Source organism: Acinetobacter sp. YH12076, from assembly GCF_013419525.1.
GTDB classification, from domain to species: domain Bacteria; phylum Pseudomonadota; class Gammaproteobacteria; order Pseudomonadales; family Moraxellaceae; genus Acinetobacter; species Acinetobacter amyesii.
This window is the reverse complement of sequence record NZ_VOZY01000008.1, coordinates 1-57,671: the sequence shown is the minus strand read 5'-3', so window position 1 is coordinate 57,671 and position 57,671 is coordinate 1. Positions and strand designations below refer to the sequence as shown.

Sequence of the window (57,671 nt, the reverse complement as noted above, 5' to 3'; positions counted from 1 at the left end):
TTTGAATTGCTCAAAGCTACGACCATCTTTAGCCGATGCAGGCAACAAATCATAGAACGTTTTAAACCATGCATAAACGCGATCTGCATTCCACTGCACATAGGCATCACGTGTAATAGAAATCAAATCATAAGTATCTGCACCAATCACAGCATCTTGGAAGTCAATCACACCCTGATCTTGCTCACCATCAAGTACCATCAAATTACGGCTATGAAAATCACGATGCACAATCACTTGAGGCTGAGCCAATGCAGCATTGGCTAAGATAGCAAAGGTACGTTTAATCAGTGCCGATTCTTCTTCAGTAGGCTGCACTTGTAGAGATGGCAATAACCAATCGGTTAACAGCTCCATTTCAGAAATCAGCTTTTCATAGGCATATGCAGGAAAATGAGCAGTTCCATCAATTGACTGCAATTGAATCAACTGTTTAAAACTTTGAGCATAATGTGCGTCTACGGTTTGATCATTCAACAACGTCGACAATAAAACATCACCAAAATCTTCTAACAATAAGAAGCCTTGATCGAGGTCTTTGGCCACGATATGTGGTACACGCACGCCATGTGCATCAAAAAATTCATCAATCGACACAAAAGGACCACAATCTTCTTTTTCTGGTGGTGCATCCATGAGCATAAATGTTTTATTATTCAATTTGATTCGTGCATAACGACGGAAGCTTGCATCGCCTGCTAAGAAGTTAATTTCAAATTGATCTGAACCGAGTACAGATGAAATCCATGTTTGTATCAATTGTTCACGTTGTGTATTCATTTGCGATAAATTCTAATACAGGCTGAGTTTTTAAAGTGCTAAGTGTAGCTACTTATCAACTTTTTCTCTATGATGCGACAATAATTAATTGCGATTAAGCATACCTGGTTAATGAGACAAATGAAGCATCAGTTTAAATTTAATCCTTTAGCGACTGCGATCTTAACCCTTCTATGTGGTAGCTCGTTACCAAGCTATGCAGCACCTGTTTCAAACCCGTCCACGGATGACGATACAGAACAACTCAAACAAAGCATTTCAGAAGCTTATCCGGGGCAGCAGTTCTTCGAACAATATTATGTCGATAAATCTGCACCTGAAGCACAGATTCGCAACACCAATCAATTAAGTTCTGCGTTTTGTACAGGCACCTGGATTACCCCAGTTGCTCCAACAACGAAAGCAGTCGCACCTGAAGATGCAACCTCTACCATTACCGCAGACTATGGTCATTTTGACCCGAATGGCGACTCCATTCTTGAAGGTAATGTTCTGATTGACCAAGAAGGTCGTCAAATTCGTGCCGATCAAATCAAAATTGATAAAACCCAAACCTATGCCAATGCTTCTGGCCGCGTGCAAATGGCACAGTCTGGGCTGATTTCGCAAAGTGATTCGATTGATTACAATTTAAAAACCCAACAGGGTGATTTAAATAACAGTTTCTTTATTGCTGAACAGCAGCATGCACACGGTCGCGCTGAGAAAATTTCACGTACTTCAACCGAAACACTCGAATTAGAAAACGCTGTTTATACCACTTGTCCACCTGATGAAAAACCAACGTGGAAAATTCAAGCAGACAAAATTAAGCTGAATCAAGAAACTGGTCGTGGTGAAACCAAGGGGACAACATTATATGTAAAAAACGTACCTGTGATGGCTGTGCCCTATTTCAACTTCCCGATTGATGACCGTCGTACCACAGGTATTTTGACCCCAAGCTTTGGTTTTACCAATGATGGTGGTGTTGAACTTGCCGTTCCCGTCTATCTCAACCTTGCACCAAACTATGATGCAACGGTCACACCACGTTATATTGCAGACCGCGGTCCAATGATGGAAGGCGAATTCCGCTATCTCACTGAAAACTTTGGTTCAGGGATGGTGTGGGGTGGTTATTTACCATCCGACCAAAAGTATGATGATCAGGATCGTAAAGACTTACATTTCCTCCACAATTGGAAAATTAACGATCAATTTACAACCAATTTAGAATACAATTATGCATCTGATAAAGACTATTTCTCAGATCTCAATAATAATCCAAACTCAAAAACTGACCTGAACTTACGCCGTGCCTGGGAACTCAATTATAAAAATGGTATCCCTGGCCTAAAAGCACAGCTTAAAGTGGAAGACTTCCAAACACTGGATAAAACTGTCAGTGATGAAGACCGTCCATATGCGCGCTTGCCGCAATTCCTACTGAACTACAAGACTGGTAATCCGCTCGGCTTACAGTACGAATTTAACAATGATACGGCTTACTTCAAAAAGAACTTACGTAGTAATAATATTCCAAGCAATACTGGCGATTCGCCAATGTATGAGCCAAGTGGTGCACGTATTTATAACGACTTTAGTGTGCGTTATAACTATCGTAACCCATGGTCTTTTGTAATACCAGAAGTGTCTATTCGTAACGTCAACACGATTTACGATCAAGACACCGTTAATGCACAAAACATTAGTTCATCAAATGAAAGTAAATCGGTCGTTGTACCGCAATTCACTTTAGATGCGGGTCTTGTGATGGAGCGCGAAGGTCGTTATCTACAAACCTTAACGCCTCGCTTTTTCTATGCGTATTCTCCATACAAAAACCAAGACACCAACCCGAACTTTGACTCAACCACAGCGTCAATTAATTATGACCAGTTATTTAGTCCGCGTCGGTTCTATGGTAATGACCGTTTAGAAGACAACAACTTCGCATCTCTAGGCTTGAGCTATAGTTTATTTGATGATGTTGGTCTTGAGCGTTTAAAAGCTAGCGTTGGTCAAAGTTTCTATTTTGAAGACCGTCGTGTCACACTGAACAACGTCTCTGATAAATTTGATACCGAACGCCATACCGGCCCTGTCGTGAGCATTTCTAGCCAACTATCTGACAGCATCAGTGTGAATGCCAATTCAGCATGGATGGCGAATGGTGATAATGCTCAGCGCGATATTCAAATGTATTACACAGGAAATAAAGGCAATTTATACAATGTCGGTTATTTCTATCGTAAAGACATTCCTAACCGCCAAGACAGCTATGACCAAGCAGTAGCATCGTTTATTCAACCTATACACAATAACTGGCGTATTATTGGTCATGCACAATATGACCTCGACAACAGTATTGCGCGTGAATATTTACTTGGTGTGAACTACGAGTCATGCTGCTGGGGTGTTTCAGTTTATGGTCGTTCGTACTATAACGATTTAGATGATGTAACATCTTCAGATGTTAAACCAAAACGTGCCATTATGGCGGAGTTCACCCTAAAAGGTTTAGGTGGCTTCAACAATAAATTAACCTCTTTGCTTGAAAACCGAGTGTTGGGTTTTAACAATATTAATCAATCTTGGACAGAACGTTAATGAAGACAAAACAGTTAAAACAAATTTTTAAAGCGTCAGCCTTGGCACTTTGCCTATCGACTTCTGTATCTGTATTTGCTGCTGCGCAACCTAAAGATGAAATTGTAGCTGTCGTTGACAATAGCGTGATTCTACGTAGTGATCTTGATCAAAGCATTGCCGAGATCACTCACCAATTTCAAGCAAAAAAACAAACCGTCCCACCGACTGAATACTTGCAGCAACAAGCTTTAGAACAGCTGATTTCGCGCCAAGCACAGCTTGAACAAGTGAAACGCTATAACGTCAAAGCGGATGAAAAATCACTCAATGAAGCCGTACTTAAAGTTGCGAAAGATGCCGGCTCTCCAAGCTTAGAAGCGTTTCAGCAAAAATTAGATGCTGTTGCACCAAATACCTATGCAGGTTTACGTGCACGTATCGCTGAAGACATCGCTTTACAACGTCTACGCCAACAGTTGGTCACTTCTCGCATTCAAATCAGTGACCAAGATGTGAAAAACTTCTTAAGCTCACCACAAGGTCAAGCTGCGTTAGGTAATCAAGTTCATGTCTTACATGTACGTGTAGCTAGCAGTGATAATGCCGTTAAAATCGCGGAAGACATTCGTAAAGAACTTGCAGCAAGCAACGATGTAAAAGCGATTACTAGCAAATATAGTACCAAAGATATTAAAGTTGACGGTGCCGATATGGGCTTCCGCAACTTATCTGATATTCCAGATGAACTTGCTGCACGTGTAGCTCCTTTGCAAGTTGGTCAAACCACTGAACTAATTTCAGTACGTGATGGCGTTCATGTTTTAAAATTGGTCGACCGTAAAAGTGGCGAACAAAAAGCCATTGTTCCTCAATACCAAACTCGCCATATCCTGATTCAACCATCTGAGGTCGTGAGTCCTGAAACTGCCAAGCAAATGATCGACAACTTGTATAATCGCCTGCAAAAGGGTGAAGATTTTGCGGTCTTGGCTTCAACGTTCTCGAATGACACTGGTTCTGCTGCCAATGGTGGTAGTTTAGGTTGGGTTAGCCCAGGTGTTATGGTTCCAGAATTTGAAGCAATGATGAAATCAACAGCGAAAGGTGAAATCAGCAAGCCTTTTCAGTCACAGTTTGGTTGGCACATCCTTCAAGTGACCGATACACGTCAACAAGATATGACACATGAAGTACAAGAACGTATGGCCCGTCAGATTTTAGGTGAGCGTCAATTTGACACTGAACTGGACAGCTGGTTACGTGAAATTCGCAACAATGCTTATGTTGAAATTAAAGATCCTACTCTAGATCGTAAAAAGAAATAAGTGAATAAATAAAAAAACCAGCTTCAGCTGGTTTTTTTATGTCGATTCTTATCATCATTCAGCACTTTAGTAATTATTACATACCCGTTATGAAAACAATCTACTCTTTTATAGGCAAAAAAAACCTCCCATTTGGGAGGTTTTTTTAACTCAATTAACGATTGTTGTTTTCGTCGTCTTGAGCATCTTCAAATTTAGTTTCGCCATCAAAACCAGCATTTTGACCGCCGAAACCACTTTGACCGCCAAAGCCACCTTGACCACCGAAGCCACCTTGAGCGCCAAAGCCACCTTGACCACCGAAGCCACCTTGACCACCGAAGCCACCTTGACCACCGAAGCCACCTTGACCACCAAAGCCACCTTGGCCACCGAAGCCACCTTGTTGACCGCCGAAGCCGCCTTGTTGACCACCGAAGCCGGCAGCGCCTTGAGCACCAGCAGGAGCACCAGCAGGACGTGGGTTACGTGCTGGAACAACAGTTGAAATAGCGTGTTTGTAAACCATTTGGCTTACAGTATTTTTTAATAAAACAACGTATTGGTCGAAAGATTCAATATGACCTTGTAATTTAATACCGTTGACAAGGAAGATCGACACAGGAATACGTTCTTTACGGAGAGAATTTAAGAACGGATCTTGTAAAGTTTGACCTTTAGACATGTTATAACTCCAAAAAATAATAAAAATCAGCGCAAAAGCTACCTTTACTTTTCAATTAAAAATTATCAAAAAGGTAGTCTGTAAATTTTGCTTTATCCGTACCACTTTCGCAAGTCTTCTTGAGCCTGCTGCGCAGTTAAATATGTAGTAAATTTATGCGTTTCTTGCAAAGATCTTAACCAAGTATATTGACGTTTTGCAAGTTGTCGTGTTGCAAAAAGTGCCTTATCCTCCATTTCACGCTGTTTTTCGCTACTTTGATCACTATTTTTCAAAAAATCTAAAGCTTGACGATATCCAACTGAGCGCATAGAGGGTAAATTTTCATCTAAATCGTATTTTTCAATGAGAGCTTTCACTTCATTTAAAAATCCAATTTCCCACATTGTTTTTAGACGTTGAGCTATACGCTCATGTAATTCTAATCGGTCTGGCAATAATGCGTAATTATGAAAATTGTAACGGTATGGTACGTTTTTAGGTTGCTCAGCTTGTAACTGCGTAATAGGTTTACCTGTTAATTTAAAAACTTCGAGCGCACGGATAATTCGTTGCTTATCACTCGGTTTAAATTTTTCACCTGCCAATGGGTCTACATTGCACAGTTCTGCATATACAGCATCCCAACCTTGCGACTCAGCTTTGGCTTCAATTTCAGCACGTACAGCATAGTCTGCACTTGGTAAGTTTGAAGACAACCCTTCCAATAAAGCCTTGTAATACAACATTGTACCACCGACTAAAATCGGTGTTTTACCTCGTACATGCATATCATCAATCAGTACACACGCATCTTCCACAAAGTTCGCTGCCGAATACACTTCTAGCGGACTGATAATATCAATCAAATGATGTGGATATTTCTCCAACTCAGCTTTACTTGGCTTGGCCGTACCAATATCCATATCCTGAAAAACCAAAGCAGAATCGACTGAAATTAATTCGAATCCACCTTGCTCGTATAACTCACATGCCAAGGCGGTTTTACCGCTTGCAGTTGGTCCCATTAAGTTGATGACCGGCAATTTATTTGACATGTAAAACTACTCTCCCCGAGCAAAAAGTTTATCTAGCTGTGCCAATGGAAACGCACGCCACGTCGGACGTCCATGGTTACATTGGCTGGCAAATTCAGTTTGTTCCATCTGACGCAGTAATGCATTCATTTCAGATAGACTTAAAATACGGTGTGCGCGTACAGCGCCATGACAAGCCATGCCTGCCAATATTTGATCACGCTTTTGTAGTAACCCTGCAACCTGATCACTTGGGTCTAAATCATTTAATAAATCTGGAATCAGCGCATCAAAGTCTGCTTTATGCAAAATGGCAGGAACACCTCGGACAATGACTTGCTCATCGCCATATTGGTCTATTTCTAAACCTAGGCGTGCCAATTGTTCTTTGAGCTCATCGACGCGCATCGCTTGCATCCGACTGATACTGACGACTTTAGGAATCAGCAACTGCTGTGATGTCCAAAACTCAGGTTTATCCCAAGCCGTTTTCATTTGTTGTAAAACAATGCGCTCATGCGCAGCATGCATATCAACAATGATTAAACCTTCGGTGTTTTGGGCCAAAATATAAATACCATGCAATTGCGCAATGGCAATCCCCAAAGGATGCTCATCGACTTTCTGCTGAATATGTTCAGCCAAAGAAGAATCAGGATCATTTGTAGATTCAGTTTGACGTAAAGGCGCTAAATAACTTTGCAATGCATTATTGAGCTGTCTGGAACCCGCTATATTTGACTGATATCCGGCGCTATTGATCGATACATTTGAATTTTGCTGTGTATACCCTTCTTGCCCTGTTGACGCATGATTTGACGCATATTGCACAGCAGTTGGCGAACTAAAATCAGTAAGCCCGCCTGCGATCTCTGGACTGACAAAATTTGTGCCTTGCTCTGCAACTGGCTGAGGTTGATGTAATGAAAATTGTTCCTGATGACGCGGCTGCGGAATAATATTTTCGTGTGCCTGCCCATCAAGTTTCATTGCAGATGACAATTCGGCGGTCGCGGTTTGAAATTGCGCTAATGTCGATTTGGCAAAATGACGAACAAACTCATGTACTTCACGTTGATTTAGAAACCGAATTTCATGCTTGGTCGGATGCACATTCACATCGATATTTTCAGGATCAACTTCCATAAATAACAAATAAGCGGCATGTTGATGTCCATGCAAAATACCGTCATAAGCCATCCGAAGTGCATGTGAAACTGTCTTGTCTTTTACGATACGTCCATTCACATAGACGTATTGCATATCGGCCTGCGCACGTGCATCTGAAGGATGGCCTAACCAACCACTGAGACGCATATTGACGCTATCAGCATCTATCCAGTACGCATTTTCAGTAAATTGACGGCCTAATAATTGTTGTACCCGCTGAAAACGCAGCGCGCCACTGTCTGCAATAGGCAAGTTCAGCTTAATACTATTGTTATGCTCAAGGACAAAACGTATATCAAAATGGGTCAGTGCCAAACGACGGACAATTTCTTCGATATGTCCAAACTCAGTCCCCGGTTTTTTGAGAAACTTACGCCGTGCAGGCACATTAAAAAATAAATCTTGCACACGAATGGTGGTGCCTTGCGTCGCTGCCACAGGCTGAATTTCTTGTGAATCAAATGCAGTGCCATTTACTTCGACCTGATAGCCTACACCGTCATCATTTTGGCTACTGGTCAATGTCAAACGAGACACCGCAGCGATCGAAGCCAAGGCTTCCCCACGAAAACCTAGACTTACAATGGCATGTAAATCTTCAGCAGTTTGGATTTTACTGGTGGCATGGCGCATGACCGCCAAAGGTAAATCTTCAGGGTGAATGCCCCGACCATTGTCTATAATTTCAATCAGTGTACTGCCGCCTTGTTCAATACGAACAATCAGCTCAGTCGCCCCTGCATCAATGGCATTTTCCAGTAATTCTTTGACCACAGAAGCAGGACGTTCAATCACTTCCCCTGCGGCAATTTGGTTGGCTAAGGCAGGATCAAGCGTTCGAATGCGGCGGGCACTGATTTCATTCAGCATGGTTAAATTTTTGCTCCAAAGCGTTTTGCAAAGTTTCTGAAGAAGAGCTTAAAGTCGCTGTACGGGTGGTTTCATCCGCAGACTTTTCAATATTAATAATTAAATCAGCCTCAGGGATTTCGTCGCCCCCTTTAGATGGCCATTCAAATAAAAATAGGGCGTTCGGCGTTTCTAAATAATCACGGATACCCATAAGTTCAAGCTCATAAGGGTCATTCAGACGATATAAATCAAAATGAAAAATATCTTGTCCTTGAATATTGTAAGGTTCAACCAATGTATAGGTTGGACTTTTTACCGCACCTTGATGACCCAAGTGTTGTAAAAAATAACGTGTTAACGTGGTCTTTCCTGCACCCAAGTCACCAATTAAATACGCTACACCCGTCGTAAAATGCGTCGCCAGTACGGTAGCTAAGTTTTGGGTATCGACTTCACTATTAAGTTCCAGACTGAATGAATACTGCATATTACTCACAACATGTACATAAGAATTAAATATGATAGCATCGCACTGGCTAAAATGGATATGTTCACACTATAGATTGAGCATTTTTCATGATGTGTTCTCTGCTTTATTTGCTCAGTTTTTAGATCTTTCTTCATGCACAGTTTTGAATTTACTCCCCCAATGATCAATGGTGTTAGTGCCAGTAAAGTCTTCCTTGACGGTCAACACACACAAGCCACAACGGTCTATGCATATTTGTGTGAGCAATTTCCTCATATCCAAGCAACAGAGTGGCAACAACGATTTAAGGATGGTCAAGTCTATGCTGCAGATGGTGACGCTTTAACGATAGACAGTCCTTTTGAAGCAAATCGTCATGTTTATTATTATCGATTCTTAGCGCATGAAATTCATGTTCCCTTTGAGCATCAGATTTTATTTGAAAATGATCATTTCATCGTGGTCGATAAACCGCATTTTCTCACCATGAGTCCGACCGGTCAGTATGTACAAGAAACCTTGTTGGTTCGACTCAAAAAACAAACGCAGCTTGAACACCTAACACCGATTCATCGTTTAGATCGTGAAACTGCTGGCGTGGTGCTCTTCTCCAAATGTGTCGAAAGCCGTGGGCTATATCAACAGATGTTTGCCAAGCGGCAAGTTCAAAAAACCTATCATGCCATTGCAGCTTTTCGAGATGACTTAAATTTCCCAATCACAACTCGCTATTGCATGGAAAGAGGTCAGCCATTTTATACAATGCAACTGGTAGATGGTGAGCCAAATAGTGAAACATACATTAAGCTCCTCCAGCAGAATGGAAACCATGCAAAGTACGAATTAAATCCCCATACCGGCAAGCAACACCAGCTCCGTGTGCATTTAAATGCTTTGGGCATTCCAATTCAAAATGATCCCTTTTATCCAGTAGTACAACATAAGGCAGATGACGATTTCAGCCAACCTTTACAACTACTTGCGAAACAGCTTGAGTTTATCGATCCTGTGACAGAACAGGCTTTTCAATTCTGTTCTGCCTATGAATTGACACTGTAAATCGATTGTCATTACATTAAATTGATAAAATACTGCCAAACTTTCTTGAATTTATAACAGTTTTGATTAGAATAAATGCGAAAAGTTAAGTATTTAAAAGCTTTCTAAGAATATGAGAAAAACTGAAGTCTACCAAATCCGTCTCGATTCACAGGAAAAGAAACAGGCCTTTGCCGTTTTTAAACAATTAGGCATTACACCTGCACAGGCTGTACGTCTATTCTTTAAACAAGTTGTTTTAACCAAATCGATCCCCTTCTCTATTGAAAACCAAAATATCAATATTGAACAATTGATTAAGTTACGCAAATTAAAACAACAAGAAGCCCAAGCTATTTCAACCATTGAAATTAGCCCTGCTGAATTAGAAATTTTAAATAATGATCCATTATTAGATGATGATCATCTCGACTTGTTTGAAGAACTCAATGCAATTTTGGGTGAAGGTGACAAAACTTAACACTGTCGCATTTATAAACAATTTATAAATCAACCAATTTCGAAATTTCGATATGCTTCATGCAAGACTGATAAAAATAGCATGGAGTATAGAAAAAAATGATCGTTCGACGCGCAACAGAAGCAGACCTTCATCCACTTGCTGTTTTATTTGATGAATATCGCCAATTTTATGGCACCTCTTCTAATCTTGATATCTCATATAAATTTCTAAGACAACGTTTTGAAAATAATGAAAGCGTAATTTTTATTTGCTTAAAAGATGATGTGATTACTGGGTTTATCTTACTGTATTTGGGCTTTTCATCTGTGGCTTGTTCAACTTACTATATTTTAGATGATGTCTATGTCAGCCCTGTATATCGTCGTCAAGGTTCAGCTAAACAATTGATCGATACCGCTGTTCTCTTTGCACAACATGAAGGTGCGCTTCGAATCAGCCTCGAAACTCAAAAAAATAACTATCACTCGCATCAGCTCTATGAATCGATGGGCTTCATTAAAGATGATGAATTTCAAACCTATCATTACTTTATTCGTTAATGCCTTGCTCGACGTTAAATACACAATCAACGCATATTAGAAACGCATCTTTAAATCAATAATTAGCAGACATATTTAGGGGCTTTAATACCGCACATTCATCCTTTGAATAATGAAGTATCAAAGCCCAGTACACATTACTATGCAGTGATATTTTCACGAAATTTCGATTGTTCAATTTGCACTGCATTTAAATAGATCCACTCACCCTCAGCGAGATCATCAAGCTTTAATTGTCCAATTTGAGCACGATGTAAAGTTTCAACTTTATTACCGACAGCCGCCAACATCCGCTTCACTTGATGATATACCCCTTGATGGATAGTCATTTGTAATTGCTGTGAAGCCAATAGTTGCACATCGGTTGCAGCGAAAATGCCTTTTTCGTTTCGCAGCTCCACGCCTTGTTCTAACTGTTGTATTTGCTCAGGTGTCACAGGATCTGCGGTATGCATCGAATATACTTTGGCCACATGCTTTTTAGGGTGTGTCAGCGCTTGTAGATATTGACCATCATCCGTGAGCAGCAACAGTCCAGTGGTGTCTTGATCCAGTCGCCCGACGCATTGCAGACCACGATTTAACAGCACATCATCAAATAATTCAAAAACACTAAAATGATGGGTTGCCTGATGCGAACATTCATAACCTTGGGGTTTATTTAACGCGATGTAAACATGCTCACGATAGACATAGTCCTGACCATGCACACTGTAAGTTAAATCATTTAAGTCCAGTTTTTGCTTTGGATTATCTACAATCTCATCGTGTATTTCGACCGCACCATTTTTAATCAACTGTTGGCAATATTTACGCGAACCAAAACCTTGTGATTGCAGCATTTTTTCCAAAAACATAGAACAACCTAATAAACACCATATATTGCTATTTTATACCGAACAACGAGCCAACTTGCAGGAAAAATAGCGGAAATGATCTTGAACGCCAGTTTTTAATGTTTCTGCGCTACACTATTGATTATTTATTGAAGTTTCTCACGAATATCCTATGTCTGAGTTGGATTTAAATCTGATCGTGTTATTGGTGTTATTGGCTTGTGGCATCTTTAGCCACAATACAGCGATCACCATAGCTGCAGGTGTCTTGATTGTTTTCCGCATCACGCCTTTAAGTGAATTTTTCCCCTATCTGCAACAATATGGCTTAAACATTGGCATTATTATTTTAACCATTGGCGTACTCACGCCGATCGCTAGCGGAAAAATTCCTGGTGATTCGATTTTAAAATCCTTTTTAAGTTGGAAATCCCTCGTCGCAATCGCTATTGGCATCTTTGTCGCATGGCTAGGCGGACGTGGTGTCAAACTGATGTCGAATCAGCCAGATGTTGTTGCCGGACTATTAATTGGGACAGTCGCAGGTGTTGCCATGCTGCGTGGTGTACCTGTCGGCCCACTCATTGCAGCAGGCATCTTGTCGCTACTGATTGGGATTAAACAATAAGGCCGTTGCTGACATAGCGGTTTAACAAAATTTTAATTTGAGCCATGCTGCATTTGAAATAAACGTCGACTAAGCATGATTCCAACGAATGATAATGCTGACATCAATATACCCGCCCAAAACCACGCTCCAGTTTGTGAAACCACAGTGGCAATCACAGGTGGCAGAACAAATTGTGATATGGCAGAGCATTGTAAAATCATGCCGACCGTCGTACTGATTGCCGCAGGATAAGGTGCAAAATGTAGTGCTTGAGCAAAAACCGTCGCAGCAACTAAGCCTCCAAAAAGCGAAAAACTGAACACCGTTAAATATTGCAGTAAAAACGGTAACGCATCTTTAAAGAGATAAAATACTAAGGAGCAAATGATCAAGACGGCAAAACCCAGTTGGACTAAAGTTTTAGCTTGAAAACCACGCTGTAATAGCAGTCCACACCCCCATGTGCCCACAGCATTCGCAACGGCAACACTGGCTGTTAAAGCACCCGCCAGTTCTGCTGAAATTTGGTTTTGGGCATAAATCATCGGTAAGAAGCCCACCAATGCAAACCACTGCCCTGCATATGTCCCAAAAATGAGCGCCAAAAGCCATGCTGCAGGATGTTTCAAAGTATCTCTAATGAGACCAATAATAGGTGTTGTATTCAGCGCCACATTAGGCTGAGGAATAAACATGGCGATACAGAGTAGTAATGCTGCAGTAATCATAGCGAAACTGAGCCAAACCACACTCCAACCATATTGAGCAATTAGAAATGGCGCAACCAATAATGCTATCCCCATACCTCCGCCCATATAAGCACTCCACAGTCCCATCTTTGCGCTGATGTGCTGTAGCGGTACAAGCTGACGGATAAATGCAGGCCCTGTGAGTGTCACCAATAAGAAGCCAAATCCTTCTATGACACGCAGTAGCAACAAGACATCAAAGCTTTGTGCAAAGCTCCCCCATGCACTTGCTATCGTTAATAAACTTAAGCCCAGTAAAATACACAGCTTAAATCCAATTTTTTGGATATAACTGCCAATCAACAATGCAAAGCACATTCCTGCGCCCTGTACCAATGAAAGCAATAAACCAGATTGAATAAAGCTAATGCCGAGTTGCTGCTGTAATACAGGTATTGCGGGCGGTAGTTTCCCGATATGCATTGCAGCAATAAAACCTGCCGCAATAATGAATAAATCTTTTGACATCCCTTTCATTGAATTGTCATGCTCTTTTCGCCATGCAATAGTGCACAGCTTAACAATTCAAAATATTATTTTGAGTCAAAAAACAAATGACCTTAGATGATTTTTCAATTATTTAATCATCTTGCACCGTCACATGCTAAGCGCACTTTGATTTAAATTAAACAACGATACTTAGTCATTTCATCTGCATTTGTTTGAGACAGGACAAGTTTTCATCAAAACGTTTTGCGATACTTTAGATAATATGAAGGTAGTGAACGAATTTACCTGCATAACTATGAGTGAATTATTTAAGCAGTGAGATATTTAGGCAGTGAGTTATTCAATATTTACTTGTTTCCGTTCACGCTTATTGGCGTACATTTTTAAATCAGCCATTTCGACCAATTGATCGATGGATTCGGCATCCTCTGGAAATAAAGCCATGCCAATACTAGCACCAATTTTCAAGCTCATTTGCTCGAATGCAAATGGCAGTCCGCAACTTTCTGCGATTCGATTCATCGCCTTTTGCGCACGCTCTAAGTTGGCAATATTGGTTAAAATCACAGCAAATTCATCACCGCCCAAGCGTGCAACCAAGTCATCTTGACGTGTTTCACGCAAAATGCGCTGTGCAATTTCTTTCAGTGCAGCATCCCCAATGCGATGTCCAAACTGATCATTAATCGGCTTCAGACCATCCATATCAATCATCAAGATACCTAGCACTTTTTTCTGCGCGCGAGCTTTTTCTATCCCTTGGCGTAAAAAGTCGACAAACAAAGCCCGATTGGCTAAGCCGGTTAAGCTATCTTGAGTCGCCAATTTATATAACTCTGTCGCACCGAAACGTGTTGCATGGTACATCGCCGCAGCGATCAACTCAGACATCAAACTCAATATATGTAAGTCGGCTTCCTGAAAGGCATCGACTTGGTCAGAGTAAATCTTTAAAACACCAACACCTTCATCACAGTGAATCAATGGCACCACAGCCATCGAACGCAACCCGACACGTCGACATGCCACGCGATCTACCCGTGCATCTGTTTCCGAATCTTGGCAATACAGTGTTTGTTTTTGCGCTATACATAGACCCGATAAACTATTTTCAATATGAAGTCTTAGACCCAGTAAATGGCTCGCCCCGCCAGACACTGCACGATAGACCATATCACCATCTTCAGCCAACTCTACAACTGCACCTTTTGCATGTGTAATCTGCTGCGCCTGTTCTGCAACTACGGTCATCACTGCATTTAGATCTAAACCCAGTTTGGCAATTGCTGTCTGCGTTTGAATCACAGACATGAGTTGAGTTGGTGAGGGTTCTATAGAATTGGGCATGATTGAGCTCAAACAGGTTTCAGTGTGAGATACAGCTCAATTCTAAAAATTATTCATCCACTTGTATAGCAATCTTAAAGTGATTTCTGTGCATTCAAGCACTTTAGATACAACTCTTTTAAATACTGCTCTTTAAAAAAAATGCACTCAAGGAAACAACAGAGCAAGTGGAATCATCGATACACATATCGAAGGTTGGGGAAAGTCATGATGTATGGATGGCCCACGTATTTTACGACTCTCCCTCACGATATTATTTCAAGGCATAAATTTCACTCTGCATCCATTCTCCGCCTTCAAGTTGTACATCGACAGCAACACGTTGATATTCAGTACCTTCAAATTCATCTAAAGCAGCCCAATGAGCTGCTAAGTTTTCAGAGATAAAAACATAGCCTTCAATGGCTTGACCTGCCTTCGATAAACGAATGCCCGGACTGCCCATAGCCGCACCCTAGCCTTTATGTTCTAATTCACCCCAAACCACACCTTTCTTCCACATGCCACCTATGCGTTCCATCACGTGTGCATTGGGCTGACCTAGACGTAATGTCCCGTATACAAAAAGACTCTGAGTCATAGATCCTCCTTAGTTGGAATAATATTGATTGCGTTTTTGTGAGAATTTCGCCAACTGTTTTAGGAAGCCTTCAAAGTAGCTTTTTTCAGCCTCTTCTGTACGATAGCCGGCGTACAAAGTTCGTCTTAAACCTTCAGGTGAAACACAATTTAAGCGTCGAGAGGTCACCCAACCTTTTTGCTCATATTCATTCACTACCCAATCAGGTAATGCCGCAATACCACGACCACTTGCAACCAACTGAATCAGCATCTGGGTCAAATCTGTAGTACGGACGTGTTTAGGCTGAATATTGGCCGGTAAAAATAATTTTGCCATGATATCTAAACGATGTTTATCAACCGGATAGGTAATCAGCGTTTCTTCTGCTAATTCTTGAACAGTCACATTTGTCGCACGAACCAATGGATGTGTATTGGACAATACCAAACGAGATTCATATTCAAAGATTGGGAAATATTCCACGCCTTTTAAATTGATCGGGTCTGCAGTAATCAGAAGATCAAACTCGCCCGTTTGTAATAGTTCATGCGGATTGGCTTCAAAGCCAGATGCAAAGTCCAAATCTACATCGGGGTATTGCTGACGGTAGACATTCAATAACGGCATCAGCCAGTCAAAGCAACTATGACATTCTGAAGAAAAAATAATTCGGCCAGTTTGACCATGCACAATACGTGTAATGTCCGATTGCGCAATTTGAACTTGCGGCAAAATGTCATCGGCAAGGCGTAGTAAACGTTGCCCAACATTCGAAAAGGTCACAGGACGTGTGCGTCGGTTCACCACCTCTACCCCATACCAATGATCGAGTTCTTTCAACTGGTGTGAAAGTGCAGAAGGCGTTAAACACAGATCATTAGATGCAGCAACCAAAGAACCGTGTTCTCTGAGTGCCAATAAGGTTTTGAGATGGCGTAATTCCAACATGATTGTTCTCAACTAAACTTGGGAGCAACTTTGCAATCGAATATTTTTCGCAAAGCATTAATGAATTATACTCACCTTATCATTATTTTATTAAATTTTATTCATTTAAAGTTTTATTTGGAACTTTAATCACCAATTCATCGTTTTTAAGCAGATGCAAAGGATGAAAATAAACACGATGCCCTTATTAAAAAAGCCAGATTGATCAATCTAGCTTTAAATGTAGGTAATCCAAAGAATGTGTTATTCCACAAATAATAAAGCCAAACGAACTTGATCATATCCCATGCGTGGACTGGTCAACTCCACAATTGGGCGCAGCTTAACAGTACCATCATCGTTATAATGTGCTGGGTCTTGTCGTTTCGCCAAACGTTTATAAATTTTACGCACCTGCTCAACCACGTCTTCTCCCGGATGTGCCACCGATATATCTAAACCTTGCTCTTTTTGCAGACGAGCCAAATGGTTAATAATGGTGGCTGGTGTTAAACCACGCTCCACTGCAATATCTTGAATTTCATAACCTTCCTCAAACAATTCACGAGTTTGATCTAAAGTCGCTGTGGCAAAGCTTTGTTTCGCACCAGTTTTGGCAATTTTCTTTTCATTGCGCTCGATTTCCACTTCATTCAGTGTTCCGCCACAATGACGAATAAAGGCTTTATGTTGTACTGTTAAATCAGCCTCTGCAAAATTGGTTTCCGCTTCATCAGAGAGTTCCTGAAAGCGTCGATCAGCTTTAATGGCCAAACTGTCGAGTTCTAAGGCTTGTTCATTAAAACCAAGTAAACGCAAACCATCTAATGTTTTTAAACGCGACAATGCCACATAACCCTGACCTTTCTCAAAAGTATGGGTCAAGTTAATTTCAGCCGCCGCAAGGGTCATCCCTTGAGATTTGTGAATGGTGATCGCCCAGGCCAAACGCAGTGGAATTTGTTGGAAACTGGCAATGGTTTTACCATCATCATTATCGACAGACCATGTTTCAGGTTCGACCACTAAGGTCGTGCCATCAGTGAGTTTTACTTTAGGCAAGATGCCATATTCATCATCTTCTTCAAAACCTATCACTTCACCGAGGCTGCCATTGATATAGCCCACGTCAAAGTTGTTTTTTACAAACATCACTTTGGCATTTTTCTTTAAGGTCAAAGTTTCCGGCGCACGCACTGAAGATTTTAAGGTTTCGATCAGTTTATCATTACCATCACATTGGGCATCAAACTGGCGAGATTCTTGCTCAATTTCATTTAGATGTTTATAGTTAATACTATCTACATCCATATTATGGGTATACAAGCGCGTAAAGGTTTCACCTATATTTTGTGAACTTGTCTGCCTTAAAGCATGCAAATGATCGCCCGTAATTTGCTGAGCACGAATCGCATTTAGAATATCATTGAGATAGTCATTACCCTGACGATGTTGTTCGGTCAAATAACACACGCGAAACTTCGCTTCTACCCATGCCTCAGACATAAAGCAAAACTTGTCACGGTTTAATTCACCTTTGCGTCCCACAGGGGGTAACTGGAAGAAGTCACCTGCAACAATGACTTGAATCCCCCCAAAAGCATCTTCACTGTCTTTAAAAAATTTTAAAACTTTATTCACCAAGTTTAATTGCTTGGCATGCAACATCGAAATTTCATCGATGATTAAAACTTGGGCATTTTCCAAATGCTCTTTTAAATATTTACGTTCTTTTAAGCGCTTTAACTCATCTTCGGAAATCGCATCTTTAATCCCAATCCCTGCCCATGTATGAATTGTCATGCCATTCATATGGGTTGCAGCAATCCCTGTAGAAGCCGTAATTGCCACCGGCACTTTGCGCGCTTTTAGATAATTGATGTACTGATTTAAAGTATAAGTTTTACCTGCACCAGCCGAACCTGTTAAAAACACATTTTCGCCTGCTTTGAGCAGCTTGAGTGCAGTTTCTTGTTTCATAAGACCTATACCGTAAAAGAACGGCTATAGCCTAACGATTTTTGACTCAAAAGTTAAGCGCACAACACAGTTTACTAAATCCGTATTTCGCCAATCTTACTTTAAGCTATTGAACCTATTTAAAAATTCTTTGGCGATATTTACTTTTTCTATTTCTGCTTGGGTATTATTTGAATACTCAAGTTGATCAAAAACCAAAATGTGGTTTTGCACATGACAGCCCAAAGTCATCGATACATGCAAAATGGGATGGTACATATGAAAAGCTACATATAGTCTTGCAATGATACTGGCGCTATAACTTGATGCCAAACAATGTTTAAAGTGAATAGATTCATCAATAATTCGATCGATGGTTTTTAATTCTTCAAAGACCCAATCTTGAAAATATATTTTGTCTTCTGTTGTAAATGGCTGCCAGACTGTTGTCTCAAATTTACGCTTTAATTGAGTTAACATTTCTTGCTTTTGTTGCTTAGCATGCCAATGCACCGCCTGATGAAAGACCCCATTCCACGTAATATTTTTTGGGACTGTATGACCTGTAGAATAAGTCGCACTAACATAGTCACGCACATATGCATCAAATACAGATACTCTTAAATTGGCATGCTTTAAATAAAATAAAATTCGAAAATCCTGCAGTTGAATTTTATGTTGTCGTAAAACACTTAAAAATTGGCGATTTTCTTGGGTTTCTGGACGAATAAAATCCATCAAAGCCTGCGGTAAATGCTGCGTACAACGTAATAAATGCTGCAGATAGGCCTGCATAATACGGCTCAAAGGTAGATAGACTTTTTTTATGGCCTGATCCTCCGCGCCTAATACCTGTCGCATTAAGATCAACCACTCATCTAAATACAAAATCGATGGGCTGATCACTACACGATGGTCATCATGCTGCTGATATTTTCGCTGTAAAACAAACTGCAGATTTTTTTCATGATTAAACCAATCATGTTCATGCGCAATCGTATGGCAATTTTGAATAAATAAGCGCGCTGCAACAAATTGAAAATGTTGTAAGGTCGCAAGAATCAATGCGGGATGAATATGCTGCGTATCGACAAAACTTAATGCCGTCACAGCCACTCGTACATTACTGTGTTGAAAATTACGACTCAGCCAATCCAATACTTCGACTGACTGCTTGAACATCCATCGCACTGCACGGTTGTTATCAAGTAAAGGGAGTTTTCCACATTTTTTTTGCCAAATTGCTGTGGCTTGCACAAAATTACTATGGCTTAATATGTCCTGCTCTGCCCAAACATCCCGATGCATCAAACGAATAAAACCCAACAAATTGGGACGCTCATATGCATGGTCGAGCAACAAAATAATATCTTCTATATGTTCATTTAATTCTTGTAAATTGAACCGATCTTCATAACTCAAACTCATGATCCGGTAAATCGTTGGATCTAAAAATTGTGCTGTAGCAAAACAAATCTCGTCCAAACTATCCATCAAGAGCTGTATCGGCAATATTTCAGCTTCTGTAAGTGAATTGAGCGCAAACATCCGCTCAATCTTTTGCATCAACCAATGGGGTAGACAGATTTGGCATTCGATATAGGTTTGTAATAGCGGTGTCTGATAAATCTGCTGCTCTTGCATCAACTGATCAAAAATTTGCACTTCAACTGCTGTCATCTGTGCTAAAAACTGTTGAACACGCGCTGGCCCATTTAGATGTTGAAAAATCGACTGTAAGATCAATTGTCTAAATTGCTGTGCTTTTTCTCTGAGCAAGAGTGAATGTTGCGGCTTTAAGTCCCCAGTAAAAAAATATAATTCATGAAATAAGAAATCTTCTATTGCCTCAATACATGGCACTGTCGAATGCAATTCAGCAATTTTGATGGGTCTAAATGGACTTCTAGGAAACTGATAGCCAATCGATTCACGGCTTTGTAGCTGTAAGGTCCACAGCCCATTACACAGTTGAATGCGGTGCTGCTCTTGTTCAATTTTAAAGATATTTTGTGAATTGAGTGCTGTAGCAAGTTCCATTTGCTCTTGATACAACTGCTTTAAACTTGGAGATATTCGAATAAGTTGCCGAGCAATATGCTCAAGCTGCGGGGTCAAGCTTTTCTTTTCCATCTTCCGCCCTAACGATCGTTGATTATTTTTCAACCTTCACTATAGTCAAAGTTTAATACTCCGACTACTGCCATTAATCAGCCAAATAGCAGTACAAAAGGTCAATACAAAGGCGTTCAATAAAAAATCTAAAAGCTATTGTTGTGACAAAATTCACCATGATTTTGAGCTGTGACGAATAAAAATGGATGAAGTTGAAGAGTAGTCACTATTATTGATTTGTAGAATGTTGTTCTGCACGGATTCTTTTGAGCTGTTCTATCGCATTGTAAATATCTTGTTGTAGTGCCTCTCGATAGAGCTTTAAATCCTCCACACTCTGAATATGACTCAAACTTTGACGGGGTAAAAATTGAAAATAGAATGGAATGCGCTTGGGGATAATACGTTTGGGTAAAGACGGAATCACATCACCATGACGTAATAATTTATCGATTTTTTGTATTTTTAATAGTTGTTTAAACCAACGATGTTCAACAATCACACTGGCATCAAAACCCAGTTCAAAGACTTCATCTCCACCTAAAGCGGCAAAAGGCACGATATCATAATTAAATTCTTGCGCCAGTTTTAAAAAGCCATAACGTTGCTTCCAAATCAGTTGATAGGCTTCCCCTTTTCGCTTCAAAACCTCTCGACCACCACCGGGAAAAACTAAAATGGAATAACCTTGTTGCATCACTGTTCTGACATAGTCCTGAATGCCTTGGACTGCACCGAACTTTTTGACTATGCCACGCCAACCGGGCAAATAAAAATGGCTATGATCAGCGATACTGACCACAGCCACTTTATGTTCATTGTAGAGATAATCAATAATCAACGGTGAATCGAGTACACCGTAAATTGTATGATTCCCTACATACATTGCAGGTTTTGATGCATCAATATATTCAGCGCCAAAAAAGGTCGGCGTGAAATACATGCGGGATAAAGCGCTTAAACGCTTTATCCATTTTGCATCATGTTCAACCTGCAAATGTGCTGACCTTAGGCAGCATCATGTTTTTGAACAAGTACAGAACCTACTGAGTAGCCTGCACCAAATGAGCAAAGTACGCCATATTCGCCATGGTTTACTTCATTCGCAGTACGGTGCAATGCAATAATGACACCTGCTGATGAAGTATTGGCAAATTCATCAAGAATGATTGGAACAAGGTCTGGCTGAGCATGTTCTTTACCCACAACCAGTTTCAGAATCAATTCATTCATGCTGGCATTTGCTTGGTGTAACCAGAAGCGTTTTACATCTGTTGCCGCAATTTTATTGTCATCCAATTGCTTAGTGATCATTTTCGCCACTAATGGACACACTTCTTTAAATACTTTACGACCGTCTTGACGGAAACGGTTGTTGTCGATGTCAGCATCGACTTCACTCATATTTAAGTAACCGAAGTTGTTACGAATGTTGTTTGAGAACTGAGTAAACAGGTCAATATCCAACACTTCAAAACCAGCTTTGGTTTCAGTTTCTTCAATGATCGAAGCCGTTGCAACGTCACCAAAGATGAAGTGACAGTCACGCATACGGAAATCTGTGTGACCAGATGTGATCTCAACGTTTACCAATAACACGCGACGAGCGCCTGATTTGATCGCGTCATAGGCTTGCTTGATACCAAAAGTTGCAGCTGAACATGCAACGTTCATGTCATAGGCATAACCCTGAATACCCAACGCAGTTTGAATTTCAATTGAAACGGCTGGATATGCACGTTGAATGTTAGAGCATGACAAGATCACAACATCGATGTCTTCAGCAGTCACACCCGCATTTTCCATCGCTTGCTTTGCAGCAGCTACGCCCCATTCCGCTTGAATAGACAATTCATCATTTGAACGTTCATGCAATACTGGACGTAAACGTTTTGGATCTAAAATACCGCTTTTTTCAGCAACATAACGTGCTTTTACGCCAGATGCTTTTTCGATAAATTCTGCACTTGAACCACGGCGCGCTTCTAGCTCACCGGCTTCAATTTTTTCAGCATTATCACTGTTGTACTGTTCCACATAAGCATTTAAAGCTTCAACTAACTCTTCGTTAGTAATTACGTCTTCTGGATGATAAAGACCTGTACCCGTAATGCGGATGCCCATGTAAAACTCCTTTTAGAAATTACCTATATCTTAACTGATTCCGAGCTTATCCCATACTTTTTGCAAGCGGGATGGAGAAATTGGCATCTTGGTCTTCATTGGTTGAGAGAAAATAGAGATGCGTAACTCCTCAACCATGAAATACAATTCTTTAAGGCGAGTGTCATTTTTAAACTTAAATAATTTTTCCATCCATGGGTCAACTTGATCAATGGCAGAATTGTCCCTTTGTAGGTTATTTGGCAAGCGGTCTAAACGCAAGACTAATGCCTTCAAATATCTTGGAAATTCGAGCCACACATCGGAAGTTTTGCCATAAACGAAATCTGAAAGTTGCATCAAATCGAGTTGATCTTCAATGTCATCAATGTTCTTTCCAAACACAGAATCATCTAAAACCAACAATTTCCGACGTATATCCTGCCATTGAATATAGGTTTCAGTTAAAACGGCTAATGCTTGTTGCCCATGGGTTAAGAAAGATTTCTTTACATTTAAAATCAGGTTTTGGTACTCCTGCACATTGACAGGTAGCTCATTTATTGCAAGCTGAAGTGTGGCATAAACTAACATTTGCTCTAGTTTGGCTTTGTCACCTAGCGGTGAATAAGCCAATGCCAAGGGTTTAGAAATCTGTTTTTTCAACTGACGAACTAAGTCACCCAACTGCATATGAACCAAACGAATGATCCCTTCGCGGTGTTGTTTGACTGCTTCAAATTGGTCATTGAAGGTCTGAATCACCACACCAGATTCGTCTTTGGCATCCAACTCTGCAAAGCCTTTGATTGGAACAAGCGCTTGGTATTGTTTCACCACCACACCCGTGACTTTTTGTGATGCTTCGAACACAAAATTATCAGGGAAGGTTTTAAACTCACCTTTTAACTGTTTGACTGGGCTATGAGTTTCCGTACGACAGCGTGCTTTGAGTTCGTCTAGATCACGACCTTGCTCAATCACACGGCCTTTTTCATCAATGACTTTGATTAAAGGCAGCAGATATTGCTCAACACGTTCCCAAGAAAAGTCTTTGTCTGTGATTTGCTCACCACGCAGTTGGAACGCCAAGAAACTAAAAATATGCTCGCGCAAATGCACGGCATCGACACGATCCATTAATTTACGCGCTGTATCAGGTATTGGCACCAAGTGACGGCGTTTATCCTTAGGCAGTGCTTTAAGTAAAGCTTCAATCAGGTCTTGTCGCCAACCAGGTATACCCCATGACCAAATATTTTCATCCACTTGCGGCAAAGCTTGAACTGGAATTTTGACCGTTGCACCATCTTCATCATGACTTGGGTCAAAACGATAACTTGCAGCCAAACGCAGTTCACCATTTCGTAGGTAGTCTGGAAATTGCTGGGTCGTTGGACGGTCATTCATCCAAAGCGCATCATCATCGATAAATAAATGCCGTGGATTTTTCGGTTCTACAGTTGCACGCCAGTCTTCAAAACTACGACGACTTGCCACCTCTTCAGGCACTTTTGCAGCATAAAATTGGTAGATGGTTTCTTCATCCACCACCAAATCACGACGACGCAGTTTATCTTCAACGCGCTCAACTTCTTCGAGTTTTAATAAATTGTGTTTTAAGAATGGTGGCGTAATACCCAAATGCCCCGTCGTCAACGCATCGCGTAGGAAAATTTCATGCGCCGCAGGATGATCTACTTTTTCATAATTAATCTGACGGCGTGGCTCAATAATTAAACCAAACAAAGAAATTTGATCATAAGCATTCACCACACCAGATTTTTTTGACCAATGGGGTTCAAAATAATGATGCTTCAATAAATCGCCTGCAGCCAATAAAATCCATTCAGGTTCAATTTTCGCCAACGTTCGAAGATATACCTGAGAGGTTTCAACCATCTCAAAAGCCATGACCCAAGGTGTATTGGTTTTATGCAAGGTTGATGCAGGGAAAATACGTGCCTTTTGCTGACGCACTGCCATGAACACATTACGTTCATCGGTTTTGTTGGCAATAAATGAAAGTAAACCCGTTAATAGCGCACGGTGCAGATTTTCATAATTGGCTTTCTTTTCATTAAAGGACAGTTTTAAGCCCTGAGCCAAATCCACCAATTGCTCATGGGTTTTTTTCCACTCACGGAGGCGTAACCAACTCAGGAAATGGTTGCGTGCAAATGTACGACGCTTATTTTCACTCATGTCACGGTTGGCAACCAAAGCTTCCCATAATTTGATATAGAACAAGAAATCCGAGTCAGCTTCACGAAACAAAGCATGTTTCTGATCGGCCTGCATTTGTTTATCCGCAGGACGTTCACGTGGATCTTGTACCGCTAAAGCAGCGACAATAATCAAGACTTCATTTAATACGCCAAAATGCGCTCCACCCAAAATCATCCGTGCAAGACGCGGGTCGATTGGCATTTTCGCCATTTGCTGACCAATTTTGGTTAAAGCACCATTTTTATTATTCGCATGTTTTGTGCCTTGTTTTGCTTGGCTATCTGAAGCAACTTGCGGTGCATACGCCGATTTTTCTTTTAAAGCACCTAATTCAATTAACAGCTTACGACCATCATTCACCAAACGATGATCTGGCGGCTCAATAAAATCAAAGTCTTCTAATTCACCAAAGCCCAAACTTTGCATTTGCAAAATAACCGAGGCCAAGTTGGTTCGTTTAATCTCCGGTTCGGTAAATTCAGGACGACTCATAAAGTCTTCTTCTGAATACAGTCGAATACACACACCCGGTGCAATACGACCACAACGACCTTTGCGCTGATTTGCTGCCGCCTGTGATACAGCCTCAATTGGTAAACGCTGTACACGTGAGCGATAGTTATAACGGGATATCCGTGCAAAGCCACTATCAATTACATAGCGAATATTCGGTACAGTTAAAGCCGTTTCCGCCACGTTGGTGGCAATAATAATACGTCGCCCACCGCCTGATGGATTAAAGATCTTTTGCTGTTCTGCCAAAGCCAATCGAGCATATAAGGGTAAAACTTCGGTATGTCGTGGCCCAAACTTTTGCAGTGTTTCCTGTAACTCACGAATTTCTTGTTCAGTGCTGGCAAAAATCAAAATGTCGGCATGTTCAGGATGACCTTTTTCCTGCGCATCTTGAAAACATTCTTCTACTGCCGACACTACGGCACGGGGTAAATTTTCTTCAAAATCGTCAAATTCATCGTCATCACTGCCAACAATACTCAGCTCTGAAATCGGACGATAACGGAGTTCTACCGGAAAGCTTCGACCTTCGACTTCAAAAATAGGTGCCCCATTAAAGTAATTCGAGAATCGATTTACGTCTAAAGTTGCTGAAGTAATAATGACTTTGAGATCTTTACGACGAGGCAAGAGCTGTTTGAGATAGCCCATGATGAAGTCAATATTTAGCGAACGCTCATGCGCTTCATCGATAATAATCGTGTCATATTTATTTAAGAATCGGTCATTAGCCAGTTCAGCCAATAAAATACCATCGGTCATTAACCGAACGATGGAATCTTGTGAACCTTGTTCATTGAAACGAACTTTAAAGGAGATCGACTCCCCTAGCTTTTCGCCCACTTCTTCTGCAATACGTTGCGAAACACTACGCGCGGCTAGTCGACGGGGTTGAGTATGACCAATCAAACCCGTTAAACCACGACCTGCAAGCATGGCAATTTGCGGTAACTGCGTGGTTTTACCCGAACCGGTTTCACCTGCCACAATAATCACTTGATGCTTTTGAATCGCTTCAATTAGTTTGTCCGCATACTGCGTAACAGGTAAGTCTTGATTTAATTTAATATTGGGAATGCGGGCAATCCGTTCGCGCACTTTCGCATTCGACTTTTCAAACAAATCTTGAAATTTTTCAGGATTGGCTTCTTTGCCTTTTTTCAGCCGACTTAAGCGATGGCGATCACGAACCATGACCAATTGATCGACATTTAACTGACTTGGCACAGATGCATTATCCTAATAATTAAAAATAGAACCGAATATTTTACGCTGTATGTAAAAATAGTGAAAGATGAATCTATTTTTTGCGTGCCTGAAACCAATAGGTAAAGCCGAACAGAATAAAATGATAAAAAACTAAAATTGCGGCCAATAACCAATAATTGCCACATGCTTCAATACTGCCATGTAATGGCTGATAAAATGACACTGTATAGAATATAACATCAATAAAGTGAAAGTGAAGATCAAGAAATGATGAACAGATTTTGCTAAGCACAAAAAAATTGAAAATAAAATGCAAATCTACCCAATAAAAATAAATAAAAGAGGTTCATCCGATGAAGAACCATTCATTTCAGCAAAATAATTAATTTGATTCGGGCTAGCACCTTGAAATGAAAGCACATTCTTGATTCATCCAGTACAGAATAATAAAGCCACATGCTGACTAGAATAGGCAACTCAAGCCAATCCATTTGAAAGCTTTATACATTAGTTTCAGTGCCATAGAAAATGTAAACGAAACTAAAAACAATAAATATGCTCTGCCCGATCACCCATGCGAACAACCAACCATTATGACAATAAACAATACTGTCATAGATAATTTTTGAAATTGAAGCAGTTTCTATCATTAAAATGATGATGAATTGAAAAATCGCATATAGCCATAATATAACCACATACCAAGCACGTCTAAATGATAGCAACAGTGGGAAAAAAAAGAAGATTCCAACGATTCCCATGGTACTCAATAGCGTAGGATCATCTGATGAAGTTCCTAATAGTTCATTAAAATAGGTCGCTTTTTGAGGTTGCAAGTATTCATAGATACATAAATTTGTACCTGTGTCTTCAACTTTAAGAATACATAGTGATGCACGTGCAAGACTGAGAATGGCAATGATACGAAAAAATTGACTAAGCACCTGATCAAATCTGGAGTCATTTTATGTTCATGCCATCTTATATGAACAAATTCTATAATTTGAAATATTTTTTATAACTTTTTTAGAGATCACCCTTGAAATCTTATGCCACAAGCATCATGTTGGTTACAGACTTTGAAAAGATGATTTTGTCATTTTACTTTCAACTTTATATGGCATTGATATGGCTTATATCGAATGAAATAATGATAAATAATCGTTATTGCTGAAATAGTTCTGGAGTGTACTAATTCGGATTTTCCGATATTAGTTATGTAAAAATACTATTTCAGCAATAAGAAAAATTTCTGTACCCTATTGGAAATCAAAAACAAACCTCAATCATGGAGACAATGATGAGCTTAATTAATACTGAAGTTAAACCGTTTAAAGCACAAGCATTCCAAAATGGTCAATTCATCGAAGTAACTGAAGCTGATCTTAAAGGTAAATGGTCTGTTGTATTCTTCTACCCAGCTGACTTCACTTTCGTTTGCCCAACTGAACTTGGTGACCTTGCTGACAACTATGCAGAATTCCAAAAACTAGGTGTTGAAATCTACTCAGTTTCTACTGACACTCATTTCACTCACAAAGCTTGGCACGATTCTTCAGAAGAAATCAAAAAAATCCAATACGTAATGGTTGGTGATGCGAACTGGACTCTTGCTAAAAACTTTGACGTATTAATCGAAGCTGACGGTCTTGCTGATCGTGGTACTTTCGTTATCGATCCAGAAGGTAAAATCCAAATCGTTGAAATCAACGCTGGTGGTATCGGTCGTGATGCTCAAGAACTTCTTCGTAAAGTTAAAGCAGCTCAATACGTACACGCTCACCCAGGCGAAGTTTGCCCAGCTAAATGGAAAGAAGGCGACGCAACTCTTGCTCCTTCAATCGACCTAGTTGGTAAAATCTAATCTGTATTAGATTGAACTGATTCAAAAACCACGCTTTTAGCGTGGTTTTTTATGCCTATTATCTGCGAGTATATACCTCTATACACCCTACGCAGTTCACACTTTATTCATACAACTTTAACGTACTAGCACTTTCTACATATCTGTAGATATTCATCAAGTTAGAGCTTACACAAATATAATAAAAATGCGCCGCAAACCCGATTGTCTAGGCTTACATCTTTGCCAGTATTTCAGTATTTTTAACATGAATTTTAGGTCAATTGCTTATTTCAGGAAGATGTAAGCCCATGAAAAAATATTTCGTCTCGATCAGTTTAATTTTATGTTCGTTTACAACTTTTGCTGCCGTGAACTGCGAAGGTGAAATTAAAAACCAAAGTATTCGTGAAGATATTAAAGTCAAAAAAAATTGTCAGCTTGAAGGTTTAATTGTTCATGGCAATGTTATTTTAGAAAATGGTGCAAGTGTTGAACTGCATGACAACCACATCAAAGGCAATATTGAATCGAATAAAAATTTTACCAAGATCATTGCCAATCATAACAATATCAGTGGCAATGTCGATTTTACAACTGGGAAAAACATCCAACTCCTCAATAACCAAATTTCAGGCGACCTCAAATTAAAGAAAAATAATGGCAATATTGTTCTAAATAATAATGAAATCGCAGGTAATTTGATTTGTCTTGAAAATGCTTTTTCAATTAATGGCAGCAACAACCAAGTCAAAGGCAATAAATCAGAACAATGCCGTAGTTTTTAACTCTCCTTACACTAATATGGGAGAATTACACTTATGGCATTTATTTGAACTGGCATTTTTTTATCAAATTAGTTGATAAAGAAATGAAAAAAATGTGAGATAAAACATTATTTTTTAACAATTCTGCAATACTCCACGCCCTAAATTTGTCTTAATTTCAAATGAGATAAAACCTTTAACTGCAGTATGACTATAACAACGCAATAAGGGGGTGGCTTATGACAACAACTGTTGTAACTTCTTGGAAATACAGTTCTTCTTCACGTTACTTAAAAATATTTTATGCAAATGGTTCTGGGGATCTCTTTTATCCAGTTTCACCTTTTATTTATGATAATTTACTTCGATGTAGTGATAAAACGGCATTTGTCCACAAATATTTAGAATATGATCTACATTTTTCACGAGTAAGCTTACAGGGCTAAACTGCTACACTTAGCGCTATAGCAACAGTATTTTTATTAATTAAAAATATTTTCGATGAAATCAGGGCTGAATGCCCTGATTTTTAGTTACGCCAAGTCACTATAAAGAGCCCTGCACCTACATTTAATGTTGTACTGATAAAACGATCATCCGTTTCAACACGTTGGATAAATTCAGCGACCTCATTGGCATGTGACAGCACATTATCCACGATTAACACGCCACTTTGAACTTGTATCAATTCAGCTAAATATGGCCAATACGCGATATACGCATCACGTTCTGCATCCAATAAAATGAAGTCATAACGCTGATTTAACTGCTGTAAAAAATGCAGCGCATCGCCATGATGAAATTCAATGTATTCGGATAAAGCTAAATTTTCCGCATGTTGTTTAGCTTGCTCAATACGCGCTGCATCAATTTCAATGGTTTCGACTCGCCCTTGTGTAGACTGGGCAGCATCTACCAACCACAGCGTGGAATAGCCTGTAGATGTTCCAATTTCCAAGATCTGTTTGGCTTGTTTTAAGCGAATTTGCATAGCCAAAAACAGTGCAGACTCAGGCTCAATATTTCGGTAACGCGCAAGTCGGTTATTTTGCGCAGCATCGTGAGCACTAAAGTCTGCATAGAGTTGTTGCATATAGTTTTTAAAATTTGCATCCATGCTCATGATTCTGTCCTTTTGTTATTTCTTTCATATTTATAAATTGAAGTACTAAATATCTACTTAGTGGGTTTCTTGGATCAGCTTAAAACGTGGAATTACTTCACCATCAATTTCAACGGTTTCCATAAACATCTCTAAGGGTCTGACCCACATGGAATAATCGTCATACAAGCACTGATAGACTACAACTTTTTCACGCGTTTCACTATGTGTTGCAACATGAAAAACTTGATACAACTGACCTTTATAATGCTGATAAATCCCTTGCTTAACCTGCATGCCATTTCCCTAAAATGTTCTCAATACAATAGCGTTGACTCTAGCATTGTCTTGCTTAAAGCGCGATGAATTCGTTTATTTTTCCACTATTTAACTTGCATTTCTCGATAATGGCCCAATATTGACTGGATTCACATCGGTATATTCTTATGATTTAGAAAGAAATTTAATCACTTGATTTGTAAAACCGATTAATTTTATAAAAACAAACCGTTTCACCTATTTAATGGTTTGTTCTATCATTCTCTCATCAAATAAATTTACTCCTCTGGAGACGTTAGCAATGTTAGATCAAAATACTTCTGCTCAATTAAAAACCTTACTTGAACGCCTTGAAGGCCCGATTGAAATCGTCGCGACTTTAAACGGCACGGACAAATCAGACAAAATTAAAGAATTGGTAACTGAAGTTGCTGCTTTATCTGATTTAGTGACTGCACGTTTTGACGGTAACAACAGCCGTGCGCCAAGCTTTGGTATTGCAAAAGCAGGTGAAACACCACGTGTATTCTTCGCAGGTTTGCCGATGGGCCACGAATTCACATCTTTGATTCTAGCTTTGCTACAAACTTCAGGTTATGCACCGAAAGTTTCTGACGAAGTACTGAACACTATCAAAGGTCTAGGTCTTAAAACTGACTTTGATGTGTTTGTATCTTTAAGCTGCCATAACTGTCCTGACGTGGTTCAAGCACTTAACTTGATCGCAATTTACAACCCGGGTACAACTGCAACCATGATTGATGGTGCATTCTTCCAAGACGAAGTGGAAGAACGCAAAATCATGGCTGTACCAATGGTATTCCAAGACGGCAACCACATCGGTCAAGGTCGTATGACTTTGGAAGAAATCATTGCTAAATTAGACATCAACTCTGCTGCAAAAGATGCTGAAAAGCTAAATGCCAAAGAAGCATTTGATGTCCTTGTGATTGGTGGTGGCCCTGCAGGTAATACTTCTGCAATCTATGCTGCACGTAAAGGTATCAAAACCGGTATCGTAGCTGAACGCATGGGCGGTCAGGTCATGGATACCATGGACATCGAAAACTTCACGTCGATTCAAAAGACTCAAGGTCCTAAGTTTGCTGCTGAAATGGAAGCACATGTACGTGAGTACGGTGTGGACATCATGAACTTGCAACGTGTATCTGACATCAAAGGTGCAGATGAAACAGCCAATGGCTTGGTTGAAGTGACTTTAGAGAATGGTGCAAAACTTGAATCTAAAACAGTGATTCTTTCAACAGGTGCACGCTGGAGAGAAATGAGCGTTCCGGGTGAACAAGAATACCGTACTCGTGGTGTTGCATACTGTCCACACTGTGACGGTCCATTGTTTAAAGGTAAACGTGTTGCAGTGATCGGTGGTGGTAACTCAGGTGTCGAAGCGGCGATTGACCTTGCAGGTATTGTGGAACATGTAACGCTAGTTGAGTTTGATACTAAGCTTCGTGCTGACCAAGTCCTTCAAGACAAGTTAAACAGCTTACCGAATACCACTGTGATCATGAATGCATTGTCTACAGAAGTGGTCGGTGATGGTTCACAAGTGACTGCATTGAACTACAAAGACCGTGCAACTGATGAAATCAAAACGATTGAATTGGCTGGTATCTTTGTACAAATCGGTTTGTTACCAAACACTGATTTCTTAAAAGAAACAGCAGTTGAACTTTCAAACCGTGGTGAGATCGTAATTAACGAGCGTAACGAAACCAATGTAAAAGGTGTATTTGCTGCCGGTGACTGTACAACAGTACCGTACAAACAAATCATCATTGCAACAGGTGAAGGCGCGAAAGCATCATTATCTGCTTTTGATTACATCATCCGCTCTGGTCAATAATTCAATTTAGACAGAACAGCAAAAGCCAGTTTTCGAACTGGCTTTTTTTATGTCTGAAAATTCATGTCTTGTTTCATTTATAAATTATTAATAAAACAAATATTTAACTCTCTGACGCTTTTCACTTACACAATAATGAGCAAAACAAACCGTTTAAAACTTGTACAGCAGCTTATTTGCACATTAAGATAAAACAATCATCACGGATTGATGGTTGACAATAACAACAAGAATGTTGGTCAAATTGGACTAAATGGAGAAAAGCAATGCACTATCAATATCACTGTGCTTGTTGCAATAAAGTATTGGCTTCAAGCGATAAAGAATGTTCCGAATGTGGCTCGCATAATATCCGTAGCCCATATGGCTTTTGGATATTTTGCATACTCAGTTGTTTGGCTGTTGCCATTCTATTTAAGAGTATTCAAGTGTATTTGCAACAGCACGATACTGAAGCGACAACCCAACTCAACATCTTTGAAGTACTCAAGCAGGATGGTAAAAATTAAGCTTTTTTACAACAGCCAAATACAGCCGTATGAACAGGCTGGCAATGTGTGAAATTTAGCCAAGCTAAATCTAAGCACTATTATCCAGTTGCTTTAAAGTCATTCAAAGCGAGAAATTAAAATGATGAAAGCCTGAATGATTTCAGGCTTTTTTATGCGCTAGCATCGCCCTGCTCACTTATCTTCACGAGGAAAATTCTTTAAACTATGGCAATAGCAATGAGGTTCTAGACGATGGTGCAGTTAATTAAAAAAGGCGGTTTACGTGAACGCGCCAATCGTAGCAGATTATACAAGGGCTCTGAAAATACCGAAACCACCCTCAAGCCAAACCGCTATCGTGATCATGCTGAAACCACCGATGTTGCACAAGATCCATCAAATACAGCACCATCCAAAGACCAAGATCAAACCAATCCAGAGCAATAAAATTGGCACATAAAAAAAGCCAAGTTCTAATACTTGGCTTTCGCTTTGCTGACAGCAATATATTCACTGCCCTTATAGATTGAACATTCTAATTGCGTCGAACCACAGCCAAATTGCAAAAATTAAAAATAACGCCCCTGAAACCACATCAATATAACTACCTGACCGTTGGTAGAGTGCTTTAATTTTAGGCAAAGACATAATCATCATAAACAAACTAAACACAATAAAAGTTTGAATCGGAATGATGACAGCTAGCTGTGCTTTTAGGTTACTACTGGCTGATGAACTCAACGCCAGTGAGAACACACTACTAAAATAGATCAGTGTTTTCGGATTGGCTAAATTTGTAAATAAACCTAATAAAAAATAATTTTCAGTTTTCTGCTGACTTAAGGCCTGCCCATCTTCTAAATTGGCTGTTTGATTTAAACTTTTAAGCCCACCACTAAACATCGCCCAACCCATTTTCGCCAAGAAAAATCCACCAACAGCCATTAAAACTTGTTGTATCCATGGAAATTGCTCAACCAGAACCGTAAAGCCCAATAAGGTTAAAACGACCCATACCACAATCCCGACAGATATCCCCGCAATAATTTTTAAGGTATTTGCACGGGTTGTTGATGCAGCACTTTTAGCAATTAATAATACGTCTGGACCTGGACTCAACTGCGCAACAAAATGTAGCGCGCAGATGGTGAATAACAGTGACATGCAAGCTGATTCATTTGAATTAAAACGTGAAGATTATATCGCCTGTTCAATTTTTTTGTTGGCAACACAAGGTTTATTTTTAGGCCGTATCAAAATTTACGCAAAAAAAAGCCGAATACACATTCGGCCTTTCATACTGAGTTAATTATTTTTTATTGACATCTTTCAGTTCAATTTGTTTCGCATCTGGCGTCACTTCACGAGCTTCACCATCAATAACGGATGAATCACGACCTGATTGCTGATTTTGCATATCTTGCATTTGACGCATCATATCTGCAAATGGGTTCTGACCTTGAGCACCGCCCATGCCTCCCATATCGCCCATCATGCCACCCATCATTTTTTCCATCATGGCTTGCTGACGCTTCATCATTGTTTTCATCATGACTGCTTTCATGGCATTTTGTACAGGTGGAATCAAAATAAGTAATGCCATAATATCTGAGATTAGACCCGGTAACAGCAATAAGAAACCAGCCAAAATTTTTGGTAAATTTCCAGTTAAAGCTGGATCATTACTCATTTGACCTGCTTGCATTTGCTGCATTTGAGGCATCAGACCTGATGAATATTTACGGATAATATTCATCCCTATAAAGAAGGCCGCCACGAACCAGAAAAAGACATACCACATGCTGCCGACGAGGTCGCCCACACCGATCCAGACAAACACTTCCAGGATCAAGCCTGCTAAAATCAGAAGAAATAATTTCATGAAAATTAAACAAATCTAAGTAAATTAATTTAAGGTGTTGCGTTCAACTGCTCAATCACTATCAAGCTTTTTTGACACGCTTATGTAACAATATGGGCATATTTTTATTTTTAAAGGGCAAATAGGCAAACATGTCATTAATTATCGGTATTGACCCTGGGTCGCGCTTAACTGGTTACGGCATCATCGAAAAGGATGGTTCTAAACTACGTTTTGTCGATGCTGGCACCATTCGTACCGAAACGACAGAAATGCCTGAACGCTTAAAACGTATTTTTGCTGGTATTGATCGCATCGTAAAGTTTCACGGGCCTACTGAAGCTGCGGTTGAACAAGTATTTATGGCTCAAAACCCTGACTCGGCCTTAAAATTAGGTCAAGCACGTGGCGCTGCCATTGCCGCTTTAACCAATTTAGATTTACAAGTCGCTGAATATACTGCACGTCAAATCAAACAATCTGTGGTCGGCTATGGGGCTGCTGATAAAGAACAAGTCCAAATGATGGTTATGCGCATTCTGAACCTAAGCATCAAACCCCAGCAGGATGCAGCCGATGCTTTGGCTGCCGCAATTTGTCATGCGCATGCGTCTGGTAGTATGAGTAAAATGGCTGTACTGAATGCCTTAGGCGGTATGGCTCGTGGTCGAAGTCGTGTAAGCACTCGACGTCGATAAATAAATCGTCAATTCATATAGCTCAGTAATTCATTCTGTTTTCAAAAGCCCACTCAATCTAGTGATCAAATTTAGCGAATCATTTTAAAACCGCTATAGTCTAATTCATGCATTGGAATTTCTTGCTGATCGATTTTAGTCACGTCTGCTCGTAAAGGCCCCACCAGACTGTGTTTCAGTATTTTATGAATGGCATCTTCAGTTCCAATAATCAGCGCTTCAACTTCGCCCGTCGCTAGATTTTTCACATAGCCATTTAAACCAAGTGCAAGCGCTTGCTGTTCAAACCAACGACGATAACCAACACCCTGAACTTTACCTTGAATTCGCAATTTAACCGCATGCATTTTAGTCTTCAACTCCTGAATGATTGACCACATGATAAACCGCTTGGGCCATATCCTGCGCTTGCAAACCACGCATCCCCGACTGCGCCAATACATCACCTGCTAAAGCATGCAGACTTACGATTTCATGCAGATGAATTTGCTGATGGAATTGTGCTTTTAAACTTGCAATCATCCCTGCAAGCACATCTCCCATACCGCCTGTACCCATTCCTGCATTACCTGCGGTGCAAATCCAAAGTTGATCTTCGAGTATCAAGCTGCCTGCGCCTTTAAGCACCCATTGACCTTGAAATTTTTCTTTTAAATACTGAATTGCTTGTAAACGATCTGCTTCAACTTCAGCAGTAGTAATACCCAGTAATTTCGCAGCTTCACCCGGATGTGGCGTTGCATAGGTTCGTGCATTCAAATTTTTAGGTGCTTCAGCTAGAAACCATAAGGCATCTGCATCCAAAACAATTTCCAAGGTTGACTGCTGAATCAATGGAAACCATGACTGAAACTGCTGTTGTGCCCAATCGTCACGACCAAGCCCCATGCCAAAGCTAATCGCATCGACTTGATCGATCAGTTGCCGAATCGCTTCTGTAGTTAATGCATTGATATCGCGTAGCATAATATTCGGTGCTCGCGCCAAAATAGCGGTGTGATGTCGTGCATCACAAACAACCGTAACCTTACCTGCACCTGCATGGAATGCAGCCTCAGCAGCCATAATCACCGCCCCGCCCATTTCAGCATGGCCACCAACAACCAAAACATGGCCATAACTGCCTTTATGACCAAAAGCTTGACGTGCAGGTAAAGTGATTTTCTGTGGCGACAAATACGCAAGTGGCGCTAGCTCTGCATCAGTCGGTATGCATGCTATCACCGAAACTTCACCTGCATATTCCTTCGCTTGACCTGTAAATAGCCCTGCTTTTAGACCCAATGCCGTAAAGGTATAATCGGCTTGAAATGCAATGGGTAAAGGCTGCCCTGTATTGGCATGTAAACCGCTTGGAATATCAATCGCAATTTTGAGTCCCATGCATGCATTCAATCGTTGAATAATGGCTTGCCATTCGCTAGAAAGTTCACGATTGAGTCCTATACCAAATAATGCGTCGATATAGACGTCATAATCTCGCTGAAAATCAAAATGTGTATAGATCTTAAGCTTGTGATCTATCGCTTCCTGTACTGCAGAATGTAAGTCCTTCGATGCCCCTGTTTCAGCGGCATAGATATCAACTTGAAAGCCTGCTTGCTGTAGGTATTGCGCTGTAAGATATCCATCACCTGCGTTGTTGCCCTGCCCACAACATACTGCAATATTATTTAAATTTTGCTGCTTTAACATTGGAATGAGTTGCTGAGCAATCGACCATGCGACCTGCTGCATCAGACCATAACTGCTATTGTGCTGAGCAAACCAACGCTGCTCCCAAGCTTGAATACTTTGGCTAAGATAAACAGGGCTATGGTAAACTTGCAGACGCATTGTTTTTCCTTGTTATGATTATGGCCGCTTCAACTCCTGCACAAAAAATTCCTGTCGATCAATATGATCCAGAAACCCTAAAAGCATGGATTAAAGCACAAGCCTTAAATTTAGGTTTTTCTGATTGTGTCATCGCAAAGCCAGATGCTCAAGAGGAACTCCCTCGTTTTAAAGAATATTTAGAACGTGGTTATCACGGCGATATGAAATTCCTAGAGGAAAACCTTGAAAAACGTGCCAATCCAGCACTTTTAGTCCCCGGCACCCGCAGTATCATTTGTGTCCGCATGGATTATTTGGTCGAAACCCCAAAACCACGTTATGTTCCTGATGAGCCAAACTCAGCCATCATTGCACGCTATGCACGAGGTCGTGACTACCACAAAGTCATGCGTGGTCGTTTAAAAACCTTGTCGAATATCATCCGTGAAAAAATCGGAGATTTTGAATCTAGACCCTTTGCCGACTCTGCACCAGTGTTTGAAAAATCCTTAGCTGAAAATGCAGGCATGGGCTGGACAGGCAAACACACCTTACTGATCCATAAAAAATCAGGCTCATTTTTTGTATTAGGTGAGCTGTTTACATCACTCGATTTGCCTTTTGATTCGCCGGCAACCAAACATTGTGGTTCATGCACAGCCTGTATTGATATCTGTCCAACTCAGGCCATCGTTGAGCCCTATATGTTAGATGCACGTAAATGCATTGCCTACTTAACCATCGAATACAAAGGCATCATTCCTGAAGAATTACGCCGTGGCATTGGTAACCGTGTGTTTGGCTGTGATGACTGTCAACTTATCTGTCCATGGAATAGCTTTGCGCATAAAACTCAAATTGAGGACTTTTATCCACGTCATGGCCTCGACCAAGTGAGTTTATTAGATCTTTGGCAATGGGATGAAGCCACTTTTTTAAGCTGTACTGAAGGCAGTCCTATCCGACGAACAGGCTATCAAAGCTTTATGCGAAATATCGCGATAGGCTTAGGCAATGCACCATACAGTTCAAATATTGTTCAATCATTAAAAAATTCTCGCGAAAAACATGACGCGATTGTGCAAGTTCATATTGATTGGGCAATTGCAGAACAAAACTCAAAAATGCTTTAAAGACTTTTATTCTCTATTTTCCAGATCCTTACTAAGTTTTCATTTAAGCTAAAACTTAGTGACGTAATCCAAGAAAATTAATTTTTTAGCTCAAAATAAACATTGCAGCGATTGTGCTGTCATTTAGCATAACTTTGTAAGTATCTTAAATATCAAAAGTTCTTTGAAAAAGTCATTTCAATGTATTTTAGCTAAATTTCAATGTTACAAAATAGTCTTGGAAGTCTGCAAATTTTACGTATGATGATCTGCATTAGGCAGAAAATATGGATCATTTATGAGCTACCGAAATGACTGGACACATCCAGAAATACAAGAGTTGTATCAACAACCATTGATGGATTTATTATTCCATGCACAGACCATTCACCGTGAATATTTCCAAGCCAATCATATTCAAGTCAGCACCTTACTTTCGATTAAAACCGGTAAGTGCCCTGAAGACTGTAAATATTGCTCACAGTCCGCACATTATGACTCTGGATTAGAGGCTGAAAAACGTCTGGCTGTGGAAAAAGTCATCAATGAAGCGAAAGCTGCACTTGCCTCAGGTTCTTCGCGTTTTTGTATGGGCGCTGCATGGCGCAATCCACATGAACGGGACATGCCCTATGTGTTAGAAATTGTGCGTGAAGTCAAAGCGCTTGGACTTGAAACCTGTATGACCCTTGGCATGCTGAATCAATCTCAAGCAGAGCGCCTACACGAGGCAGGCTTAGATTATTACAACCATAACCTCGATACTTCGCGTGAGTATTATCCCAATGTCATTAGCACGCGTAGCTATGATGACCGTTTAACGACGCTAGACTATGTCCGCCAATCTGGAATGAAAATCTGTAGCGGCGGAATTGTGGGCTTAGGTGAAAGCCGTGATGACCGTATCGCCTTTTTGATGGAGTTGGCAACGCTGCCGATTCATCCTGAATCCGTGCCGATTAATCTCCTTGTCCCTATTCAAGGTACCCCACTTGCAGAGGTTGAGAAACTTGATGTGATCGAATGGATTCGCACCATTGCAGTCGCACGGATCATTATGCCAAAAAGCTATATTCGACTCTCTGCAGGTCGTGAATCCCTGAGTGATTCAGAACAAGCTTTGGCATTTATGGCAGGTGCAAATTCACTTTTTTCTGGTGAAAAACTACTGACCACGCCAAATGCAGGCAAAGGCAAAGATCAGCTTTTATTTAGCAAACTCGGTTTAATCGCGGAACAGCCCAAACCAACTGCTGCACAGCTTTCAACTGATGCCATGCAAATGGCTTAAAACCCAAGCCCCGAACATCGGGGCTTAGGTTTATTGAATGATCAGTGGTAGGTTTCAATGTGCAATGCAAGAGATGGTGCGAATAAATGAATGGTTGAATCACCATGAGTAGGGAAAATATATCGTTTACTTAGCGAAGTTATGTGCTGTTATTAAAATTCCATAGCCTGCATTTAAATAATCCCCTTCACGGATGATGTCTTGACCATTAGCATGTTGAACCACCAATTGCTGCTGAATCGCATCATAATGAAAAGATTCAAAGCAATCCTGATGTTGTAATAACCATGCAATGGTATCTGCCATATTGGCATCGACGGTATAACGCTCGGCTTGAAAATTTTTACTCATATCTGCATGAAAACTGTGAATGTGATTCTATTTTAATGATTTCAATATTGACCGGCATTAAAAAAGTGAGCTTTCGCTCACTTTTTTTTCGGCTTAGACTCTGCATTACTTTGTCACACCGCACTTACGACATTCCTTGTGCGAACCGATTTCTTCCATTTGCTCGTATTCGTAAATATGCATGCAAAATAGTTTTCTGAATAATTGAAGCATGTTGTTAAAACTCCCATTTATTTATTAATGTGCTTCTGAATATTTCGTCCTGAAATATTATGAACATGCCTAAACACGCCATAGCTAATTTATTATCATATTTTTCCAATGAGTCAAATATCTTTACTTTAAAATGACACAATTTCGGATAATCGGTTATTTTTAAGCCTTCCTTATATTCACCTGAGTTCTAAGGTTTTTTATTAATATCAGCATCACAGATATAGATTATTTTTCAGCAAATTTTGCACAAAAAAACTCCCCCTTAGGAGAGTTTTTTCAAATAGATGATCACATGAGTAACGTTATTCACAAGCCCAGATTTAAACGTTCTGACTGGCAAACTTCGCACGTGCAGCATGCAATTTTTTATAGCTATCAATCAGACGTAAATGACGATCCAAACCTTCCAATTGCATATTGGTTTCAGTTAAACCGTAGAAGCGAAGACTGCCATCCATTGAACCAATCACTGCATCCATACGTTCGTCACCAAACATACGACGGAAATTATGTTCATAGTCATTGAGATCTAAGTCATCGTCCAATTCAACTTCTAAAACTACATTCATACATTGATAGAACAAACCACGTTCGACCGTATTGGTGTTGTACTGAAGGAAGGTTTCGACCAACTCTTTTGCTTCTTCAAACTCTTGTAGCGCAATATAGATCAGTAGTTTGAGCTCAAGAACCGTTAATTGGCCCCATACGGTATTGTCATCAAACTCAATCCCGATGAGCGTCACAATATCCGTGTAATCATCCACCTCAAGCTCTTCTAAGCGCTCAACCAATGACACTAACTCGTCTTCATCTAAACGATGAATGTTTAAAATATCTTCACGGAAGTCCAAAGCTTTGTTGGTATTATCCCAAACCAAGTCTTCAACCAAATACACTTCAGAATAACCCGGAACTAAAATACGACATGCCGTAGCACCAAGATGCTGGTAGACCGCCATATACACTTCTTTGCCCATGTCTTCTAGAATCGCAAACATCGCTGCAGCTTCTTCCGCATTGGCATTTTCACCTTCAGATGTGAAATCCCACTCTACAAAATCATAGTCTGATTGTGCGCTAAAGAATTTCCAAGATACCAAACCACTTGAGTCAATAAAGTGTTCTACAAAGTTATTTGGCTCAGTGACTGCATTCGAGCTAAACGTTGGTTTTGGTAGATCGTTTAGACCTTCAAAGCTTCGGCCTTGTAGAAGCTCGGTTAAGCTACGCTCTAAAGCCACTTCGAGTTTAGGGTGCGCACCAAAAGATGCAAAAACCCCACCAGTACGTGGGTTCATTAAGGTTACACACATCACAGGGTACTGACCACCAAGTGAAGCATCTTTTACCAATACAGGAAAACCTTGTTCTTCTAAGCCTTTAATACCTGCAACAATACTTGGATATTTGGCTAAAACCTCTTCAGGGACATCTGGTAATGCCAATTCACCTTCTAAAATCTCACGTTTTACTGCACGTTCAAAGATTTCAGATAAGCATTGAACCTGCGCTTCTGCCAAGGTATTCCCTGCACTCATCCCGTTTGACAAGTATAAATTTTCAATCAAGTTTGATGGGAAATACACTGTTTCACCGTCGGACTGACGGACAAATGGAAGAGAGCAAATACCGCGTGCTATATTTCCTGAATTGGTGTCATATAGATGTGTACCTAATAACTCATTTTCTGGGTTATAAATTTCACGTGTGTAGTCATCCAAAATTTCGACAGGTAACTCGCCTTCTGGGCCGGGTTGGAACCATTTTTCATCTGGGTAATGCACAAAGTCAGCATTGGCAATCTCTTCACCCCAGAACTGGTCGTTATAGAAGAAGTTGCAATTGAGACGTTCAATAAATTCACCCAAAGCCGAAGCTAATGCGCTTTCTTTGGTTGAGCCTTTACCATTGGTAAAACACATTGGCGATTGTGCATCACGAATATGTAGAGACCAAACATTCGGCACGATGTTACGCCATGATGCAATTTCAATCTTCATGCCTAAACCAGCCAAAATACCTGACATATTGGCAATGGTTTCTTCTAATGGCAGATCTTTACCCGGAATAAACGTGGTACTGTCTGACGCTAAATTTGGCATAAGTAAAGCTTGTGCATCTGCATCAATGCTTTCTACTTCTTCAATCACAAACTCAGGACCAGTTTGAATCACTTTTTTAACCGTGCAGCGGTCAATTGAACGCAAAATACCTTGACGGTCCTTTTCAGAAATATCCGCAGGTAGTTCAACTTGAATTTTGAAAATTTGCTTATAGCGGTTTTCAGGATCAACAATATTATTTTGTGATAGGCGGATATTCTCTGTCGGAATGTCTCGCGCCGCACAATACACTTTTACAAAATACGCTGCACATAATGCTGACGACGCCAAAAAGTAGTCGAATGGTCCGGGAGCAGAGCCATCGCCTTTATAGCGAATAGGTTGGTCGGCAATTACCGTGAAGTCATCAAATTTGGCTTCTTGTCGAAGGTTATCGAGATAATTAACCTTAATTTCCATGTGGGCACCTAAATATTCTTATGTGTCAGTGCAACACATAAAAATGAAAACATAAGCCGAATAACTGTAGGACATTGACTTAAAAATGTGAGGCCAGTACCAATCTAAGCGCTGTTGGGCACGGTACTGACAAGAATGGGCATTATTATAAGGTTATTTTGACTGTTTGATAACTTTTGTCGTGATTTACATCACGATAGGATTCGACACTTTGTGCATTTTGGTCGAATCCAAGCTCAACTGCTGCAACTACAGCCAATTTGTTGTGTTAGTGTGCAGCCGTGAAGAAAAAGGCTTGTCTTTTAAAAAAATCTTCGCTAGTATGCTTTGCGTCTGAACTTGTTGATAAATAACACATTCAGAATATAGGGCCTATAGCTCAGTTGGTTAGAGCAGCGGACTCATAATCCGTTGGTCCACAGTTCAAGTCTGTGTGGGCCCACCAGTTTTTTGTAATCATATGCACAGTTTTGTAATGATTTGATATATAAACCCATGAATTATAATGATTCATGGGTTTTTTATTTCTGCTTTTTGCACAACTATGTTTGGCTATGCACAGCTTTATTTGGCCCTCTTGTGTATCCAATCTTGTATCCGATACTCTTTCTGCATTACTCGGATACAAGAGATTTTGCTATGAAAAGAGCGGATTTAGATAACATCAAACAAATCAAAGATACCCATCTTCTCAATCTTGAACCTGAGGATAAGGAATATCGTATTTCATGTGATGCTGGGCTTTATTTTCGTGTATCACCAAAAGGGAAAAAAACTTGGCAAGTCCGTTTCAAGGATGAGGTTGGGAAGTGGAAGTGGCATAGTATTGGAAGTTATCCGCAGTTATCGCTTGTAGCAGCTAAACTTGAAGCTTCAACTATTTTTCTCAAGTTACAGCAAAATGAAAAAGTATTAACAAAAAAAGAAATTGAATTGCAAAAGATTGAGGAACAACAACTTAATTTAAAAAGCTTGATGTATGACTGGCTTGATACTAAGAAAACAACTTGGGCTGCAATAACAATAAAGAAAGAAACTCAATCAATTGAAAAACGTATCTTATCTGTTTTTGGTGAATTGGATTTCACCAAAATTTCACCTCAACAATGGCTGACATTTTTTCAGGATATGCTTAGAAGTGAAAGTATTTACAATCGTGTAGAGAAACTAGTTTCACATTGTCGCAATGCCTATGATCTTGCAAAGTTTCATGGACAAATAGAGTCGAACCCTTTGGATGGAATTTTAAAGTATCTTGATAAAGGCAGTAAAGGGAATATGAAGCATGTCAGTCTTCAGGAATTACCCGAGTTGGTGCAGTCTATTCGAGGCTATAAGAATGCCCGTACCGCGATTGCTTTGGAGTTACTCGTTATTCTATTCCCACGACCCCAAGAATTACGCTATGCGAAATGGCAAGATTTTGATTTTGAGAAAAAAATATGGATAAAGCCTGCCGTAACTATGAAATGTGGTATTAGCCATGTAGTACCATTACCACGGCAAGCAATTCAATTGTTATTAGAGTTGAAAAATATTAGATCAGTATCTGACTTCTTATTTCCAAGTAGAGATAGCCTTGCACAGCCAATGAGTGAAGCAACTTTAAATAATGCTTTAAAAAATCTTGGTTATCGAGGCCGTCAAAGTCCACATGGATTTAGACATATTGCAAGTACTGCCTTAAATAATCAATTCAGTGATAAAGAACAGGTTATTGAAGCTTGTTTAGCGCATAAAAAACAGGGTGTAAAAGCTGTTTATGACAAAGCTACACATTTAGAAGAACGAATTGAAATTATGCAATGGTGGGCCGACTATCTCAGTAATGTTACTGATAACATTAAAGCCGTAGCATAATTTTTTAATAAGACAAGGCTCGTCCCTAAGGGATCGAGCCTAATGCATTTGTTAACGCTCTTTGTTGAGCAGATGATTACGCCTGTTCTGGCGGTTCAATTTTTTCATGCCGACTGAGGCCATATTCCATTTCATATTTCTACTGCTAGGCAATAGTTTTATGCTTGTCTAATTTGGAAGAACAAGCCACGATTTTTTCATGCTGGTGTAGCATTATCCCGATTTATGTCTCAGGCAAACCCGTATAAGTTTATTTTCATCAGTGACCAAACTTCAGAATACTTACACTGTACCAATCTCGGCCTAGTCAGAGAGACCAATCTCCGACTGAGAAACACGACCAGTGTTCCATTAACCTTTCTTTTCTACATATTGTCCAACATGCTCACGCATGTGCCGACTCAAGTTTTCGCAATGAGCATCCCGACTGAAAAAATCGAAATGTTTTAGGATTCGCTTTAAGCTAGCTATCTCATTTAATACAAATCTTACTATGAAGATTGGTATCACAATTTCCGCAAGTAAATACTTGCTTTATATGCGCTACTCACCATCGCTCCCACACTGAAAAAATACAACAGACTTTTAACCAATTTAAGCCTTTTTATTCAGTGCTTCCCAAGTTATTTCAAAGTGTCTTAATGTGCAGACCGCTTATCCTCTCGCCTGTATACATGCTTCCTGTTTCCCCCGACCGTAGTTCCTTAAAAAATATCGGGATATGATGTATACATAACTTTGTAAAGGGTAAAACTCTTACACTCCAATCAGCATCTATCGATTAATGCCGTTACACGTTTAAGCTATCCAACGACCCATTCAGCTTGCGCAGAATGGTGCCAGCTTTTCCAGCGTTAGCCTCAAAGCCCTAGTACCTTACGGCACTCTCAGCAGCCATCGTGATTGGAAATGAGCATACTTTTCCAAGTAAAAAACTTGTTCGATCAAGCATACACATTCAGCTATTAACGGAGACTATCGTACATCCTGTACTGCTCCTGACTGTATCACTTTGAACAGGATTTCAATGATCTGCTAATGAATTAGCTTCACATCTAATTTGGCTATTTCTAACCAAATGACCATTTCACGAATAAATTCGCTTATAGGCTTCCGTTTCCTTGTCGCCCAACCACTTTTATTTGCTTGGAACTCTTAAAAGTGAATTGGATAGAAGAAGAGTATTTCAACTCTTCAGCCCCCATTGCAGCGTACCGAGCGAGATTTCTCCAGCAGTCCGCTACATCGACAATATGAAGATGGTTAGTCTTATACTCAGGGCAATATGTATCAAAGTTTTTGAATGGTGGTCAGCCATTCAAACAACTTCAAAAAAGAAAGTTGGAATGGATGGTCAATCCACAATTCGATTGATATGCAGTCATATTATCAGAGTGAATTTAATATATCAATATTATTGATATATTATTTAAACAAGTATAAGATTTGCTGATCAAGGTTCGTAATGCGCACTAGGAACTACTTTATTGTCACCTTACAAAGTGAGGTGACAGTGCTAGCGCAATTTGATTAATGCTGATTGCTGACGCGCTCAGCAAAATGGGAAATGTAGAGAAAATTATTGTTGATGAACAATTCAAAAATGGATGAAGAAATTTGGATTTAAGTGGATTGTTGATTGACATGAAAAGTGCATAGTTGGATGACATAAAATGATTGATTACAGCCCCCACACAAAATACACCGCACAAAAAATTCAAGATAAGGTCACAAGAGGATCATATTTTTACTGCAAATTTATAGTGCAAACTGAGTTAGGTAAAATTGATATTGAAAAAATTATTCATAAATTAACCGAACGATACGCATTAAATTTAACCAGTCGGCAAAGAACCTATCGATTAAAACAAGGATTACCTGTTGCTGATCTCATTGTTCAAGACATTCTTTATAAAGATGAGTGGTTATTTATCTTGTTGATCAAAACCCCTAATAGCCATCGTCACAGCAAAGAAACCATAGGCAAAGTGACTTCAACAACTAGTTCAGCATATACATCAAAAGATAAAATTGCTGAACTTGAACCTGTCATCTGGGACAAAATTACAGTCGGGCAAGAATTAACTTTTATCCGTCATTACTATAAAGACAATGAACAATTTAATTTCATATTGAATAAACCCTATTTAAGCTTGGATTTTGGAAAATATGAGGCTGAATTAGTACGGTTAAGCCATAAAAAGTATGCTGAACATCAAACTAAGTTTTACCGTAAAAGTAATAAGAATTTCTCATGGACGTGGAGATTTAAGAAAACTGAAATAGAAAAACTAAAAAGAGAATTAACCCAAATTCTCAATCGAGTGATTTCACAGAAAGATCAGACCAAAGCGCTCAATGATCTTCTTGCATGGCAGAATTATTTTAAAATTTATGCTGTATTCAGAGGCAATCGACAACAGGCGGGACGTTTATATACCTTCGGGAAACTATTCTTTTTCAGTCGGAAAAGACAACGATGGGATCAAGCACAAATGCCTGTGATGGACTTAACAATCATCGCGCGTTATGAAACCTATGCGGATTCTTATACTGAGTATTGTATGCGTAGATATTTTTATGAATCCTTTGAAACAGAGCTTCCACGTGAAATTTCAAAAACTGAAGATTGGACATTAATTAATGCGTATATTGATGCTGAATATGGCCAACTTTAACAAACTGTCTTGTTATTTATTTTGCTTATAATTTAAGTTTTAAATATTAGTAAATATGATATATGGCTTAATTTAAGATACGACATATAAGTCCATTGATCATTTTAAAACCCAAATAAAACCTTATATATCAATATTATTGATATGCATTTAGTGCGACAAATTTTGTCTTTCTATATCCAATTTTGCTGAAAAAACTTTAATTTTCGGTACACTAGTCATGTTTTATTCATTTCATCGGACATGCATAACAATGACCCAAGTACAACTGCAACAATTACAAAAACAACTTTGGAATATTGCCAATACTTTGCGTGGCACCATGGGGGCAGATGAATTCCGTGATTACATTCTGGGTTTTATTTTCTTTAAATATTTATCAGAAAAGTCGGTGAACTTTGCCAATGAGTTGCTAGATGGCGAAGACCTCAGCTTTTTAGAATTAGATGAAAATAATCCTGAGCATGTGCCGTACATCGAAGAAATTAAAAAGAATGCCATTGCCGAAGTCGGTTATGCGCTCACACCAAAACAACTATTCCATACCTTAGCCGAGCGTGGTCGTCAGGGCGAATTCATTTTGGATGATTTAACTGCAACCTTAAAATCTATCGAACAAAGCACTTTAGGCACCGACTCTGCCGATGACTTTGCCAACCTGTTTGAAGATTTAGATCTAAACTCGACCAAGCTCGGCAATAATGCCAGCGACCGTAATGCACTGGTGGCGAAAGTCCTGAGTCATTTAGATGATATTGATTTTGATATTTCCAATACCGAAGCCGATGTACTGGGTGATGCCTATGAATACCTGATTGGTGAGTTTGCCTCAGGCGCGGGCAAAAAAGCGGGGGAATTCTATACCCCGCAAACAGTATCGACTTTACTGGCGAAGATTGTTACCCAAGGCAAGGAGCGTTTACGTTCAGTCTATGACCCGACTTGTGGTTCTGGTTCGTTATTGCTCCGTGTAAAGCGTGAAGTGCAAGATGTGGATATGATTTACGGTCAGGAAATGAATCGTACCACCTACAACTTGGCGCGCATGAACATGATTCTGCATGATGTGCATTTTGCCAAGTTCGACATCAAGCAGGAAAATACTTTAACCCGTCCGCAGCATTTAGATAAAAAGTTTGATGCGGTGGTGGCGAATCCGCCATTTTCTGCAAAATGGTCTGCCGATCCGTTATTTTTACAAGATGAGCGTTTTGCTGCGTATGGAAAACTGGCGCCAAGTTCCAAAGCCGATTTGGCTTTTGTGCAGCACATGCTGTATCAACTGGATGACAATGGCACGATGGCGGTGGTGTTACCGCATGGCGTATTGTTCCGTGGTTCGAGTGAGGGCGTGATTCGTCAGTATTTGATTGAGCAGATGAACGTGGTGGATGCCATTATTGGTTTACCTGCCAATATTTTCTATGGCACGTCTATTCCGACCTGTATTTTGGTGTTGAAGAAAAACCGTGAGCATAGCGGCAATATTCTGTTTATTGATGCCAGCAATGAGTTTGAAAAGCAGAAGAATCAAAACAAGTTATTGCCTGAGCATTTGGATAAGATTGTTGCGGCATTTGAAAAGCGTGAAAATATTGAAAAGTACGCGCATGTGGCGACCTTGCAAGAAGTCAAAGACAACGATTACAACCTGAACATTCCACGTTATGTAGATACCTTTGAAGCGGAAGCCGAGATTGATTTAGATGCGATTGCAAAACAGCTTCAAGCTTTGGAAGTTGAGAGCCAAAAGACTGATGCCATTATTGCAGATTTCTGCAAAGAGCTAGGTATTGTTTCACCGTTTGCGGAGGTGAAGTAATGGCTGCGCCAAAATTAAGGTTTAAAGAGTTTGATGGGACTTGGAAAGAATCTAGACTTAAAGATTTAGCTGTAAAAATTACAGATGGTACTCATGATACACCTGTCGTACAAAAGGAAGGGATACCTTTTTTAACTGCGATTAATGTAAAAGATGGACTTATTAATTATGATGACATAGGTTATGTAGATGAGATAACTCACAAAAAAATATATGAGCGTTGTAACCCTGAAAAAGATGATTTGTTAATAGTAAATATCGGTGCAGGTACAGCAACTTGTGCTAGAAATATAGTTGATTACCAATTTAGTTTAAAAAATGTTGCTCTAGTCAAACCAAATAGAAATTTGTTAAATCCCATTTTTTTAGAGCAGATACAACGAAAAAATTCTTCTAAATTATTTGCTTCTTTGACTTCTGGTGGAGCACAGCCTTTTTTATCTCTAAAAGAAATTGGAAAGCTTTTGATTAAGTATCCATCTTTAGAAGAACAAACCAAAATCGCCTCTTTTCTTTCCGCAGTCGATGAAAAGATTAGCCAACTCACGCAAAAACATGAACTGCTTAGCCAATATAAACAAGGCATGATGCAAAAGCTGTTTAGTCAACAGATTCGTTTTAAAGCGGATGATGGTAGTGAGTTTGGGGAGTGGGAGGAAGTTAAGTTTTCAGACATATTTAACTTTCATCAAACAAACTCATATTCAAGAGCTTTATTAGCTGAATATGGCGAAATTATGAATATTCATTACGGCGATATTCATACCAAATTTTCAATGCTTTTTGATGTAAATAAAGAGTCTGTACCATTCTTAAATGACGAAGTTGACACAAGTAAAATTGCTAAAGAGCAGTTTTTAAAAGTTGGCGATTTAGTGATTGCAGATGCTTCAGAAGATTACAAAGATATTGGTAAGTCAATTGAGGTTATTAGCTTAAATAATCAGAAAGTTGTTGCTGGCTTACATACTTACATTGCACGTCCAGTTAAGCCCTTTGCTTTGGGTTTCTGTGGCTATATGATGCAGACTTTTCCAGTACGAGAACAAATTAAGAAACTAGCGACAGGCATATCTGTATTAGGTATTTCTAAAAGCAATTTAGGGAAAGTTGAATTAAGTATTCCTTGCCTAGAAGAACAAACCAAAATTGCTAAATTCTTATCGAGCATCGACCAAAAAATTGAAGTCGTGGCACAGCAAATAGAACTAGCTAAACAATGGAAAAAAGGCTTGTTGCAGCAGATGTTTGTGTGAATTTTAAGCTTTAGAGTTTTTAAATTTTTTTGTATGGGTGTGGAATGTTGGATTGGCAAAAGTGGAAATATGAAAATAGAGACAAGATTAAGCATATTGTTGGGTATGAAGAAAAATTTGTAGATGAAATCTTAAGTCAAATTCCAGAAATCTCCCCCGATGATGTTATCGCTCAGTATCCGTTTAAAGATAATAAATCAGGTAATCGGTATATTGATTTCATGATCGTTAATAAAAGCAAAGGCTATCAATTGCCAATTGAGTTGGACGGCTACGCAAAAATCAATAATAAGGGGTATGAAAAGTTTAATGACTTTCTCGAGCGTCAGAATGATTTAATTCAACAATTTGGAATTGTCTTACGCTATACCAATAAAAAAGCATTTCAACAACAGCAACAAGTGATCCTTGAGATTCGTAAAGCATTACAAGCTCAAGTGAGCCATCAAATTACTGAAAAATCTAAACAAAAACAGATTCAAGTTCTGATCGCTGAATATGAAGCTAAAATAGCCGATTATGAAAAACAGCAAACTACAAATAATTCACTAAATCATTCAGATGTTTCAAATGAGCTAAGCAATGTCAGAAAAGGTATAGATGCATTTAAACAAAATCATTTACAAGAACTACAAAATGTACAAAAAGAACTTTCAGAGATGAAAGGAAGGCAAACACAAGAGCTTGGCTCAGTTAAAAATGAAATCAAAAAACAGATTTATATCGGAGTAGGTCTTGTTGCCTCTATTGCGCTAGGTGCAGTGGTATATATAAAATCAACCTCACAATCTGCTGAAAATATACCCATAACACAGCAAGTTTCATCTAGTTATCTTTCATCAGATGTTCAGGCAGATCAAAATTCAACTTTAAGTTTGAATCATATTCAATCTATTCAATCTATTCAAGCTAGTATGTATATTGGTCAAAATCGAATAGTATGCGGTAAGGTAGCCCAATTAAAAGAGTTCTCAAAAGGGGTGTATTTGAACTTTGATCAACCTTATCCCAAAGCGACTTTTACTGTTGTGATTTGGAGCAATAATTCGCATATCAGCCAACAACTTCAAAACGTAGAAAATAATACACTCTGTGTGAAAGGGATGATCGAGGAGTACAAAGGCAAGCCTCAGATGATTCTAGGCTCATTGGATCAAATCGTGTAAAGAGATATTTAATGATTGATTTCATACTTTTTTTGGCTGGCTTAGTTGCTATCGGGATTGTTTTAAGTATTTGTAATTTCTTTTCAGAAACCTATCAGGAGATGAAAGCAAAAGAGCGATATGATCTTGAACAAAAGAAAAAACAAGATGAGTTTGCGCTAGAAGCACAGAGGAAGCAGGTTGAACAAGAATTAGAGTTTAGAAAGCAAGCGGGTCTTGATCCTATATACCAAGAACAGACTCGCAAGAATAAACAATATAAGGCTGTAATTGTTGGCTTGATTGCTTTGATAATTTTTATTGGTGGCTATATTTTATTTTCAAACAATGAATCTGTAGTTGCTAGAGAAGATCACATACTTCTTAACGCAGAAGAAATAGCAGATGCCTCACGACAATTGCCAGTGGACAGTCAACAAAATCAACACTTGCCAGAAAGATTTATACCATCGAATGTGCATGAGCAACAAATAGAAACTGATACAGCATCAACTACTAAACCAATTGATCAACCTAAAATTGAAGAGCCAAGACAGGTTGTTTTAAATCCATTTGAAGGCAATATAGACGATACAAATTTATCGACATCTGGTCAGATTTCAGTATATGAAGCAGATGCACATATTGGAGAAAGTACGACTGTGTGTGGTGAAGTGAGTCAAATTTCACAAACATCAAAAGCAACGTATATAAATTTTGGAGGTATATATCCAAAACATAAATTCAGTGCAGTGATTTGGTCAAACAACATCATGCCGACATCAGAGGGTAGCAATATTTGTATCACTGGCTTAATCGAAAGCTATAAAGGTGTTCCTCAAATTGTGATTCGCTCTGTTGAAAATCAGATTTCAAGCTATTAAATACTTAAGGTGTTCCCTATGCTAAAAAAAATATTAATTACTTCTTTGTTGTCTATGGCGAGCTTAAATGCTTTTTCGCAGGAAATTAAAATTGAGGCAATTAAAGCTCCATTCCATGTTGGTAAAACCGTGATGGCATGTGGGCAGTTAGCTGAGATTAAGCATTTAGAAAATCGGCATTATTTAAACCTTGATCGAATGTATCCGAATCAAACGTTGACGCTTTTAGTTTGGGACAATAACTACAAATGGTTTGAAGAGCGCTTCGGTCGTATTGATGGCATGGTAGGTAAGCGTTTCTGTGCTCGAGGAACAATTGAAGAATATAAAAACAATTTGCAAATGAAGGTGAATAATCCTCAGTTTTTGAGATTAATGCACTGATTCTTTAAAGTTTTCTATGTGGTATTCCTCTTATCAAGTCTTTAAATGAGATTAATGAAAAATATGCGTTGCACAGATTTTGTTTAAATAGAGTCTAGAGTTTGATAAATAGCTAAAACTATGCTTAGTTATTGTATTGGTTAAGTTGTTGTTAAATATTGATTTAAAGTGATGGTGAAATGACAGTACAAAGCGAATATCAACTTGAAAATGAACTGATTAGCCAGCTCAAGCAATTGGGATATGCTGCGGTGACCATCAAGGACGAAAGCCAACTACTGTCTAACCTGAAAACCCAGATTGAACATGCCAATGGACTAGCGCCTCTGTCAGAAACGGAATGGAAACAGGTCATCAGTTTTTTGAACACGGGCACAGTATTTGAACGGGCCAAGAATCTGCGTGATCTGTTTCCAGTCAAATTTGATGACGGCAGCAGCAAACACATCTTTTTTCTCTCGGATGACCCAAGCAAGAACATCTATCAGGTCACCAATCAAATCACCATCGACCACCGCGACTATAATGGCAGAACCAGCCGTTTTGATGTGACCTTACTGGTCAATGGTTTGCCTTTGGTACAGATCGAGCTGAAAAAACGCGGCATGGAAATTGCCGAAGCCTTTAATCAAACCCAACGCTATATTCGTGAAGCTTATTGGGCTGGGCAAGGGCTATTTGGCTTTATCCAGTTGTTTGTGATTAGTAATGGTGCCAATACTCGTTATTACTCCAACGGCACCACAGGCATCGAGTTTGCCTTTCCATGGGCAGATGTCCATAACAAACACATCAATGAAATTGTCGACTTTGCCGAAGTTTTTTTCAATCAGCATCATCTGACCCAAATGCTGACCCAGTACATGGTGCTGCTGGAAACCACCAAAAGCCTGATGGTGCTGCGTCCCTATCAGATTTATGCAGTACAGAAAATTGTGCAGCATGTGCAAAACTCCAATCAGAACGGCTATATCTGGCATACTACAGGTTCAGGCAAAACCCTGACTTCTTTTAAAGCCAGTCAGATCATCATGCAAATGCCCAATGTAGAAAAGGTCCTGTTTGTGGTCGATCGTAACGACCTCGACACGCAAACCTCACGCGAATTTAATGCTTTTAAAGCCGATAGCGTCGACAGCACCGATAACACATCGACCTTGGTGAAACAGCTGGATCAACGTCATGACAAACTGATTGTGACCACCATCCAAAAACTCAATCGGGCCATCAGCACCGAGCGTTATTTAGAATCGATTGATTATCTTAAAAATAAAAAAGTGGTCTTTATTTTTGATGAATGTCATCGCAGTCAATTTGGTGAGACCCATCAGAACATCAAAAAATTCTTCAGCAATGCACAAATGTTTGGTTTTACCGGTACGCCTATTTTTGAAAAGAACAGCCAAAGCAAAGCAGGTTTAAAACTCACTACAGACTACCTGTTTAATGAGTGTTTGCATAAATACGTGATTGTCGATGCCATCCGTGACCGTAATGTCTTGCAGTTCCAGATTGATTATCGTGGCAAATACACCGCCAAAGGAATGGCGACCAATGAAAGTTATGAGGAAGATGTAGAAGGCATCGATACCAAAGAACTGTATGACAATCCGCAACGCCTTGAAATGATTGCCCGCTACATTGTCAATATTCACGATACCAAAACTCGTAATCGCGAATTTACCGCAATGTTCTGTGTCAGTTCGGTCGAAACACTGACCCAATATTACGACCTCTTTGAAAAGGTGCAGGCTGAAAAGCAAATTGAAGATGAAGCACAAGGTCGGATATTTAAACCGTTGACCATTGCCACCATCTTTTCCTATGCGGCAAATGAGGCTGTACCGACTGATGACTTAACTGGCTTGATTCACGAAGAAGCCGCAGATATTCCAACTCAGGTCAACTCATCCAGTCGGGATAAGCTAGATCGATACATTGCCAATTACAACCGACAGTTTAAAACCAACTACAATTCTGGTGATCAATTTTATGCGTACTACCGCGACATTGCACAGCGCGTAAAAAACAGACAGATTGATATTCTAATCGTGGTCAATATGTTCCTCACGGGCTTTGACTCTAAGCCGCTAAATACCTTGTATGTCGATAAAAATCTAAAATATCATGGCTTGATTCAAGCATTCTCACGCACCAACCGTGTCTACAACGATAAAAAACCATTTGGCAATATCATCTGTTTCCGCAACCTAAAACGTGCAACGGATGAAGCGCTGGCACTATTTTCTAATAAAGAAACGACCAAGATCGTCCTTGTTCCAAGCTATGCGGAAATCGAACAGGATTACCAAGCAGCGGTGAGCAAACTGTTTGCCTTAACGCCCAATTACCAATCAGTCGATGATCTTGTTACTGAAGAACAGCAACTGGAATTTATTAAAGCTTTCCGTGAAGTGATGCGCTACAACGCGCAATTACAAACTTTTATTGAGTACGATCAAGACCAAACACAACTGGATAAGCAGCACTTTGCGAATTTCGCCTCTAAGTATGCTGACCTATGTCGTGCCGTTAGAAAGACCACCAAGAAAGAAAAAGTATCGGTGCTGGATGATGTCGATTTTCAACTGGATTTACTGCACAGTGACCGCATTAATGTGGGTTATATCATCAACCTGCTACAGCTTGTTGTTGATACGGACTCAGAGGACAAACGTCAGAAGTACCAAGCGCAAATTTATGACTTAATCAGTAGCGATATTAGCTTGCACGATAAGCAAGACCTCATTCAAAAATTCATTGAAGAAAACATGCCGAAGATGATCAACGGCCAAAGCGTCCAAACGGCTTTTGCTCAGTTCTGGGATGCTGAAAAAGAACAGGCCTATCAGCATCTTTGTAAAGAAGAAAACCTGAAACCAGAAGCGATGAAGCAGGTTCTGGAGCATTATGAGTTCACCAAACGCCTACCACGTAAGGAAGAGCTAAAAGACTTGCCTAACTATAAAGTGAAGCTGTTTGAGCGGGAGAACGTGTTTAGCAATTTGCTGGTCAAGACACGCCAGTTGATTGAGAAGTTTTATACTGGTTTGTAAATCAGTAATGAAGAATTTTAATTTGAGATAATTAAATGGAAAGAGTTACACAAGAAGACAAAGAGGAAGCAGCTATATTTCTGAAAAAATATAATGAAATTAATAATAAAATTAATAAAACTAAATTTATAAGTAATAATCTAAGATTTAAAGCATACCTTAGTGTTGAGGAAAAAGATTTTCAAGTTAAGACAATTTATATATTGTTGGAGGATAAGTCTTTTAGAAAAATATTGGAATGTGAATTAAAGCTAAGTGATTTAATTCTTTTTTCTGAAAAATATTATTTCTCAATAAAATATAAGGAAAAACTGGATAGTGGTTTAGTATATAGTGGAACTGAATTAAAAAAATGGCTCAATAAGCTTGAGTCAGCAAAAAATAAAATGATAAATTTATTAAATACATCACCATTGTCGAAAACCAAGACAACAGTTTTTTATTTAAGTTCAAGCTATGTTAATAAGATTGTGAATTATTTGAGAAAAGAAAAAATAATTGCTGTTATAGATATGGAAATGATAGATGTAAGATTTCATGAACTAAAAGAATATGCAAAAAAATATGATAATAAAGATATTGAAGATTTTTTGGAGTATATGAAAAATAATAATTATATTTCTCCTTTAAGTGGTATGGAAGATGATATAAAAATACCAGAATATAAGTTTTTAAGAAAATATAATGATATTTTACTAAGTGAAAAAATATATAATAAATTAATTGATTATGTTGAATGTGTGGATAGTGATCTGCTTGATTTTTTTTACAAAAAAATAGAAACAGAAATACTAAATATTAAATCTCCACGAGTCGATAATACATCGCACAGAACATTCTTTATTAAAGACATATGGGATATTGACGGAAAGGCAGATATTTTACCAATTGAAAGACCCTACAATATAAATATAATTTCTAAATTAATTCAAATTCTTTACACCGACTTAGATGTACTAAATGATGATGCCGCAAAGGCTAAAGTTAAAGAAATATTAAAAATAAAATAATATATTTCAATTTCTTAGGTTTTTTTTATAAAAATAGTAAAAAAACATAAGGGTTTATAATTTCAAGAAAAATCATGATGGCTCTTGCATTGTTAATGGAGCTCACAAATGCTTTTGAAGATTAAAGATGTTTGTCGTATTTTAAAAATTAGTAGAAATACGTTGTATAACTTGCAGCAAAAAGATTCTTCATTCCCAAAGCCGATAAAATTTGGCGATAAAAAGCAAGCTCGAATTTTTTATCGTGAAAATGAAGTTAAAAGTTGGGTTTTGAATTTAAGTCCTTCGGATTATGAATTGGAGAATAATAATGAATGTAAGTAAAAAAATTAAACTTTTACAAATGAAAGATGTGAAAAATGAAAATACTCAATGGTTATGGGAAAATTGGCTACCATTAGGTAAATTAACTTTACTTGCGGGCCCTGCTGGTGTTGGTAAAACAACATTATTAATGGATATTGCTGCAACAATTTCTAATGGTGGAACATTACCATTTCAATCTATTTATTCTAATATGTGTAGTGTTGTTATCTACTCAACAGAAGATGATATTGAAACAACACTTAATCCAAGGCTGACAGCGTGTGGTGCGAATACTTCTAATATATATTATATTACTGGAACTCTTAAAAAGGAGGATAAGGTAGAATATTTTGATCCAACTCAGGATTTTAAATTAATAGAAAATTGTTTAATTGAAGACGGCTTTGTTGCACAAAGATTTGAAATGCAAAGCGCCCCTAATTGATCCAAATTTAAGGCGTAACTTGGGTAAGTGGGCGACCTAATTCCGTAAATCTGTTAAGGACTGCTACACGTGCATGGATCT

General features: G+C 39.3%; 49 protein-coding genes, 1 tRNA gene and 1 pseudogene (1 of these 51 running past the window's edge). 27 read left to right on the top strand and 24 right to left on the bottom strand.

The features are described from left to right. On the bottom strand, nucleotides 1-780 hold the 5' portion of the coding sequence (locus tag FTU22_RS09490; protein WP_180094174.1) for an aminoglycoside phosphotransferase family protein. Its footprint begins 234 nt before the window's first position; the window shows 780 of its 1,014 coding nt (coding positions 1-780); its start codon is at nucleotides 778-780; the stop codon falls past the left edge of the window. 120 nt (nucleotides 781-900) lie between these two features. Here FTU22_RS09490 and FTU22_RS09485 point away from each other — a divergent pair, with 120 nt between their 5' ends. Then, nucleotides 901-3,372: an LPS-assembly protein LptD gene (locus FTU22_RS09485; protein WP_180094172.1), complete on the top strand. Its 2,472-nt coding sequence runs from the start codon at nucleotides 901-903 to the stop codon at nucleotides 3,370-3,372. Beyond that, entirely contained in the window at nucleotides 3,372-4,679 is a 1,308-nt protein-coding gene (locus FTU22_RS09480; protein WP_180094170.1) for a peptidylprolyl isomerase, read from the top strand. The genes FTU22_RS09485 and FTU22_RS09480 overlap by 1 nt, the downstream gene beginning before the upstream one ends. A gap of 154 nt (nucleotides 4,680-4,833) precedes the next feature. On the opposite strand, the gene hfq is transcribed toward FTU22_RS09480, so the two are convergent. The 4 genes from hfq to tsaE all read right to left on the bottom strand — a co-directional run bounded on the left by hfq (nucleotide 4,834) and on the right by tsaE (nucleotide 8,868). Continuing rightward, nucleotides 4,834-5,343, bottom strand: a complete 510-nt coding sequence (hfq, locus tag FTU22_RS09475; RefSeq protein ID WP_180023922.1) for an RNA chaperone Hfq — start codon at nucleotides 5,341-5,343, stop codon at nucleotides 4,834-4,836. Between the two features lie 92 nt (nucleotides 5,344-5,435). Continuing rightward, complete coding sequence (miaA, locus tag FTU22_RS09470; protein ID WP_180094168.1) at nucleotides 5,436-6,380, bottom strand: tRNA (adenosine(37)-N6)-dimethylallyltransferase MiaA; 945 nt, start codon at nucleotides 6,378-6,380, stop codon at nucleotides 5,436-5,438. A gap of 6 nt (nucleotides 6,381-6,386) precedes the next feature. Continuing rightward, on the bottom strand, nucleotides 6,387-8,399 hold the full coding sequence (gene mutL / locus FTU22_RS09465) for a DNA mismatch repair endonuclease MutL (protein WP_180094166.1): 2,013 nt from the start codon (nucleotides 8,397-8,399) through the stop codon (nucleotides 6,387-6,389). Beyond that, nucleotides 8,389-8,868: a tRNA (adenosine(37)-N6)-threonylcarbamoyltransferase complex ATPase subunit type 1 TsaE gene (gene tsaE / locus FTU22_RS09460; protein ID WP_180007348.1), complete on the bottom strand. Its 480-nt coding sequence runs from the start codon at nucleotides 8,866-8,868 to the stop codon at nucleotides 8,389-8,391. Before tsaE ends, mutL begins: the two co-directional genes overlap by 11 nt. A gap of 135 nt (nucleotides 8,869-9,003) precedes the next feature. Between tsaE and FTU22_RS09455 the strand changes: the two genes are divergently transcribed. The 3 genes from FTU22_RS09455 (at nucleotide 9,004) to FTU22_RS09445 (ending at nucleotide 10,911) form a co-directional block, all read left to right on the top strand. Next, the gene (locus tag FTU22_RS09455) at nucleotides 9,004-9,909 is read left to right on the top strand and encodes a pseudouridine synthase (protein WP_180094164.1); all 906 of its coding nucleotides are present in this window, start codon (nucleotides 9,004-9,006) and stop codon (nucleotides 9,907-9,909) included. Between the two features lie 112 nt (nucleotides 9,910-10,021). Continuing rightward, complete coding sequence (locus tag FTU22_RS09450) at nucleotides 10,022-10,369, top strand: type II toxin-antitoxin system RelB/DinJ family antitoxin (protein WP_078193683.1); 348 nt, start codon at nucleotides 10,022-10,024, stop codon at nucleotides 10,367-10,369. 98 nt (nucleotides 10,370-10,467) lie between these two features. Further along, nucleotides 10,468-10,911, top strand: a complete 444-nt coding sequence (locus tag FTU22_RS09445) for a GNAT family N-acetyltransferase (protein ID WP_168378877.1) — start codon at nucleotides 10,468-10,470, stop codon at nucleotides 10,909-10,911. A 140-nt stretch (nucleotides 10,912-11,051) separates the two neighbouring features. Here the strand turns inward: FTU22_RS09445 and FTU22_RS09440 are convergent, their stop codons facing one another. Next, nucleotides 11,052-11,768, bottom strand: a complete 717-nt coding sequence (locus FTU22_RS09440; RefSeq protein WP_180094162.1) for a pseudouridine synthase — start codon at nucleotides 11,766-11,768, stop codon at nucleotides 11,052-11,054. A 151-nt stretch (nucleotides 11,769-11,919) separates the two neighbouring features. Between FTU22_RS09440 and FTU22_RS09435 the strand changes: the two genes are divergently transcribed. After that, nucleotides 11,920-12,375, top strand: coding sequence for a DUF441 domain-containing protein (locus FTU22_RS09435; protein ID WP_180094160.1), 456 nt, complete (start codon nucleotides 11,920-11,922; stop codon nucleotides 12,373-12,375). Between the two features lie 32 nt (nucleotides 12,376-12,407). Here the strand turns inward: FTU22_RS09435 and FTU22_RS09430 are convergent, their stop codons facing one another. From FTU22_RS09430 to FTU22_RS09385, 10 genes and pseudogenes are all read right to left on the bottom strand, one after another. After that, nucleotides 12,408-13,574 carry a CynX/NimT family MFS transporter gene (locus tag FTU22_RS09430; protein ID WP_257227430.1) on the bottom strand — a complete coding sequence of 389 codons (1,167 nt, stop codon included), beginning with the start codon at nucleotides 13,572-13,574 and terminating at the stop codon, nucleotides 12,408-12,410. A gap of 318 nt (nucleotides 13,575-13,892) precedes the next feature. Next, a complete protein-coding gene (locus tag FTU22_RS09425; RefSeq protein WP_180094156.1) occupies nucleotides 13,893-14,903 on the bottom strand; it encodes a sensor domain-containing diguanylate cyclase in 1,011 nt (336 codons plus the stop codon). Between the two features lie 253 nt (nucleotides 14,904-15,156). Beyond that, nucleotides 15,157-15,483 (bottom strand): annotated as a pseudogene (locus FTU22_RS09420) (gamma-glutamylcyclotransferase family protein). 9 nt (nucleotides 15,484-15,492) lie between these two features. After that, on the bottom strand, nucleotides 15,493-16,413 hold the full coding sequence (locus FTU22_RS09415; protein ID WP_180094154.1) for a LysR family transcriptional regulator: 921 nt from the start codon (nucleotides 16,411-16,413) through the stop codon (nucleotides 15,493-15,495). 243 nt (nucleotides 16,414-16,656) lie between these two features. Next, nucleotides 16,657-18,372 carry an AAA family ATPase gene (locus tag FTU22_RS09410; RefSeq protein ID WP_180003112.1) on the bottom strand — a complete coding sequence of 572 codons (1,716 nt, stop codon included), beginning with the start codon at nucleotides 18,370-18,372 and terminating at the stop codon, nucleotides 16,657-16,659. Nucleotides 18,373-18,468: 96 nt separating this feature from the next. Next, nucleotides 18,469-20,484, bottom strand: a complete 2,016-nt coding sequence (locus FTU22_RS09405; protein WP_180094152.1) for a hypothetical protein — start codon at nucleotides 20,482-20,484, stop codon at nucleotides 18,469-18,471. Between the two features lie 211 nt (nucleotides 20,485-20,695). After that, on the bottom strand, nucleotides 20,696-21,463 hold the full coding sequence (locus FTU22_RS09400; protein WP_180094150.1) for a 1-acyl-sn-glycerol-3-phosphate acyltransferase: 768 nt from the start codon (nucleotides 21,461-21,463) through the stop codon (nucleotides 20,696-20,698). An 11-nt stretch (nucleotides 21,464-21,474) separates the two neighbouring features. After that, nucleotides 21,475-22,590 carry a beta-ketoacyl-ACP synthase III gene (locus FTU22_RS09395; RefSeq protein ID WP_111885081.1) on the bottom strand — a complete coding sequence of 372 codons (1,116 nt, stop codon included), beginning with the start codon at nucleotides 22,588-22,590 and terminating at the stop codon, nucleotides 21,475-21,477. Between the two features lie 30 nt (nucleotides 22,591-22,620). Beyond that, a complete protein-coding gene (gene hrpA, locus FTU22_RS09390) occupies nucleotides 22,621-26,508 on the bottom strand; it encodes an ATP-dependent RNA helicase HrpA (RefSeq protein ID WP_218955023.1) in 3,888 nt (1,295 codons plus the stop codon). Between the two features lie 515 nt (nucleotides 26,509-27,023). Next, nucleotides 27,024-27,467: a hypothetical protein gene (locus FTU22_RS09385; protein ID WP_180077602.1), complete on the bottom strand. Its 444-nt coding sequence runs from the start codon at nucleotides 27,465-27,467 to the stop codon at nucleotides 27,024-27,026. A gap of 356 nt (nucleotides 27,468-27,823) precedes the next feature. Here FTU22_RS09385 and ahpC point away from each other — a divergent pair, with 356 nt between their 5' ends. The 3 genes from ahpC (at nucleotide 27,824) to FTU22_RS09370 (ending at nucleotide 29,579) form a co-directional block, all read left to right on the top strand. Then, nucleotides 27,824-28,387, top strand: a complete 564-nt coding sequence (gene ahpC / locus FTU22_RS09380; RefSeq protein ID WP_078193727.1) for an alkyl hydroperoxide reductase subunit C — start codon at nucleotides 27,824-27,826, stop codon at nucleotides 28,385-28,387. A gap of 290 nt (nucleotides 28,388-28,677) precedes the next feature. Beyond that, complete coding sequence (locus FTU22_RS09375; protein WP_180034674.1) at nucleotides 28,678-29,154, top strand: hypothetical protein; 477 nt, start codon at nucleotides 28,678-28,680, stop codon at nucleotides 29,152-29,154. Nucleotides 29,155-29,372: 218 nt separating this feature from the next. Then, on the top strand, nucleotides 29,373-29,579 hold the full coding sequence (locus tag FTU22_RS09370; RefSeq protein WP_078189026.1) for a KTSC domain-containing protein: 207 nt from the start codon (nucleotides 29,373-29,375) through the stop codon (nucleotides 29,577-29,579). Between the two features lie 83 nt (nucleotides 29,580-29,662). On the opposite strand, the gene FTU22_RS09365 is transcribed toward FTU22_RS09370, so the two are convergent. Next, nucleotides 29,663-30,256: an O-methyltransferase gene (locus FTU22_RS09365; RefSeq protein WP_180094146.1), complete on the bottom strand. Its 594-nt coding sequence runs from the start codon at nucleotides 30,254-30,256 to the stop codon at nucleotides 29,663-29,665. A gap of 57 nt (nucleotides 30,257-30,313) precedes the next feature. Continuing rightward, complete coding sequence (locus FTU22_RS09360) at nucleotides 30,314-30,532, bottom strand: DUF1653 domain-containing protein (RefSeq protein ID WP_078189028.1); 219 nt, start codon at nucleotides 30,530-30,532, stop codon at nucleotides 30,314-30,316. Nucleotides 30,533-30,815: 283 nt separating this feature from the next. Between FTU22_RS09360 and ahpF the strand changes: the two genes are divergently transcribed. The 3 genes from ahpF to FTU22_RS09345 all read left to right on the top strand — a co-directional run bounded on the left by ahpF (nucleotide 30,816) and on the right by FTU22_RS09345 (nucleotide 33,319). Continuing rightward, complete coding sequence (ahpF, locus tag FTU22_RS09355) at nucleotides 30,816-32,381, top strand: alkyl hydroperoxide reductase subunit F (RefSeq protein WP_180094144.1); 1,566 nt, start codon at nucleotides 30,816-30,818, stop codon at nucleotides 32,379-32,381. Between the two features lie 266 nt (nucleotides 32,382-32,647). Next, on the top strand, nucleotides 32,648-32,890 hold the full coding sequence (locus FTU22_RS09350) for a hypothetical protein (RefSeq protein ID WP_180094142.1): 243 nt from the start codon (nucleotides 32,648-32,650) through the stop codon (nucleotides 32,888-32,890). A 234-nt stretch (nucleotides 32,891-33,124) separates the two neighbouring features. Beyond that, complete coding sequence (locus FTU22_RS09345) at nucleotides 33,125-33,319, top strand: hypothetical protein (RefSeq protein WP_078192892.1); 195 nt, start codon at nucleotides 33,125-33,127, stop codon at nucleotides 33,317-33,319. 72 nt (nucleotides 33,320-33,391) lie between these two features. On the opposite strand, the gene FTU22_RS09340 is transcribed toward FTU22_RS09345, so the two are convergent. Next, nucleotides 33,392-34,036, bottom strand: a complete 645-nt coding sequence (locus tag FTU22_RS09340; RefSeq protein WP_180094140.1) for a LysE family transporter — start codon at nucleotides 34,034-34,036, stop codon at nucleotides 33,392-33,394. 145 nt (nucleotides 34,037-34,181) lie between these two features. Continuing rightward, nucleotides 34,182-34,754, bottom strand: coding sequence for an FxsA family protein (locus FTU22_RS09335; protein WP_078192890.1), 573 nt, complete (start codon nucleotides 34,752-34,754; stop codon nucleotides 34,182-34,184). A gap of 131 nt (nucleotides 34,755-34,885) precedes the next feature. Between FTU22_RS09335 and ruvC the strand changes: the two genes are divergently transcribed. Further along, complete coding sequence (gene ruvC / locus FTU22_RS09330) at nucleotides 34,886-35,431, top strand: crossover junction endodeoxyribonuclease RuvC (RefSeq protein ID WP_078189034.1); 546 nt, start codon at nucleotides 34,886-34,888, stop codon at nucleotides 35,429-35,431. A 71-nt stretch (nucleotides 35,432-35,502) separates the two neighbouring features. On the opposite strand, the gene FTU22_RS09325 is transcribed toward ruvC, so the two are convergent. Next, nucleotides 35,503-35,778 carry an acylphosphatase gene (locus FTU22_RS09325; protein ID WP_168379658.1) on the bottom strand — a complete coding sequence of 92 codons (276 nt, stop codon included), beginning with the start codon at nucleotides 35,776-35,778 and terminating at the stop codon, nucleotides 35,503-35,505. Nucleotide 35,779: 1 nt separating this feature from the next. Beyond that, entirely contained in the window at nucleotides 35,780-37,267 is a 1,488-nt protein-coding gene (locus tag FTU22_RS09320) for an NAD(P)H-hydrate dehydratase (protein ID WP_180094138.1), read from the bottom strand. 20 nt (nucleotides 37,268-37,287) lie between these two features. On the opposite strand from FTU22_RS09320, the gene queG reads away from it, so the two are divergent. After that, entirely contained in the window at nucleotides 37,288-38,382 is a 1,095-nt protein-coding gene (gene queG, locus FTU22_RS09315) for a tRNA epoxyqueuosine(34) reductase QueG (protein WP_078193286.1), read from the top strand. 277 nt (nucleotides 38,383-38,659) lie between these two features. Continuing rightward, entirely contained in the window at nucleotides 38,660-39,652 is a 993-nt protein-coding gene (bioB, locus tag FTU22_RS09310) for a biotin synthase BioB (protein ID WP_180094136.1), read from the top strand. A 126-nt stretch (nucleotides 39,653-39,778) separates the two neighbouring features. On the opposite strand, the gene FTU22_RS09305 is transcribed toward bioB, so the two are convergent. Beyond that, entirely contained in the window at nucleotides 39,779-40,003 is a 225-nt protein-coding gene (locus FTU22_RS09305) for a hypothetical protein (RefSeq protein WP_180094134.1), read from the bottom strand. A 536-nt stretch (nucleotides 40,004-40,539) separates the two neighbouring features. Further along, nucleotides 40,540-42,744, bottom strand: a complete 2,205-nt coding sequence (locus FTU22_RS09300) for an OsmC domain/YcaO domain-containing protein (RefSeq protein WP_180094132.1) — start codon at nucleotides 42,742-42,744, stop codon at nucleotides 40,540-40,542. 368 nt (nucleotides 42,745-43,112) lie between these two features. Here FTU22_RS09300 and FTU22_RS09295 point away from each other — a divergent pair. The 12 genes from FTU22_RS09295 (at nucleotide 43,113) to FTU22_RS09240 (ending at nucleotide 57,590) form a co-directional block, all read left to right on the top strand. Further along, a tRNA-Ile gene (locus FTU22_RS09295) sits at nucleotides 43,113-43,189 on the top strand. A 194-nt stretch (nucleotides 43,190-43,383) separates the two neighbouring features. Continuing rightward, a complete protein-coding gene (locus tag FTU22_RS09290; RefSeq protein ID WP_180094130.1) occupies nucleotides 43,384-44,604 on the top strand; it encodes a tyrosine-type recombinase/integrase in 1,221 nt (406 codons plus the stop codon). A 1,673-nt stretch (nucleotides 44,605-46,277) separates the two neighbouring features. Next, nucleotides 46,278-47,282, top strand: coding sequence for a hypothetical protein (locus FTU22_RS09285; RefSeq protein ID WP_180094128.1), 1,005 nt, complete (start codon nucleotides 46,278-46,280; stop codon nucleotides 47,280-47,282). A gap of 253 nt (nucleotides 47,283-47,535) precedes the next feature. Next, nucleotides 47,536-49,104: a type I restriction-modification system subunit M gene (locus tag FTU22_RS09280; protein ID WP_180094125.1), complete on the top strand. Its 1,569-nt coding sequence runs from the start codon at nucleotides 47,536-47,538 to the stop codon at nucleotides 49,102-49,104. Then, nucleotides 49,104-50,360 (top strand): restriction endonuclease subunit S, encoded by a 1,257-nt coding sequence (locus FTU22_RS09275; protein WP_180094122.1) that lies wholly within the window; start codon nucleotides 49,104-49,106, stop codon nucleotides 50,358-50,360. Before FTU22_RS09280 ends, FTU22_RS09275 begins: the two co-directional genes overlap by 1 nt. A gap of 44 nt (nucleotides 50,361-50,404) precedes the next feature. Then, nucleotides 50,405-51,526, top strand: coding sequence for a hypothetical protein (locus tag FTU22_RS09270; protein WP_180094120.1), 1,122 nt, complete (start codon nucleotides 50,405-50,407; stop codon nucleotides 51,524-51,526). Nucleotides 51,527-51,537: 11 nt separating this feature from the next. Further along, complete coding sequence (locus tag FTU22_RS09265) at nucleotides 51,538-52,389, top strand: hypothetical protein (protein WP_180094118.1); 852 nt, start codon at nucleotides 51,538-51,540, stop codon at nucleotides 52,387-52,389. Between the two features lie 18 nt (nucleotides 52,390-52,407). Further along, entirely contained in the window at nucleotides 52,408-52,773 is a 366-nt protein-coding gene (locus FTU22_RS09260) for a hypothetical protein (RefSeq protein ID WP_104498412.1), read from the top strand. A 179-nt stretch (nucleotides 52,774-52,952) separates the two neighbouring features. Continuing rightward, complete coding sequence (locus FTU22_RS09255; protein ID WP_180094116.1) at nucleotides 52,953-55,829, top strand: type I restriction endonuclease subunit R; 2,877 nt, start codon at nucleotides 52,953-52,955, stop codon at nucleotides 55,827-55,829. Between the two features lie 35 nt (nucleotides 55,830-55,864). Then, a complete protein-coding gene (locus FTU22_RS09250; protein ID WP_180094114.1) occupies nucleotides 55,865-56,839 on the top strand; it encodes a hypothetical protein in 975 nt (324 codons plus the stop codon). A gap of 108 nt (nucleotides 56,840-56,947) precedes the next feature. After that, complete coding sequence (locus tag FTU22_RS09245; protein WP_168407858.1) at nucleotides 56,948-57,163, top strand: AlpA family transcriptional regulator; 216 nt, start codon at nucleotides 56,948-56,950, stop codon at nucleotides 57,161-57,163. Next, a complete protein-coding gene (locus tag FTU22_RS09240) occupies nucleotides 57,150-57,590 on the top strand; it encodes an AAA family ATPase (RefSeq protein WP_180094112.1) in 441 nt (146 codons plus the stop codon). Before FTU22_RS09245 ends, FTU22_RS09240 begins: the two co-directional genes overlap by 14 nt. Nucleotides 57,591-57,671 lie beyond the last annotated feature (81 nt).

Excerpts from the sequence above, each read along its gene's own strand:
- FTU22_RS09345 (WP_078192892.1), top strand. The coding sequence starts at position 33,125 with ATGGTGCAGTTAATTAAAAAAGGCGGTTTACGTGAACGCGCCAATCGT.
- tsaE (WP_180007348.1), bottom strand. The coding sequence starts at position 8,868 with ATGCAGTATTCATTCAGTCTGGAACTTAATAGTGAAGTCGATACCCAA.
- FTU22_RS09370 (WP_078189026.1), top strand. The coding sequence starts at position 29,373 with ATGACAACAACTGTTGTAACTTCTTGGAAATACAGTTCTTCTTCACGT.
- FTU22_RS09360 (WP_078189028.1), bottom strand. The coding sequence starts at position 30,532 with ATGCAGGTTAAGCAAGGGATTTATCAGCATTATAAAGGTCAGTTGTAT.
- FTU22_RS09480 (WP_180094170.1), top strand. The coding sequence starts at position 3,372 with ATGAAGACAAAACAGTTAAAACAAATTTTTAAAGCGTCAGCCTTGGCA.
- FTU22_RS09340 (WP_180094140.1), bottom strand. The coding sequence starts at position 34,036 with ATGTCACTGTTATTCACCATCTGCGCGCTACATTTTGTTGCGCAGTTG.
- mutL (WP_180094166.1), bottom strand. The coding sequence starts at position 8,399 with ATGCTGAATGAAATCAGTGCCCGCCGCATTCGAACGCTTGATCCTGCC.
- FTU22_RS09450 (WP_078193683.1), top strand. The coding sequence starts at position 10,022 with ATGAGAAAAACTGAAGTCTACCAAATCCGTCTCGATTCACAGGAAAAG.
- bioB (WP_180094136.1), top strand. The coding sequence starts at position 38,660 with ATGAGCTACCGAAATGACTGGACACATCCAGAAATACAAGAGTTGTAT.
- FTU22_RS09375 (WP_180034674.1), top strand. The coding sequence starts at position 28,678 with ATGAAAAAATATTTCGTCTCGATCAGTTTAATTTTATGTTCGTTTACA.
- miaA (WP_180094168.1), bottom strand. The coding sequence starts at position 6,380 with ATGTCAAATAAATTGCCGGTCATCAACTTAATGGGACCAACTGCAAGC.
- FTU22_RS09290 (WP_180094130.1), top strand. The coding sequence starts at position 43,384 with ATGAAAAGAGCGGATTTAGATAACATCAAACAAATCAAAGATACCCAT.
- FTU22_RS09485 (WP_180094172.1), top strand. The coding sequence starts at position 901 with ATGAAGCATCAGTTTAAATTTAATCCTTTAGCGACTGCGATCTTAACC.
- FTU22_RS09365 (WP_180094146.1), bottom strand. The coding sequence starts at position 30,256 with ATGAGCATGGATGCAAATTTTAAAAACTATATGCAACAACTCTATGCA.
- FTU22_RS09410 (WP_180003112.1), bottom strand. The coding sequence starts at position 18,372 with ATGAAACAAGAAACTGCACTCAAGCTGCTCAAAGCAGGCGAAAATGTG.
- FTU22_RS09305 (WP_180094134.1), bottom strand. The coding sequence starts at position 40,003 with ATGAGTAAAAATTTTCAAGCCGAGCGTTATACCGTCGATGCCAATATG.
- FTU22_RS09265 (WP_180094118.1), top strand. The coding sequence starts at position 51,538 with ATGATTGATTTCATACTTTTTTTGGCTGGCTTAGTTGCTATCGGGATT.
- FTU22_RS09440 (WP_180094162.1), bottom strand. The coding sequence starts at position 11,768 with ATGTTTTTGGAAAAAATGCTGCAATCACAAGGTTTTGGTTCGCGTAAA.
- FTU22_RS09425 (WP_180094156.1), bottom strand. The coding sequence starts at position 14,903 with ATGCCCAATTCTATAGAACCCTCACCAACTCAACTCATGTCTGTGATT.
- hfq (WP_180023922.1), bottom strand. The coding sequence starts at position 5,343 with ATGTCTAAAGGTCAAACTTTACAAGATCCGTTCTTAAATTCTCTCCGT.
- FTU22_RS09260 (WP_104498412.1), top strand. The coding sequence starts at position 52,408 with ATGCTAAAAAAAATATTAATTACTTCTTTGTTGTCTATGGCGAGCTTA.
- ahpC (WP_078193727.1), top strand. The coding sequence starts at position 27,824 with ATGAGCTTAATTAATACTGAAGTTAAACCGTTTAAAGCACAAGCATTC.
- FTU22_RS09455 (WP_180094164.1), top strand. The coding sequence starts at position 9,004 with ATGCACAGTTTTGAATTTACTCCCCCAATGATCAATGGTGTTAGTGCC.
- FTU22_RS09300 (WP_180094132.1), bottom strand. The coding sequence starts at position 42,744 with ATGGAAATTAAGGTTAATTATCTCGATAACCTTCGACAAGAAGCCAAA.
- FTU22_RS09415 (WP_180094154.1), bottom strand. The coding sequence starts at position 16,413 with ATGTTGGAATTACGCCATCTCAAAACCTTATTGGCACTCAGAGAACAC.
- FTU22_RS09435 (WP_180094160.1), top strand. The coding sequence starts at position 11,920 with ATGTCTGAGTTGGATTTAAATCTGATCGTGTTATTGGTGTTATTGGCT.
- FTU22_RS09350 (WP_180094142.1), top strand. The coding sequence starts at position 32,648 with ATGCACTATCAATATCACTGTGCTTGTTGCAATAAAGTATTGGCTTCA.
- FTU22_RS09320 (WP_180094138.1), bottom strand. The coding sequence starts at position 37,267 with ATGCGTCTGCAAGTTTACCATAGCCCTGTTTATCTTAGCCAAAGTATT.
- FTU22_RS09405 (WP_180094152.1), bottom strand. The coding sequence starts at position 20,484 with ATGGAAAAGAAAAGCTTGACCCCGCAGCTTGAGCATATTGCTCGGCAA.
- FTU22_RS09270 (WP_180094120.1), top strand. The coding sequence starts at position 50,405 with ATGTTGGATTGGCAAAAGTGGAAATATGAAAATAGAGACAAGATTAAG.
- ahpF (WP_180094144.1), top strand. The coding sequence starts at position 30,816 with ATGTTAGATCAAAATACTTCTGCTCAATTAAAAACCTTACTTGAACGC.
- ruvC (WP_078189034.1), top strand. The coding sequence starts at position 34,886 with ATGTCATTAATTATCGGTATTGACCCTGGGTCGCGCTTAACTGGTTAC.
- FTU22_RS09445 (WP_168378877.1), top strand. The coding sequence starts at position 10,468 with ATGATCGTTCGACGCGCAACAGAAGCAGACCTTCATCCACTTGCTGTT.
- FTU22_RS09275 (WP_180094122.1), top strand. The coding sequence starts at position 49,104 with ATGGCTGCGCCAAAATTAAGGTTTAAAGAGTTTGATGGGACTTGGAAA.
- FTU22_RS09395 (WP_111885081.1), bottom strand. The coding sequence starts at position 22,590 with ATGGGCATCCGCATTACGGGTACAGGTCTTTATCATCCAGAAGACGTA.
- hrpA (WP_218955023.1), bottom strand. The coding sequence starts at position 26,508 with ATGGTTCGTGATCGCCATCGCTTAAGTCGGCTGAAAAAAGGCAAAGAA.
- FTU22_RS09285 (WP_180094128.1), top strand. The coding sequence starts at position 46,278 with ATGATTGATTACAGCCCCCACACAAAATACACCGCACAAAAAATTCAA.
- FTU22_RS09280 (WP_180094125.1), top strand. The coding sequence starts at position 47,536 with ATGACCCAAGTACAACTGCAACAATTACAAAAACAACTTTGGAATATT.
- FTU22_RS09245 (WP_168407858.1), top strand. The coding sequence starts at position 56,948 with ATGCTTTTGAAGATTAAAGATGTTTGTCGTATTTTAAAAATTAGTAGA.
- FTU22_RS09325 (WP_168379658.1), bottom strand. The coding sequence starts at position 35,778 with ATGCATGCGGTTAAATTGCGAATTCAAGGTAAAGTTCAGGGTGTTGGT.
- FTU22_RS09335 (WP_078192890.1), bottom strand. The coding sequence starts at position 34,754 with ATGAAATTATTTCTTCTGATTTTAGCAGGCTTGATCCTGGAAGTGTTT.
- FTU22_RS09255 (WP_180094116.1), top strand. The coding sequence starts at position 52,953 with ATGACAGTACAAAGCGAATATCAACTTGAAAATGAACTGATTAGCCAG.
- FTU22_RS09430 (WP_257227430.1), bottom strand. The coding sequence starts at position 13,574 with ATGTCAAAAGATTTATTCATTATTGCGGCAGGTTTTATTGCTGCAATG.
- queG (WP_078193286.1), top strand. The coding sequence starts at position 37,288 with ATGGCCGCTTCAACTCCTGCACAAAAAATTCCTGTCGATCAATATGAT.
- FTU22_RS09240 (WP_180094112.1), top strand. The coding sequence starts at position 57,150 with ATGAATGTAAGTAAAAAAATTAAACTTTTACAAATGAAAGATGTGAAA.
- FTU22_RS09250 (WP_180094114.1), top strand. The coding sequence starts at position 55,865 with ATGGAAAGAGTTACACAAGAAGACAAAGAGGAAGCAGCTATATTTCTG.